The following is a 51,035-nucleotide window of genomic DNA, read 5'->3' on the forward strand; positions in this document are numbered from 1 at the left end:
CCCCGCCGATATGCTATCGACGGGCTCCTCGGGAATGGCCAGATTGACCCGGTCGGTCAGTCGACCCAGACCCGCGCATTGCGGAACATGCGCATCCAGCCGCCGTCTTCCTGCCACTCGTCAGGGCGCCAGGAGTTGGTCACGGCGCGGAACACCCGCTCGGGGTGCGGCATCATGATGGTCACGCGACCATCGCGACTGCTGAGACCGGTGATCCCGCGCGGCGAGCCGTTCGGGTTGGCCGGGTAACGCTCGGTGACCTTGCCGTGGTTATCCACGAAGCGCAGCGCCACGGTGCCGGAAAGATCTGCCTGCAGCATGGCCTCTTCGCTCTCGAACTCCGCATGGCCTTCGCCGTGGGCGATGGCGATCGGCAGACGGGAGCCGGCCATGCCCTGCAGGAAGATCGATGGCGAATCCTGAATCTGAACCATCGCCACCCGCGCTTCAAACTGCTCCGAGCGGTTACGCACGAAGTGCGGCCAGTTCTCGGTGCCCGGGATCAGCTCGTGCAGGTTGCTCATCATCTGGCAACCATTGCACACGCCGAGAGCGAAGCTGTCCTTGCGCTCGAAGAAGGCCTGGAAGCCATCCCGTGCACGCGCATTGAACAGGATCGACTTGGCCCAGCCTTCACCGGCGCCGAGCACGTCGCCGTAGGAGAAGCCACCGCAGGCCACCAGGCCCTTGAACTCCTCAAGGCTGACACGCCCGGAAAGAATATCGCTCATGTGCACGTCGACCGCGGCGAAACCGGCGCGGTCGAACGCCGCCGCCATCTCCACCTGGCCATTGACGCCCTGCTCGCGCAGCACCGCAATCTGTGGACGAACGCCACGCTTGATGTAGGGCGCCGCGATGTCCTCGTTCACGTCGAAGCTGAGCTTGGCACTGAGACCCAGGTTGTCCTCTTCGAGCAGCGCGTCGAACTCCTGATCGGCGCACTCGGCGTTATCGCGCAGACGCTGGATCTGGTAACTGGTTTCCGCCCACTGCCGATGCAGCAGACGGCGCTCACCGGCGAAGACTTCGTTCTCGCCGTGCTTGATCGACACATGGCCATTGTTGACCGGCTGACCGATGACCGCGACACAGTCACCCAGACCGGCTGCGCTGAACTGTGCCAGCACGATCTCGGTGTCGTCCTGACGCACCTGAATCACCGCACCAAGCTCCTCGTTGAAGAGCATCGGTGCGACATCTGCGGCACTCTCCAGCAGGCCATCGAGATTCAGACTCAGGCCACAGTGACCGGCAAACGCCATTTCCAGCACAGCGGTCAGCAGACCACCGTCGGAACGGTCGTGGTAGGCCAGTAGCAGACCATCGGCGTTCAGTCCCTGGACCACAGCGAAGAACGCCTGCAGGTCTTCGGCATCATCGACGTCGGGCGCCTGGCGACCAAGCTGACCATACACCTGCGCAAGAATCGAAGCGCCCATGCGGTTCTGGCCGCGTCCCAGATCGATCAGGATCAGGTCCGTTGCGCCCTTGTCCAGGCGCAGCTGCGGGGTCAGGGTCTGGCGGATATCAGTGACCGGGGCGAAGCCGGAAACGATCAGCGACATCGGCGAGGTCACGCTTTTCTCGGCGCCCTCCTCCGACCAATGGGTCTTCATTGACATCGAGTCCTTGCCCACCGGAATGGTCAGGCCCAGCTGCGGGCACAGCTCCATGCCGACGGCTCGCACGGTGTCGTACAGCCGCGCGTCTTCGCCGGGGTGGCCGGCGGCGGCCATCCAGTTGGCGGACAACTTGATGTCGGAGATCTTCTCGATGCGTGCCGCTGCCAGGTTGGTCAGCGTTTCGCCGATGGCCATGCGGCCCGACGCCGGGGCATCCAGCAGCGCCAGCGGCGTACGCTCGCCCATCGCCATGGCCTCGCCGGTGTAAACGTCGTAGCTGGTAGCCGTGACGGCGCAGTCGGCGACCGGCACCTGCCACGGACCGACCATCTGATCGCGCGCTACCTGGCCGGTGATGCTGCGGTCGCCGATGGTGATCAGGAAGCTCTTGCTGGCGACCGCTGGGTGGCGCAGCACCCGGGTGACCGCCTCATTCAGATCGACAGTAGCCGCATCGAAGTCATCGCCCAATTCCGCTTCGCGGCTGGCGCTGCGGTGCATGCGCGGCGGCTTGCCGAGCAGCACTTCGAGCGGCATGTCCACCGGGGTGTTGCCGAAATGGCTGTCGGTGACAGTCAGTTGTGGCTCTTCGGTCGCCTCGCCGACAACCGCGAACGGGCAGCGCTCACGTTCGCAGATAGCCTGGAAACGCTCGAAATCGGCGGCACTGACGGCCAGCACGTAACGCTCCTGGGACTCGTTGCTCCAGATCTCGTGCGGGGCCATGCCCGGCTCGTCGTTGGGCACGTTGCGCAGTTCGAAGCGGCCACCGCGGCCGCCATCGTTGACCAGCTCCGGGAAGGCATTGGAAATGCCACCGGCACCGACGTCATGGATGAAGGCGATGGGGTTCTGGTCGCCCAGCTGCCAGCAGCGGTCGATGACCTCCTGGCAGCGGCGTTCCATTTCCGGGTTCTCGCGCTGTACCGAGGCGAAATCAAGATCGGCCGAGCTGGCACCGGTCGCGACCGAGGAGGCGGCGCCGCCGCCCAGGCCGATCAGCATGGCCGGGCCGCCGAGCACGATCAGCTTGGCGCCAACGGTGATCTCGGCCTTCTGCACGTGATCTTCACGGATATTGCCCATGCCGCCAGCGAGCATGATCGGCTTGTGATAACCACGCACCTCGTCGCCGCGCGGCGTGTTGATCGACTGCTCGAAGGTACGGAAGTAACCGGTCAGCGCCGGGCGGCCGAACTCGTTGTTGAACGCGGCGCCGCCCAGAGGGCCTTCAATCATGATGTCCAGCGGCGTGACGATGCGTTCCGGCTTGCCGTAGGCCTGTTCCCACGGCTGCTCGAAGCCGGGGATGTTCAGGTTGGAGACGGTGAAACCCGTCAGACCCGCCTTTGGCTTGGCGCCGCGGCCGGTGGCGCCCTCGTCGCGAATCTCGCCGCCGGAACCGGTGGAAGCACCCGAGAACGGCGAGATCGCGGTCGGGTGGTTGTGGGTTTCCACCTTCATCAGAATGTGCACCGGCTCCTGCACCGCGCCGTACTGGCGGGTTTCAGGATTGGGGAAGAAACGCCCTGCGGTGTGGCCGACGATGACCGACGCGTTGTCCTTGTATGCGGACAGCACGTTCTCGCTGTGCATCTGGTAGGTGTTCTTGATCATGCCGAACAGCGACTTGTCCTGGCTCTCGCCGTCGATGTCCCAGCTGGCGTTGAAGATCTTGTGGCGGCAGTGCTCGGAGTTGGCCTGCGCGAACATCATCAGTTCGATGTCGTGCGGGTTGCGCTTGAGGCCCTGGAAGGCACTGACCAGATAATCGATCTCGTCTTCGGCCAGGGCCAGGCCCAGGTCGGTGTTGGCCTTTTCCAGCGCGGCGCGACCGCCACCGAGGATGTCCACGGCAGTCAGCGGCTTGGGCTCGGCATGGCTGAACAGGTTGGCGGCTGCGTCGAAACGATCGAGCACCATTTGTGTCATGCGATCGTGAAGCGCTGCGGCAATCAGCTGTGCCTCGCTATCGGAAAACTCGCCCTGCACGTAATAGGCGATGCCCCGCTCCAGCCGCTGGACCTTCTCCAGCCCGCAGTTGTGGGCGATATCGCTGGCCTTGCTCGACCACGGCGAAATGGTGCCGAAGCGAGGCACCACGAGGAACAGCCGCCCGGCAGGTTCCTGCACCGGCACACTGGGGCCGTACTTCAGCAGGCGGGTCAGTACGTTCTGCTCATCCGCGCCGAGCGTGCCGGAAACCTCGGCGAAATGGGCGAACTCGGCATACAGCCCGCCGACGGCGGGGACCTTATCGGTCAGTTGTGCCAGGAGCTTGCCATGACGGAAGGCGGAAAGAGCGGGAGCGCCGCGCAGGATCAACATCGTCGGAACAGCCTCGGAGGGGGGAGCAGTCGGGGCGCGTATTCTAGCCCATGACGGCGGCCGAGGCTAAGGCTGAACACAGCCAGGCGCCGCGTGCTCCGACGGCACGCCAGGCCCGGCTTGGATCAGTGCAGTATCTGGCTTAGGAACAGCTTGGTCCTGTCGTTGACCGGGTTTGTGAAGAACACCTCTGGCTCGGCCTGTTCGACGATCTCGCCCTTGTCCATGAAGATCACCCTATCCGCCACGGTGCGGGCGAAGCCCATCTCATGGGTCACGCAGAGCATGGTCATGCCGCTTTCGGCGAGGCTGACCATGGTGTCGAGCACCTCCTTCACCATTTCCGGGTCGAGGGCCGAAGTCGGCTCATCGAACAGCATGATCTTCGGCTTCATGCACAGCGCACGGGCGATCGCCACGCGCTGCTGCTGACCGCCGGAGAGCTGGCCGGGAAACTTGTTGGCCTGCTCCGGGATGCGCACGCGCTCCAGATAATGCATGGCGATTTCCTCGGCCTGCCGTCGCGGCAGCTTGCGCACCCACATCGGCGCCAGGGTGCAGTTCTGCAACACGGTCAGGTGCGGGAACAGGTTGAAGTGCTGGAACACCATGCCGACTTCGCTGCGGATTGCCTCGATCTGCTTGAGGTCGCTGGTCAGCTCCACGCCGTTGATGACGATGCGCCCCTGCTGGTGTTCCTCCAGGCGATTGAGGCAGCGAATGGTGGTCGACTTGCCGGAGCCGGAAGGCCCGCACAGCACGATACGCTCGCCCTGGCGCACGGAGAGGTTGATGTCCTTGAGTACATGGAACTGGCCGAACCATTTGTGCACGCCCTGCATGCGGATGACCGGTTCGCTGCTGTGCTCGGCCTGCGCGTTTGAATCACTCATATATCACTCCTAATGCTTGTGGCCGGTGTCCAGCTTGCGCTCCAGGCGCATCGAATAGCGGGACATGCCGAAACAGAACATCCAGTACACCAGCGCAGCGAACACGTAGCCCTCGGTGGACATGCCTAGCCAGGCCGGGTCCGCGGTGGCGCGCTTGATGCTGTTGAGGAAGTCGAACAGGCCGATGATGATCACCAGGCTGGTGTCCTTGAACAGGGCAATGAAGGTGTTGACGATGCCTGGGATTACCAGCTTCAGCGCCTGCGGCAGGATCACCAGCAGCGTGCTACGCCAGTAGCCCAGGCCCATGGCCGCCGCAGCCTCGTACTGCCCCTTGGGGATCGCCTGCAGACCGCCACGTACTACCTCGGCGATGTAGGCGGCCTCGAAGAACACCACCATCAGCATTGCCCGTAGCAGCTTGTCGAGGCTCATGCCTTCGGGCAGGAACAGCGGCAGCATCACCGAGGACATGAACAGCACGGTGATCAACGGCACGCCGCGCCAGAACTCGATGAAGGTCACGCAGAGCACGCGGATAGCCGGCATGTCCGAGCGCCGTCCCAATGCCAGCAGAATGCCCAGCGGCAAAGCACCGGCAATGCCCACGGCAGCGATCACTACGGTCAGCATGAGCCCACCCCACTGACTGGTAGGCACCGTCTGCAGGCCGAGAAATCCACCATGCAGCAGCCAGTAGGCCAGCAGCGGGTAAACCAGCATATAGCCCAGCCCGTAGCGCAACTTGTGTGGCATCTGCCGCAGGAACAGCGGCGCCGCACCGATGATCGCCAGCCAGGCTGCCGCATCGACTCGCCAGCGCAGCTCCGTCGGATAGAAGCCGTACATGAACTGGCCGAACCGGGTCTGAATGAACACCCAGCAGGCGCCTTCGCGGCTGCAGTCGGCGCGGGTTTCACCGGTCCAGTCGGCCTTGAAGATGGCCCATTCGAGTACCGGCGGCACAATCAGCCAGAGCAGGTATAGCCCTACCAGCGTCAGCAGGGTATTGATCCAGCTGGAAAACAGATTGGCCCGTAGCCAGCCGAGCGCACCGATGCTGATCGTCGGCGGCGGCAGGTCGGGCTTGAAGGTATGGATGGTCATGCGCTCACCGCTCGATCAGCGCAATGCGCTTGTTGTACCAGTTCATCAGCAGCGAGATGCTGATGCTGATGGCCAGATAGACACTCATGGTGATGGCCATGGTTTCGATGGCCTGCCCGGTCTGATTGAGCACCGTGCCGGCAAACAGCGACACCATGTCCGGATAACCGATAGCAGCAGCGAGCGACGAGTTCTTTGCCAGGTTCAGGTATTGGCTGGTCAGCGGCGGCACGATCACCCGCAACGCTTGCGGCACGATGACCAGCCGCAATACCTGGCCAGGTCGTAACCCAAGCGAAGCGGCGGCTTCGGTCTGGCCATGGCTGACCGACTGAATGCCTGAACGCACGGTTTCGCCGATGAACGCCGCGGTATACACCGACAACGCCACGACGATCGAAACCAGTTCAGGGATCACCACCCAGCCGCCGCGGATATTGAAGCGCTGCAACTCCGGCACTTCCCAAGTGAAAGGCACGCCTGCAATGAAGGTCATCAGCCAGGGGATGGCAAGAAACAACCCAGGGCTGGTCCAGAACACCGGAAACATCTGCCCGGTGGCATGCCGCCGCGCCCGAGCCCAGCGGTTGAGCAGGACTACCGCGACCAGCGCCACGAGCAACGCCAGCCAGAATGACCAGAAGCCATCGGCGGCGCTGGGTGCCGGCATCTGCACGCCGCGGTTGTTGACGAACACCGCATCCCATAGGCTCAGGCTGTTGCGCGGCCCAGGCAACGGGCTGATCACAGCGAAGTAGACGAAGAAGATCAGCAGCAACGGCGGGATATTGCGAAATATCTCGATGTAGAGCGTCGCCAGCTGGCGGATCAGCCAGTTGCTTGAGAGGCGTCCCACGCCGAGGATGAACCCCATCACCGTTGCGAGAAATATTCCGATGACGCTGACCAACAGCGTATTGAGCAGCCCGACCCAGAAGACGCGACCGTAAGTGTCGCTCTCGCTGTAGTCGATCAGGTGCTGGGATATGCCGAAGCCGGCGGCATTCTCGAGGAAACCGAAGCCGGAGGTAATGCCGCGATGGGCAAGGTTGGTCTGGGTATTGTGAAAAAGGTACCAGCCGAATGCTACGACGGTGATTACAGCCAGAATCTGAAACAGCCAGGCGCGTGCCCGAGGGTCGGTCAATAGCGACCCGCCAGCCGGCCTAGGATTGTCGATGGTTCGCATCGAATGTCCTCATACCGCACCGCCGGCGCGTTGTGCGCGCCGGCGGCACTTCTCCCTTTGGAAAACGGGACCGGTGTAGCCGGCCCCGCTTGGTCAACGTACCGGCGGGGCGTACTGCACGCCGCCGTTGTTCCACAGGGCATTGAGGCCACGGTCGATCTTCAGCTCGCTGCCGGCGCCAACGTTTCGATCGAAGATCTCGCCATAGTTACCGACTTGCTTGACGATCTGCACCGCCCAGTCCTTCGGCAGCTTCAGATCCTTGCCATATTCCCCCTCCACACCCAGCAGGCGGGCGACGTCAGGGTTCTTGGTGCTCTTGGCCTTTTCTTCGACGTTTGCCGAAGTGATGCCCAATTCCTCGGCGTTGAGCATGGCGAACAGGGTCCAACGCACGATATCGAACCATTCCTCATCGCCTTGGCGGACCGCCGGGCCGAGGGGCTCCTTGGATATCACTTCGGGTAGCACTACGTAGTCATCAGGCTTTGCCAGCTTGATGCGCTGGGCGTAGAGCTGCGACTGGTCGGAAGTGAGCACGTCGCAACGGCCCGACTCCAGTGACTTGGCGCTTTCGTCCGAGGTGTCGTAGGTGATGGGGGTGTACTTCAGGTTGTTGGCGCGGAAATAATCGGAGAGATTGAGTTCGGTAGTCGTGCCTGCCTGAATGCAGACAGTCGCGCCATCCAGCTCCTTGGCACTTTTGACACCCAGCTCCTTGTTCACCAGAAAGCCTTGACCGTCGTAATAGGTCACGCCGGTGAAATTCAGGCCCATCGCCGCATCACGCGAGCTGGTCCAGGTGGTGTTGCGCGACAGCATGTCCACTTCACCGGATTGCAGCGCGGTGAAGCGCTCCTTGGCGGTCAACGGACTGTACTTGACCTTACTGGCGTCACCGAACACGGCCGCGGCCACCGCGCGACAGACATCCACGTCGATCCCCAGGTATTGCCCCTTTGCATCGGCGTAGGAAAAGCCCGGAAGGCCATCACTGATGCCGCACTGCACGAATCCTTTCTTCTGCACTGCATCGAGGGTCGCCCCCGCTTGCGCCAGCCCGCTGATTCCCAGCAGTGACGCTGCACCCAGCGCAGCCAGTGTGGATTTCACCCTAATCATCGAAACCTCCAGTTTGCTTTCTTATTCTCGGGTTCGGGCCTGTTGCCCCTCGATGCGTAACCGGCAGCAGCGAAGCGGCGCAGCCTGACCTGAGTCTAGTCGTCCGTGGATGATCGGCAATGTTCTTTGTGCCATTACCTCGACTCGCTCATGCGAGCCGTTCCCTTCTGAGTCGAACTGAACTTAGCAAGGCGCGTACCAGCTCATCCGGCAATGAGCTGGATACGCCAGGTTGCGGGTTCTATCGAAGTGCGCGAGCGGGTAACCTCGCGCCACTCCCTCGCCGGTGGCACGTAATGCCCCAAGACGAGGCAACTTGCCCCCAACTGGAGCCGATCTATGAGCGAACCGTTGATCCTCGAACCCAATGGCATTGCCGATGCCTGCATCATCTGGCTGCATGGCCTGGGCGCTGATCGCTATGACTTCCTACCTGTAGCCGAAGCGCTGCAGCAGAAGCTGCATAGCACTCGCTTCGTTCTGCCGCAGGCACCGACGCGTCCGGTAACCATCAACGGCGGCTGGAGCATGCCCAGCTGGTATGACATCCTGGCCATGAGCCCAGCCCGCGCGATCGATCGCGAGCAACTCGAGGCATCAGCGCAACAGGTCATCGGCCTGATCGAAGCACAGCGTGACGCGGGCATCGATCCGGCACGCATCTTTCTCGCCGGCTTCTCCCAAGGCGGCGCGGTGGTGCTGCATACGGCATTTCTGCGCTGGCAGGGTCCGCTGGGCGGCGTTATAGCACTGTCCACCTATGCCCCGACATTTGCCGAACGCCTCGAGCTTTCCGAAGATGCCCGGCGTTATCCGGCGCTATGCCTGCATGGCAGCCGGGACGATGTGGTACCGCCAGCGATGGGCCGTGCCGCCTATCAGTGCCTGCACGACGCCGGCGTCAATGTCACTTGGCGCGAGTACCCGATGAGCCACGAGGTGCTCCCGGAAGAAATCCGCGACATCGGCAACTGGCTCGCACCGTTGCTTGACTGAGATGCCTCCTGAGCGCCAGGTCCGGCTGTCTATGCGTCAGTCACGGCCATGCCCCTGGCCTCTTCTGGACTAGACCTGTCGCGCAGCACCACACAACCGTAAGCGAGGCGCGAGTGCGTCCGGCTGGAAGTCAAGCCTTCCGGTGCGCGAGGCTTCGCCATGCATGCGTCTTGCATTACACTGGCGCGCGACACTTTCCTAATAAATGACGAGAAGACCGTGCTCAAAGCACTCAAGAAAATCTTTGGCAAGGCCCCGGATCTACGGGCCAGCACAGCCGATAGCGTGCTCGCCGCCGACAACGAGGGCCAACACAGCGCCCCGGCCCCGCAGCAAGCAACGACACCCGATACTCAACCCAAGCCGCAGCCCACTGAGCGCTCCGCCGAAAAACCGCGCCGTCAGCGCAGCCGCAAATCAGCGCAACCCGCCGCTCCGGCCTGGAAGCTGGACGACTTCGTGGTCGAACCGGCCGAAGGCAAGACCCGCTTCCACGACTTCAAGCTCGCGCCCGAGCTGATGCATGCGATTCACGATCTGGGTTTCCCCTACTGCACACCGATCCAGGCCCAGGTGCTCGGCTATACCCTTGCCGGCAGAGACGCCATTGGCCGCGCGCAGACCGGTACCGGCAAGACGGCCGCCTTCCTTATTTCCACCATCACGCAGCTGCTCGATACGCCGCCGCCGAAAGATCGCTACATGGGCGAGCCGCGCGCGCTGATCATCGCGCCGACCCGTGAACTCGTGGTGCAGATCGCCAATGACGCGCTGGACCTGACCAAGTACACCAACCTGAACGTGATGAGCTTCGTCGGCGGCATGGATTTCGACAAACAGCTCAAGCTGCTGGAATCGCGGTTCTGCGACATCCTGGTTGCCACGCCCGGTCGCCTGCTGGATTTCAACCAGCGCGGCGAGGTGCATCTGGACATGGTCGAAGTGATGGTGCTGGACGAAGCCGACCGCATGCTCGACATGGGCTTCATCCCGCAGGTCCGCCAGATCATCCGGCAGACGCCACCCAAGAGCGAGCGCCAGACCCTGCTGTTCTCAGCTACGTTCACCGATGACGTGATGAACCTGGCGCAGCAGTGGACGACCAATCCCGCCATCGTCGAGATCGAACCGGAAAACGTCGCCAGCGACACCGTAGAACAGCACGTATTCGCCGTGGCCGGCAGCGACAAGTACAAGCTGCTGTACAACCTGATCACCCAGAATGACTGGACGCGGGTGATGGTCTTCGCCAACCGCAAGGACGAAGTGCGGCGCATCGAAGAGCGCCTGACCCGGGATGGCATCAGCGCCGCGCAGATGTCCGGCGACGTGCCGCAGCACAAGCGCATTCGCACGCTGGAAGGCTTCCGCGAAGGCAAGATTCGCGTGCTGGTGGCGACCGATGTCGCCGGCCGCGGTATCCATGTCGACGGCATCAGCCACGTGATCAACTTCACGCTACCGGAAGATCCTGATGACTACGTGCACCGCATCGGCCGCACAGGCCGTGCCGGCACCAGTGGCACGTCGATCAGCTTCGCTGGCGAGGACGACGCCTTCGCCCTGCCGCCGATCGAAGCGCTGATCGGCCGCAAGATCCAGTGCGAAATGCCTCCGGCGGAACTGCTCGCACCGCCCCCTCACTCGCGCTGAGTCAATCGGGCACGGCATTCGCCGTGCCCCGCTCCCCTCCTCCATCAATGACCTGAATCAGGCCACAAAAGAGCTCAAACGGCTAGAGTGGTAGCTAGATCGGAACTCAAGGAGAAATCGATGGACAGCATGCACTGGCTACTGTCGCTAATCGTCATTGGCTTCATCCTGCTCTGCGTAGGCTTCAACTACCGAGACCGGAACTGGGGCGTGGGCCTTCTTGGCCTGGGTGTGCTCACCATGTTCTCGACGCTGGCCTTCAAGATGTACATCACCTTCTATTGAGGGCTCAGCCGTTCTCGCGCCATCGTTCAGCTGCGGCCTGATCACTGGCGCGGCCTTCCACCCAACGCGGCCCGGACGGCGTCGTTTCCTTCTTCCAGAACGGCGCCCGCGTCTTCAGATAATCCATCACGAAGCGACAGGCATCGAAGGCCGCGTCGCGATGGGCGCTCGCCGCACCGACGAAGACGATGGGCTCGCCTGGCTCCAGGGGCCCGACGCGATGCAACACGTCGAGCCGCAACAATGGCCAGCGCTGCTCCGCCTCGATGATGATTTTCTCCAGCGCCTTTTCGGTCATCCCCGGCGCATGTTCGAGAAACATTCCGGCGACATCCTGCCCGTCATTGAAATCTCTTACGTAACCGACAAACCCTGCGACCGCTCCAATCCCCAGGTTGGCCGCATGCAGCGCATTGAGTTCGGCCCCCGGATCGAACGCTGCCGTCTGTACACGAACCGCCATGCTCAGCCTCCGGTCACGGTGGGAAAGAACGCGACTTCATCGCCATCGGTGATCGGCTCATCGAGACCACAGAGTTCCTGATTGCGCGCACACATCAGGTTCTGCTCGGCAAGCACCTCCCAGACACCGCCCTGCGCAAGCAACCGCTGGCGCACGTCGTCCACGCTGGCGAGCGAAGCATCCCACTGCAGGCGTTCGCCATCGGTGCCGAGGGTTTCACGATAACGGGCAAAGAACTGGACGGTAATCATGCCTGCACCTGCCAGTGGCCGCTCTTGCCGCCGAGCTTTTCCAGCAGGCGCACGCCTTCGATGACCATGCCGCGATCCACAGCCTTGCACATGTCGTAGATGGTCAGCGCAGCGACGCTGGCAGCGGTCAATGCTTCCATCTCGACACCGGTCTGCCCGGCCAGCTTGCAGGCAGCGCGGATCAGCACGCAGTCTTCGCTATCCGCTTGCAGCTCGACCTTGATGCTGGTGAGCAGCAGCGGATGACACAGGGGAATCAGTTCGTAGGTCTTCTTCGCCGCCTGGATACCGGCGATGCGCGCCACGGCGAAGACATCGCCCTTTGGATGGCCACCCTGCTGGATCATCTGCAGGGTCTGCGGCAGCATGCGGACACGCGCCTCGGCCACAGCTTCACGCGCGGTGACGGCCTTGTCGGTGACGTCGACCATGCTGGCCCGGCCTTGGGAATCGAGATGGGTGAGCATTCGGCGCTCCTGATCGGAAAATCACGAGTCTACCGCAGTCGTCGGCGATGAACCCGCCCCCGTAAGAGGTACTACCGGGCATCGCCGCACGCTTCTCCGCTACATGTGCGCTTCGGCGTACTCGGCCAGTACCGAACGCGGCACACCTTGCAAGGTGATGTGAACACCGTGGGAGAAGTCCTTGAAGCGCTCGGTCAGGTAGGTAAGGCCCGAACTGGTCGCCGACAGATATGGCGTGTCGATCTGCGCCAAGTTGCCCAGACAGATCACCTTCGAGCCGTTGCCCGCACGGGTGATGATGGTCTTCATCTGGTGCGGCGTGAGGTTCTGGCATTCATCGATCAGGATCAGGCTCTGCTGGAAACTGCGCCCGCGAATGTAGTTCAGCGATTTGAACTGCAGCGGCACCTTTTGCAGGATGTAGTCGATGCTGCCGTGGGTGTTCTCGTCCTCCATGTGCAGCGCCTCGAGGTTATCGGTGATCGCACCCAGCCAAGGCTCCATCTTCTCCGCCTCGGTGCCAGGCAGAAAGCCGATGTCTTCGTCCAGCCCCTGTACGCTGCGGGTGGCGATGATGCGCCGGTAGCGCTTGCTGACCACGGTCTGCTCGATGGCTGCAGCCAGCGCAAGAATGGTCTTGCCCGAACCGGCCGCGCCGGACAGGTTGACCAGATGGATGTCCGGGTCGAGCAAGGCGAACAGCGCCAATGCCTGATGAATGTCCCGCGGTCGCAGGCCCCAGGCTTCCTGATGCAGCAGCGGCTCCTGATGCAGGTCGAGCAGCAGCAGCTCATCGGCCTTGATGCCCTTGATCCAGCCGACGAAGCCCTGTTCGTCGATGATGAACTCGTTGATGTGTACCGCAGGCAGATTGTCGGTCAGTTGCACGCGATGCCAGGTGCGCCCATGGCCCTGGTGGGTCTCGACCTTGCTCACACGATCCCAGAACGAGCCGCTGACGCTGTGATAGCCGGGGGAAAGCTGGCCGACGTCATCGACCAGCTGATCGGTATGGTAATCCTCTGCCGCTACGCCACAGGCACGCGCCTTCAGGCGCATGTTGATGTCCTTGGTGACCAGTACCACAGGCACGCCGGGGCGTTGCCTGCTCAGCTCGACCACCTGGTTGATGATCTTGTTGTCGTTCAGATCTTCCGGCAACGCGTTGGGCTCGCCACGCTTGCTCATGAGGATCGAAAGACTGCCGGACGGCCCGCTCTTGCCGCGCTGGATCGGTACGCCGAGCTCGACCTCTTCCGGCGTTGCATCACCGAGCAGCTTGTCGATCAATCGGATTGCCTGACGACACTCGGCCGCGACGCTGTGCTTGCCGGTCTTGAGTTGATCGAGCTCCTCCAGCACGGTCATCGGGAGGGCGACCTGATGTTCCTGGAAGTTCAGCAAAGCATTGGGATCGTGGATCAGTACATTCGTGTCGAGGACGTAGAGCGTGGGCTGGGTCGCGCGAGGTCTGCCGTAGTCATCCATACTGATCACCTTCTTCTGGGGCCAGAAACGAAGAGCCAAAAGCGCTTCGCTGCAGAGTGACCGCCATGCGATTCAGGTGAGCGGACGAGGGCAGCCGGTGGATTCGGGGCTGCCCAGAAGCCGCCACCTGTGTCGCAGGGTTCGGCGGTCTGAATTCGGTAATACCGTAAAAGTTATGACAGACAAAAGACTTTTCCGTTGAACTCGGCTTTTTTTCACGAATCGACCAAACGGCCTTGGCGCGCGTGTTTCGGCCGCGCTATTGTCGACGATCAAGGTGCGCGCTTTCGTCGCAGCGATTCACTTCCACGGTGATGTGCACCAGCTGCGGAAAGCCCTGCAACGCAGCCTTGTAGTGGTCGGCGGTGTGCGCCTGATGCGTCACCAGGCTCAGGATGCAGCTGTATTGCGACCGCCCTACCCGCCACAGATGCAGATCGGTGACCTCGGTATCCGGCACCTCCTGCAGCGCTTCCCGAACCCTGTGGACCAGCGGATCATCCATCTCCCGATCGAGCAGCGCCTTGGCGGTATCGCGCAACAGGCCGCGCGCCCATACAAGGATCACCAGCGCGCCGACGATACCCATCACCGGGTCCAGCCAGCTCCAGCCGAAGAACTTGCCGCCCAGCAGCGCGATGATGGCAGCCACCGACGTCAGCGCATCGGTCAGCACATGGATGAAGGCGGCGTGCCGATTCAGGTCCTTGCCACCCGAAGCGTGTTCATGCTCATGCGAATGGTCATGCCCGTGCTCGTCGTGACCGTTACCGTGGTCATGCTGATCCCGCAGCAACCAGGCGGACAGCAGATTCACCAGCAAGCCGATCACGGCGACCATCAACGCTGCATCGAAACCGATCGCGACCGGCGACCAGAGCCGCGACAGCGATTCGCCGATCATGAACAGCGCCACGACGACCAGCAGCAAGGCGCTGGTGAAACCGGCCAGGACCTCGATTTTCCAGGTTCCGAACGCAAAACGCTGGTCCGCCGCGTAGCGCCGAGCCAGCAGATACGCCAACGCCGCCAGGCCGATGGCTACCATGTGCGAGGCCATATGCCAGCCGTCCGCCAGCAACGCCATGGAGTTGAACCAGTAACCGGCAATGATCTCCACCAACATGGTCAAGCCGGTCAGAATGACCACCGCCCAGGTCTGACGCTCGGAGTTGCGCTCCAGCGGACGGTAGTCGTGAGGTGGTTGCCATTGCGCATGATTGCAGCCAGACATACGAACTCCTTGATTGACGCCTTCCAGCTTGTGCCTTGCCACGCGGGGAAGGTCAACCGTTGCCTATGGCCGCCATAGCTGGAGCCGCTCCGCTCGTAGCCCTACAATCGCGCCATCAGACAGGAGACCCGTACATGCTGATGGTGATTTCCCCCGCCAAGACGCTCGACTATGAAACACCCCCGATAACCGAACGCTTCACTCAGCCTCAGTACCTGGAGCACTCGCAACTGCTGATCGACCTGTTGCGCGATTACTCGCCAGCGCAGATCAGCGAACTCATGCACCTTTCCGACAAGCTGGCCGCCCTGAATGTCGCGCGCTACGGGAGCTGGTCGGCTGACTTCACGCCGGCGAATGCCAAGCAGGCCCTGCTCGCCTTCAAGGGCGATGTCTACACCGGACTGAGCGTCGAGGATTTCACCGAGAGCGACCTGCTGTTCGCACAGGAACATCTGCGCATGCTGTCGGGGCTCTACGGCCTGTTACGGCCGCTGGATCTGATGCAGCCGTATCGGCTGGAAATGGGCACCAAACTGGCCAATCCGCGAGGCAAGGATCTGTACGCGTTCTGGGGCGAGCGCATCACTGGCTGGCTGAACGAGGCGCTTGCGGAACAAGGGGATGACGTTCTCCTCAATCTGGCGTCGAATGAGTACTTCAGTGCCGTCAACCGCAAGGCCCTGAATGCACGGGTCATCAATGTCGACTTCAAGGACATGAAGAACGGCCAGTACAAAATCATCTCGTTCTATGCGAAAAAGGCACGAGGGCTGATGGCCCGCTGGGTGATCAAGGAACGCATCGGCAACCCTGATCAGCTGCCGGAATTCGACTATCAGGGCTACCGCTACAGTCGGGATGATTCGACCAGCGACCGCTTGGTATTCCTGCGCGACACCGCCGACCAGTAACAACTCAATGCCGGCGGAGGGCCCCGCAAGGGCGCTGCCGCCGCCCTCACCGACCCCATTAGCGGGTCCGCCCAGCACGTCCCACAACCTCTACCAACACCGCCCGATCAACCCTCCGCATTCCGCCGGGCCGGTGAGCGCACCTTGAATCCGTTCGCAAAAACTGGCCGATCAACGGTTGCCGACGCGGGAACTATCCAGCATGGCTCGCAATCATAAGCGCGTACCGACAATTCCAGGCGGAAAGGGAAGTCGCACATGAACGTGCATTGGGTCATCGATTTCGCAGATCGCGCCGTTCCAGATCGTCATTCGATCTCGGCGGTAGCGCAACCTCAGACGGCGATGCGGCTGATTATCCAGCCGAGAGCCGCGGCGCCGAGCAGAGCCTACGCGGCATCTGACACGGCAAACGCCGAGCAAGGCACGAACAGAGGGTTACGGCCATGCAAGCGCATCACTCCCGTTCGACCAGCAGCAGATGCCACGCATCGCTCGCGACGATGGCGCTCCTCAGCGACGCGCCGCCCGCCGCTCACGAGCCTCCAGTGCAGATGACCATGATCGACATCTCGCCAGAGACACATGCGGCCTGACCAGCCATGGTGCGACATCCCGGCGATTAAGCAGACAGCAGATTTCAATCTCGAGGCATGCCTCGGGACAGAGCGGATTTCGTTCAGCGGACTGGCGATTCCCTCGACAAAGAACAGCAACCAGGCGCGGCCAAGAGGCCAGCGTCACCGGACAAGTAGAACGACCTTCGAAACGATTCAGGAGAAGCAATATGATCCCGGTTATTCTTTCAGGCGGTAGCGGCTCCCGGCTGTGGCCCCTTTCCCGCAAGTCGTTCCCCAAGCAATTTCTTGCCCTGACCGGCGAGCAGACGTTGTTCCAGCAGACTGTCGAACGCCTGGCGTTTGATGGCATGCAGCAACCGCTGCTGGTCTGCAACAAGGATCACCGTTTCATCGTCAAGGAGCAGCTGGCTTCTCGCAAACTCGGCGTTCAAGGCCTTCTGCTCGAGCCTTTCGGTCGTAACACCGCACCGGCTATTGGTATCGCGGCGATGAAGCTGGTTGAAGAAGGACGCGACGAGCTGCTGCTAGTCCTGCCGGCCGACCATGTCATCGAAGATCAGAAGGCCTTCCAGCGATCACTGGCACTGGCGACCAATGCTGCGGAAAATGGCGAAATGGTTCTTTTCGGTGTTCCGCCGACTCGTCCTGAAACCGGTTTTGGCTATATCAAAGCTAGCCAGGACGCCAATCATGGCCTGCCCGACGGAATCAAGCGCGTGGCGCAGTTCGTCGAGAAGCCGGACGAGGCTCGCGCCCAGAGCTATGTGGAGTCGGGCGACTACTTCTGGAACAGCGGTATGTTCCTGTTCCGCGCCAGCGTGTTCCTGGAGGAACTGAAAAAGCACGATCCGGACATCTACGACACCTGCTCACTCGCCCTGGAGCGCAGCGTGAAGAACGGCGAGGAAGTGCTGATCGATCCCGCCACTTTCGCCTGCTGCCCAGACAATTCCATCGACTATGCAGTGATGGAAAAGACTCAATTGGCTTGCGTAGTGCCCATGTCAGCTGGCTGGAGTGATGTCGGCTCCTGGTCTTCGATCTGGGATGTGCACGAGAAGGACGAGAACGGTAATGTCCTCAAGGGCGACGTGATCGCCGAAGACTCACGCAACTGCCTGGTACACGGCAACGGCAAGCTGGTCACCGTGCTCGGCCTGGAAAACATCGTGGTGGTGGAGACCAAGGACGCCATGATGGTTGCCCACAAGGACAAAGTGCAGGACGTCAAGAAGCTGGTCAGCAAGCTCGACGCCCAGGACCGCAGCGAAACCAAGAACCACTGCGCCGTCTACCGCCCATGGGGTTGGTATGACTCGGTGGACATGGGCGGTCGCTTCCAGGTCAAGCGTATCTGCGTGAACCCGGGGGCCAGCCTCTCTCTGCAGATGCACCACCACCGTGCCGAGCATTGGATCGTTGTTTCCGGTACAGCCCAGGTCACCTGTAATGACAAGACTTTTCTGCTCACCGAGAATCAGTCGACCTATATCCCGATCACGTCGGTGCATCGTCTGGCCAACCCTGGGAAGATTCCACTGGAGATCATCGAAGTCCAGTCCGGCAGCTATCTGGGTGAAGACGACATCGAGCGCTTCGATGACGTTTACGGCCGCGCCGAACAGAGCAACGAAGCCAAAGTTGCCCGTTAATGTTCGCCAAGTAAGAGAAAGCCCGCTTCGGCGGGTTTTTCTTTGCTCGATTCCTGGCTCTGCGCGTCCTACAAGCGCATACTTGCGCAAACCCGTGTAGCGCCTTGCCGCAAAACACAGTATCAATGCCGCAGGTAACTCCTGGTTTTTTTGAACTACTGCTCGAATCTGCAGCCTGCCAGGTAATTGCTTAAACCTTTTCAGTTGACCTTGAGTCCCACAGACATAAGCTCGACTCCGTTGCAACTGAAAACTTCGGTTACAACCAAAGACGCATCATTCATTTCCAGACGCGTCTTAATTCAAACTAAAAAACAGGATCCTTACGTGACGAAAGACGAACTGCGCGCCGAACTTGAGCGCCAGGCGCAGCGCTTTACCAATGTCTATGGTGGTGAAATTACGACTTACGCGGCTGAACGCGAACCCGAGCGCAAGCCGTGGCGGAAAAAACCCACTGTGCTTGATCAAGTGTTTCAGCAGGAACTGCAGAAGCTTGAACAGGAAAAACATGCCGACTGTGAAAACGCGGCAGCTAAGCAAGGCTGATCCTGACCTTCGTGCAGGACAGGCGCAAGCAGTCAACTATCACATCCGATACAACAGCAGCAGTGAACTGAAAAGCGCCGATAAGTCAGCGCTTACCGCCGAGTAATGAGCCGAGCAACCCTCTGGCCAACTGACGCCCCAACTGACTGGCTGCCTGGCTCAAGGCACTTTTTACGACCCGTCCGGCCAGATCCCCCAGATCGCTGCCTGCACTACTCTTGCTTCGTGCAGGCTTCTCGACCAGACGTTCAGTCTCCTCGACCGCCTGCATGGCCCGAGCACTCAGTATTTCGTAGGCCGACTCACGGTCGACGGGCTTGTCATAACGGCCACGCAAGCTGGACCGCGCGACAAGCTGCATGCGCTCAGCTTCGCTCAGCGGCCCCACCCGCGACTGTGGCGGCGCGATGGCGACGCGCTGCACCATCGCCGGTGTGCCTTTCGCCTCGAGCCCACCCACCAGGGCCTCACCGATACCCAGCTGGGTCAGCACATCCAGCGTCGCAAAGTCCGGGTTCGCACGAAATCCGTCAGCCACCGAGCGCAGTGCTTTCTGCTCCTTGACGGTGTATGCCCGCAAACCATGCTGGATTCGCAGCCCCAGCTGCGCCAGTACCTGGTCAGGCAGATCGGCTGGGGACTGAGTAACGAAATAGACGCCAACACCTTTCGAACGAATCAGCCTCACCACCTGCACCAGCCGCTCCTGCAACGCCTTGGGCGTATCGCCAAACAGCAGGTGCGCCTCATCGAAGAACAGGACCAGCAAAGGCCTGTCGGCATCGCCCCGCTCCGGAAGCTGCTCGAACAGTTCGGCAAGCAGCCATAGCAGGAAGGTCGCATAGACCTTGGGCGCCTCATGCACCAGTACGCTGGCATCGAGCAGATGGATGGGACCTCGGCCGTCCGCCGCGGGGTGCAACAGATCCTCGAGTTGCAGGGCTGGCTCACCGAACAGCGCCTCGGCGCCCTGCTGTTCGAGCGTTGCCAGGCGTCGCAGCAGGGCCTGTGACGATGCACCGGTGAACAATGCACTGTCCTCGCCGAGCAACTGCGGCTCAGCCTTGAGGTGCGCCAACAGCGCCTTGAGGTCCTTCAGATCGAGTAACAGCAGGCCTTCGCGGTCTGCCACCTTGAACGCCGCGTACAAAGCGGCCTGCTGGCTGTCGGTGAGCTGCAGCAGGCTTCCCAGCAGCAGCGGCCCCATCTCACTCAACGTAGTACGCAGCGGATGGCCGCTGCGACCATGCACGTCCCACAGGGTCACCGGGTACGCCTGCGGTTGATGGTTCAGCCAGGGCATGCTGGCGATCCGCTCGGCGATCTTGCCCTGCGGTGCACCGGCAGCACCCAGGCCACAGAGATCGCCCTTGATGTCGGCAGCGAACACGGCAACTCCGGCATCGCTGAACTGCTCGGCCAGACGTTGCAAGGTCACTGTCTTGCCGGTGCCGGTGGCTCCGGCAATCAACCCGTGCCGATTGGCCAGGCGCAGGGACTGGGTATTCGGTTCCCCCACCGCATCGGCGCCGAGTACCAGACGATCGATTGCAGCCTTCATCAACCACGCTCCTTGTCGTGCTCGCACGTACCGGCTGGGGCGCCCTCGCCGGCCGCCGATGCACTCGACGGCCGACCTGCATTGCCCTGCTCAGCCTGAAGCTCGGCCCATAGCGCGGCGGCACCGGCGAACTCGGTGCCCTGCTCGGGCGACAGCGCCTCGGGATCGTATCGCTGAGTACAACCACTGCCGATGACAGGCGGCGCCTTGGCCGCGGCACGTTCGAGGGGATCGGTCACGGATGCTCCCAGATATCAGTTGAACACCATCGTCTTGTTGCTGTGTACCAGCACGCGGTCTTCCAAGTGATAGCGCAGACCGCGAGAAAGCACCATCTTCTCCACGTCCTTGCCGAGCCGGACCATGTCCTCGATGCTGTCGCGATGGCTCACGCGCACTACGTCCTGCTCGATGATCGGGCCGGCGTCGAGTTCCTCGGTGACATAGTGACAGGTGGCGCCGATCAGCTTCACGCCGCGCAGCGAGGCCTGATGATAGGGCTTGGCGCCGACGAAGGACGGCAGAAAGCTGTGATGGATATTGATTACACGCTGGGCGAACTCGTCGCACAGCTCGGACGGCAGAATCTGCATGTACCGCGCGAGCACAATCACATCGGCGCGCTGTTCGCGGACCAGGCGGGTGACTTCGGCGAACGCCTCCTGCTTGTTGGCGGGGTCGACCGGCACGTGGATATAGGGAATGCCGTGCCATTCGACCATGCTGCGCAGGTCGTCATGGTTGGAGATCACGCAGGGAATGTCGCAGTCCAGCTCGCCGCTGTGCCAACGGTGCAGTAGATCGGCCAGGCAGTGGGATTCGCGACTGGCCATCAGCACCACGCGCTTGCGCTGCTCGGAGTCGGTGACTCGCCATTCCATTGAAAACTCACGGGCGATCGGAGCGAACGCCTGACGGAAACCGTCCAGATCGAAGGGCAATGAGTCCGCGCGAATTTCGTGACGCATGAAGAACCAACCGCTCTGGTGATCCGAATGATGGTTGGCTTCAGTGATCCAGCCGTTGTATGTGGCAAGAAAGTTACTGACTTTGGCAACAATGCCAACGCCATCGGGACAGGCAATGACCAGCCTGAAAGTGCGCATCAACGGTTACTCCGACTCAATGGGAAATGCGGCATTCTAGCCCAGCAGACAAAAGCACAGCCATCGCCATTAAGATCGAGGCGCAACGCCAACTATGCGCAACGACGCAAACGGCGCGGCCCGCAGTCCCCCGGTTGTTATGCAGAGGGCGGTTGCAGAAGCTGAGTGCAACACGGTTATTGATTTGAAGCTGGAGCATGATGCCGCATAGCCATGGCTTCCTGCATCACCTCGCCCATGACTTCGATCGGGCACTTGAAATCGAAGCGTTTACGGGGGCGCATATTCAGCTCCAAGGCGATGGCATTCAATTGCTCTTGACTGTGTACCGACAAGTCAGTCCCCTTGGGCAGGTACTGGCGGATCAGGCCGTTGATGTTTTCGTTGCTACCGCGCTGCCAGGGGCTGTGCGGGTCGCAGAAGTAAATAGCGACCCCTGTCTGCTGGGTGATTTCAGCATGCCGCGCCATCTCCCGGCCCTGGTCGTAGGTCATGCTCTTGCGCATCGCCAGCGGCATGCTGTTGAGCGCTGCACTGAAGCCCTCCATCGCCGAGGTCGCCGTTGCGTCGTTCATCTTCATCAGCATCAGGTAGCCACTGGTGCGCTCCACCAACGTGCCTACCGACGAGGCGTTGGCCTTACCCTTGATCAGGTCGCCCTCCCAATGCCCCGGCATCAGCCGGTCTTCGATCTCTGGCGGGCGAACATGAATGCTGACCATCTCAGGGATCTGGCCGCGCCGATCCACGCCACCAGAGCGCGGCCGGCGCGTCGTCTTGCCTTGGCGCAGGCAGACGATCAGCTCCTTGCGCAACTCGCCGACCGGCAAGGCATAGATCGCGTTATAGATCGTCTCACGACAGACGTAGGCATCTCTGAGGTTGGGTATGGTCATGCTGCGCAGCTTGCCGGCAATCTGCTCGGGAGACAAACGCTTACGCAGCATGTGGGCCACCAGTTCGAAGCGCTCGCTGCCCGGCACAAGCTTGCGCTTGGGGCGACAAACCTGGCGCCGAATATTCATCTGTTGCTGGGCGCAGCGGGCCGAGTAAGCACCACTACTGCCTCGATTGCGCTTCAGCTCTCGGCTGATGGTCGAGGGCGACCTGTCAATCAGGCGAGCAATGCCGCGCAGGCTGAAGCCTTGAGCTTGACTGAGTTGAATGATGGCGCGCTCTTCGACGCTGAGTTCGGAATAGGACATAGGGGCAGCACCGTACCGGAAAGGTCAGGTGTTGCACTCAGTTTTCGCGGCCGCCGAGCATAAAAACCAACCGAAAAAAACTTGTCCGATAAAACAGGCTTTCCGCTTGATTTAAGCCGTGCACGGCTGCATTAGCAGCTCTTAGCCTGCGTCACATATCCTTTCAAATAGTAGTGTGGCTTTTTTACAAGGCTATATTTACTTGCGGATTACGCAGGACTATGATTGCTGCCACTTGCGTTCAAACCTATCCCAAGGAAGTCATATGTCACTTATCAATGAGTATCGCGCTACTGAAGAAGCCATCAAGGAACTTCAAGAGCGCCTGAAGTCGCTGTCCGAAGACGACAAGCTGAAAAAGGAACTGGAATTCGAAGGCAAGCTGCGCGAACTCATGGGTGAATACCAGAAGTCCCTGCGCGACATCATTGCCCTGCTCGATCCGGAGGCCTCTCGCAACAGCAAGAGCCCGCGCGCTGCAAAAGCTCCCGCGACCAGCAAGCGTGCCCGCCGCGTGAAGCAGTACAAAAACCCACACAGCGGTGAAGTGATTGAAACCAAAGGCGGCAATCACAAGACCCTGAAAGAATGGAAAGCCCAGTGGGGCTCCGACACCGTTGAAAGCTGGGCCACCCTTCTCGGCTAAGCGGCTACGGTTTTATAACGAACGCCGTTTCTCGACATTAATCATTGATGTCGGGAAACGGCGTTTTTATTTGTGCTGCACTCTTCCTTCCCCGCTCGATTCAGGCGTGGCGCACAAACATACGCCCTCCCCAAGAGTTAATTGCTCAAGCGGTAACGCTCACGCAACCCCTGACCGTACTCGCGCCATTGCTGCAACAGTTGCCGTTGTGCCGGCGTGGCGCCGATCATGAATTGCTCGATATCCGACTCGAACTGCACGAGGGTGTTGGGCGCGCCACATGCCCCATCACTCAGCCGCTGTTGGCAGAACTGACGCCATTGCGCTTGCTCGTCGACGGATAACGCTTCAGGAAAGTTACGCGCGCGGTAACGAAACAACAGCTCGTCGAGGCGCGCATCATCGAATCGGAATGGCTGTTTCACCAGCTCCGCAGGTGACAGGCTACGGACCTGGTCGCACAGCCGCCGGTCGCGGTCCCCGAGAAAACCGTCATACAGCTGCTGCTCCGGATCATCAGTGCCAGCGAAGCGGTCTTCGCGATAGATGTCTTCGAGCTTGGTGCTCCAGATCTGCCGCTGCCCTCGAAGCATCGCTGCACGCTCATGGCAGATCGGCATATCCAGACCAAGGCGCTGGATGTCTTGCGTGCGCAAAACCTTGAGCGGCGCCACCACGGGACACTTGTTGACGTGCACCAGCTTCAAGGGCACCGGCAACCCGCCATCGGCGAGCTGGTCACGTCGGGTATACAGGCGCTGACGCAGCGTTTCAGCCGTTTCCTGCAAGAGCGGCTCCGGTCCGGCCTGCAGATCGCAGACGATCAGCGCGTTGCGATTGCGCGGGTGCCAGCCCAGCGGCAGGACCACCGAGAGAAAATGCCGTGCAGCGGAGAAGCGGCCGGACACGTGCACCATGGGTTCCAGCAACCGGATCTGCTCAAGCACCGCCTGCTTGCGGCGCAGGTTGTAGAGATAGTCGTACAGCCGCGGCTGCCGATCGCGAACGAGTCTGGCCAGGGCAATGGTCGCGCGCACATCGGATAGCGCGTCGTGCGCATTCAGATGTTCCAGCCCGTTGGCCACGCTCAGTCGTTCGAGTTTGAGCGTCACCCGCCCCTCCTCTTCAGGCCAGACCAAGCCTTCCGGGCGCAGAGCATAAGCCGTGCGTACCAGATCGATCAGATCCCAGCGGCTGTTACCGCCCTGCCATTCACGAGCATAGGGATCGTAGAAGTTGCGGTACAGGCTGTAGCGCATCACCTCGTCGTCGAATCGCAGGCTGTTGTAACCGGCGCCGCAGGTGCCAGGCAACGACAGCTGTTGATGCAGACGATGAATGAATTCGGCCTCGCACAAGCCCTTCTGTTCGAGGGTCGCGGGGGTGATCCCAGTGACCAGGCAGGCCGCCGGATGCGGAAGGATGTCGTCGGAGGGACGGCAATAGATGTTCAGCGGCTCGCCGATTTCCTCGAGCGCCTCGTTGGTGCGGATACCCGCCACCTGCAACGGACGGTCGCGGCTGGGCGAGATTCCTGTGGTTTCGAAGTCGTACCAGAAGATGCTTGAATTCACGGGAGAGTCCTTCTCGATCAGCGCGGCAGTCTATCAGCCAGGGCGGCACATCGCCGCGTGCGTCAACCGATCTGCCCGCTCAGCATTGGGTATGCGAACGACATCCTGCAAAGGAGCAGGCACTTCGCCATAATCACCCCCCTCCGGCTTGCCCTCCGCTCAGACGACTCAGGCGCATTGCCGCAGCGGCACTTGCCGCATAGCATCGACCTTTGCCTGCCTCAGACGACTTTACCCTTGCCTTCAGCTCTCGACCGACCATCGCTGCTCGACAATAGCCATCGCGTGGAGACGCCCGAAGGCATCGATCTACTCCTGCGTCCGGCCGGGCTCGTGCCGCGCGCGCTGGCCTTTGCCATCGACCTGGCGATCCGTGCCGCCATCCTGGTGGCCCTCTTCATCATCCTGGGGATGCTGGGCAATTTTGGTATCGGTCTTGGGACGCTACTGCTGTTCCTCGTGCAGTGGTGGTACATGGTGCTCTTCGAAGTACTGAATCAGGGACGCACGCCAGGCAAGCACTGGCTGGGCCTGCGTGTGGTGCATGACGATGGCACGCCGGTCGGCTGGACCTCCTCGCTGACGCGTAACCTGCTGCGCTTCGTCGACATGCTGCCGTTCGGCTATTTTCTCGGCGCACTCAGCTGCCTGGGCCACCCTGCCTTCAAGCGTCTCGGCGATCTCGCCGCAGGGACGCTGGTGGTCTACCGAGAAAGACCGCAAGCGCGCCCGACGCTGCCGGAGGTGGAAGCTGCCAAAGCGCCTTTTGCGTTAAGTCTCGACGAGCAACGCGCGCTTATTGCCTTCTCCGAGCGTCATGCCAGTCTTTCTGCCGAGCGGCGTCTGGAGCTGGCTTCGATCCTTGCCGAACCGCTGGCGGTTACCGACAAGTACGCCGAGGCAAAAATCCATGGCATCGCCCGCTCACTGGTAGGCGCGCCATGAAGCAGGCCACCTTCGAACGCCAGCATCAGGCCGACTGGCACGACTTCATCAGCCAGCTGGACGCGCTGGAGCGCGGCAAGCCGAGCCCCAATCAGGCCAGCGACTTCCCCGCTGCCTACCGCCGTCTCTGCCAGCACCTGGCGCTGGCCGAATCTCGCGGCTACAGCAGCCAACTGATCGATCAGTTGCGCCAGCTCGCCCTGCGCGGCCATCAGCAGTTCTATCGGCACCGCAGTCCATTGCTGGGGCGACTGCTCGGATTCGTCACCGGCGGCTTCGCCCGCGCGGTCCGTGAGCAGTGGCGTTACGTACTGGCCGCGAGTCTGCTCTTTTACGGCAGCCTGATCGGCATGGCCGCCCTGGTCTTCGTCTTCCCCGAGCTGGTCTTCAGCATCCTGCCGCCGGACCAGGTCGCACAGATGGAACAGATGTACGATCCGGACGCCAGCCGTCTGGGTCGCTTCGCCGAGCGGGGCTCGGGCGACGACTGGCTGATGTTCGGCTATTACGTGATGAACAATATCGGCATCGCATTCCAGACATTCGCCAGCGGGCTGCTGTTCGGCCTGGGTACGTTGTTCTTCCTGCTATTCAATGGCCTGACGATCGGTGCCGTCGCGGGCCACCTGAGCGCCATCGGCTACCACCAGCCGTTCTGGTCGTTTGTCATCGGCCATGGCGCGTTCGAGCTGACCGCCATCACCCTTGCCGGCGCCGCGGGGCTGCAGCTCGGTGTAGCGCTGCTGGCACCGGGGCGCCTGCCCCGCGCAGAGGCACTGCGTCAGGCCGCCAAGCGAGGCATTCAGCTGGTCTGCGGGGCCACCTTGTTCCTGCTCATCGCCGCCTTTGTCGAGGCCTACTGGTCATCCATGACCCTGACCTCCCCCCTGATCAAATACATCGTCGGCGCGCTGCTCTGGCTGATCGTGGCCGCTTACTTCGCTTTCGCCGGGAGGGCGCAGCATGCAGCTGAGTGATGCCAGCGTCTCGATCCGCCCGCGCAGTCCATGGGAAGCGCTGGACCTCGGCACCCTGCTCGCCAGGCGCCACGCCAAGCTGCTGATGACGACCTGGGCGGCCGTGACGCTGCCGCTTTTCGGCCTGATCAGTCTGCTGCTGTGGCAGCACCCAAGTCTGGCGTTGCTGCTGTTCTGGTGGCTCAAGCCCCTGTACGAGCGCTTGCCGCTGCACATCCTGTCCAAAGCACTGTTCGGTGAAGCACCGGGCTTTCGAGAGAGCCTGCGGGCCTTCCCCGGCCTGCTGCGGCCACAGCTGTTGGCCAGTCTCACCTGGCGTCGCCTGAGCACGACGCGCAGCTTCGATCTGCCAGTGCAGCAACTCGAGGGGCTCGACGGCAAGCCTCGCAAGCAACGCCTGCTCACGCTCGGTTTGCGCAGCGGTCGCGCGCCCAGCTGGCTGACCGTGGTCGGCGTGCATCTGGAAGGCGCGCTCTGGCTCGGGCTGCTCGGTCTGCTGTATTTCCTCCTGCCGGCGCAGCTGGTACAGCGCTGGAACTGGGAGGATCTGCTCGGGCTGAGCGCCGAATGGCTCTGGCTGGAACATCTGTCCAATCTGCTCTATGCGCTGGTGCTCATCGTCTGGGAGCCTATCTATGTCGCCTGCGGCTTCAGCCTCTATCTCAACCGACGCACTCATCTGGAGGCGTGGGATATAGAGCTGGCCTTCCGTCGACTGCGACAGCGCCTGCTCAGCGCTGCGCCAGCGTTGCTGCTTGCCTGTGGCCTGTTGTTCTGGCCGGCCGCGCACGATGCCTGGGCCGCGGCACCATCGGCCGACACAGCGCAGCAGGGCCCGGAAAGCGAGCGCCTGCTGAATCAGCCCCTGACCAGCGAGACGGCCCGCGAACGAATCGACGCGCTGCTTGACCAACCGCCTTTCCAGCACCGGGAGACGGTCACCCGCTGGCGCTTCGGTGCGCAAGACAGCCCGCAGGAGCCCGGCGCCCTGGCACGCCTGCTCGAACGCCTGCTGCAGGGTGGCTCGCTGTGGCAAAGCCTGGAAAGTTTGGCGCAGGCACTCGAAGTTCTGCTCTGGACCGCGCTGGCACTGCTGATCGCGCTTCTGCTGTGGCGCTACCGCGACTGGCTGCAGACTTTCGGCAGCCGCATACAGCTGCCGACCAGGCGCCGCCAACCTGCACCCACGCAGCTGTTCGGCCTCGACGTCGCGCCCGAAAGCCTGCCAAACGACGTTGCCAGCGAGGCCGAACGACTCTGGCAGCAAGATCCGCGTGCAGCTCTGGCAATGCTCTATCGCGGTTTGCTCAGCCGCCTGCTGCACGATTTCCAGCTGCCGTTGAAGGCCGCGCATACCGAGGGCGAGGTGCTGCTACGCGTGCGTCAGCTTCAGCGCGAACCGCTATCGCGCTTTGCCGAGCAGCTTACGCAGCATTGGCAGCACCAGGCCTACGGGCATCGGAACGCCGAAGACGTGGTCCGTGACGAACTGTGTGCCGGCTGGCGCGCGCTGTTCGCCGAGGACTCGAGGCCATGAACCGGCTTCGCCCTCGCCTGCTCGCCGCAGCCGCCGTTGTGCTGTTCGGCCTGCTGGCCATCTGGTTGGCCGGCAAGCTGCAACCCTATAAAGACGTCGTCGAGCACGGCCCGACCCCGGAGGCGCGCAGCAATATCTACCTGGCCGCCGAACTGTTCCTGCGCGACCTCGGCCTGCAGGTCGCGCATCAGGAAGGCATCGCCGGACTTGAGACCTTGCCTACCACTGGCCAGACGCTGCTCCTGCTCGGTGACCGCGGCAACCTGACCCCGCGGCAGACCGAGCGCCTGCTGGGCTGGGCAGCCGCCGGCGGCCATCTGGTCGTGGTCGCAGAGCGGCTGTGGGATGAAGAGACCGGCAAAAGCGGCGACCTGCTGTTCGACCGGCTCAATCTGCAGCAGTACGCAGTTGACGATCTGGACGATGATGCGCAGACACCGCAGTCATCCACAGCCGAGCAGCATCCGCAGCTGACCAAGCTGTATCTGGAGAATGAAAGCGCGCCGGCCTATCTGGCCTTCGATACCGACTTTCATCTCTACGATGCCGACAATCGCGCCCACGCCTGGGCCAATAGCGCAGGCGCCACGCACATGCTGCAATTGCAGCACGGTGACGGGCTGATCACCGCCCTGACCGACAGCTGGATCTGGCAGAACCGCAACATCGACCAGTACGACCATGCCTGGCTGCTCTGGTATCTGAGCCAGGACAGCGCGGTGACCCTGGTGCACCGCAGCGAGCACGACGGCTTGCTCGCACAACTGCGCCGCCATTTCCCCGAACTCCTCACCGTGCTGGGCCTGCTCGTGGCACTCGCGCTCTGGCATGCCGGGCAACGCTTCGGCCCACTGCAGGCTCCGCTCAACCCGGCACGTCGCCAGTTGCAGGAGCACCTGCGTGGTTCGGCGGAGTTTCTGTTGCGCCATGGCCGCCAGCACAGTCTGCTGCAGCCGCTGCAACAGGATATCCGGCGCCGAGCGGGGCAACGTCATCCGGGCTTCGAGCAGCTTCCGCCGAGTGCCCAGCTGCCACTGCTCGCCCGTCTCTCCAGCCTGCCGATCGCCCGCATCGAACTGGCCATGCGCCCACTGCCGCAGCAACGTCTGTCGGCCACCGAATTCACCCGACAGGTCGCCCACCTGCAAACCCTCAGGAACGCGCTATGAGCGAACACACCCCAGAATCCGACAACCCTGCTCCGGCCACCAACCCGGTAAGCCAGCGCCTGCGAGCCAGCCAGCTCGCCCAGGCACTGCGTGACGAGCTGCACAAGGCGGTGATTGGCCAGGACGAAGTCATCGATGGCGTTCTTACCGCGCTGATCGCTGCCGGCCATGTGCTGATCGAAGGCGTGCCGGGGCTGGGCAAGACACTGCTGGTACGGGCGCTGGCACGCTGCTTCGGCGGCGAGTTCTCGCGCATCCAGTTCACCCCCGACCTGATGCCCAGCGACGTTACCGGCCATGCCGTCTACGACATGCAGAGCGAGCAGTTCAAGCTGCGCAAGGGCCCGGTGTTCACCAACCTTCTGCTGGCCGACGAAATCAACCGTGCACCAGCCAAAACCCAGGCCGCTCTGCTCGAGGTGATGCAGGAGCGTCAGGTCACCCTGGAAGGCAAGGCCCTGGCGGTTCCGCAACCTTTTCTGGTCATGGCCACGCAGAACCCCATCGAACAGGAAGGCACCTACCCCCTGCCGGAAGCCGAGCTCGACCGCTTCATGCTGATGTTGCGCATGGATTACCCGCAGGCGAACGAAGAACTGGAGCTGGTACGCCAGGTCACCCGCTCGGCACGCGCCGACATGCTCGACGTCAGCGCCTTACGCCAGCTGGTGCAGGCCCGCGATGTGCTGGCCCTGCAGAAGATTGCCAGCGAACTGCCGCTGGACGATCAGGTACTGGACTATGCCGTGCGCCTCGCCCGCACCACTCGCAGCTGGCCAGGGCTGGCGCTGGGTGCCGGCCCCCGCGCATCGATCGCGCTGGTTCGTGGTGGTCGCGCCAAAGCGCTGCTGCGTGGCGGCGAGTTCGTCACGCCTGACGACATCAAGGGTTGCGCGCTGGCGGTACTGCGTCACCGGGTGCGCCTGTCGGCAGAACTGGACATCGAAGGACTGTCGGTGGACCAGGTGCTGCAGCAGCTACTCGATCAGGTCGCGGCGCCACGCGCATGACGCCATCCCGTCGCCTGCTCGTTGCGCTGGCTGCGCTGGCGCTCGCGGCCATTCCTCTTGGCGTTCTTGCCGCGTTCGGCGTCGAAGCCGGGCACTGGCGGTCCGCCTGGTGGGGCCTGTTGCTGGCGCTGGGTATGGTGACATCGCTCGACGCCTTCGCCTTGAGGCGACTGCCGTCGCCTGCGCTGCAACGCAGCCTGTCGGGCAATCTGCCACTGGGCCACTGGAGCAGCGTGCAACTGCTGGTGCGCAACGAACATTCCCGCACCATCGAGCTGGAGCTGTTCGACCAGGTGCCTGAGGGCATGAGCTTCGAACAGCTGCCGCAACGCATGCGCCTGCAGCCCGCCGAGCATTGCCAACTCGACTACCGCCTGCGCCCGACCCGCCGCGGCCAGTTCTTCTTCCAGCACTGCGACCTTCGCCTGGCCAGTCCGTTGGGCCTCTGGCGCAGCAAACGCCAGCTGGAGCTTGCCGGGGAGACGCGGGTGTATCCCGACTTCGCTCGATTGCACGGAGCCAGCCTGCAGGCGATCGACGTCTGGTTGAATCGCCTCGGCGTCCGCCAGCAACCGCGCCGCGGGCTGGGGCTGGAATTTCACCAGCTACGCGAGTTCCGCGAGGGCGACACCCTGCGGCAGATCGACTGGAAAGCCACGGCGCGGGCACGCATGCCGATTGCCCGCGAATATCAGGACGAACGCGACCAGCAGATCGTGCTGATGCTCGACTGCGGTCGGCGTATGCGCAGCCAGGACGCCGAACTCACGCACTTCGACCATGCCCTCAACGCTGCCCTGCTGCTGGCCTATGCCGCGTTGCGCCAGGGCGATGCCGTGGGCGCCTGCACCTTCGCCGGCGAACAGCCGCGTCACGTCACGCCGGCCAAGGGCCAACAGCAACTTCACGTGTTACTGAACGGTCTTTACGACCTGCAGCCCACCCAGCAGCCCGCAGACTACGGCGCAGCGGTCGATCGGTTGCTGGCCCGGCAACAGCGCCAGGCACTGGTTATCGTGCTGAGCAACCTGCGCGATGAGGACGATGTCGAGCTGCACGGGGCGCTGAAGCGGCTCTCACGCAAACATCGGGTGTTGTTGGTGAGCCTGCGCGAAGAAGTGCTGGACCAGCTGCGCCTGCGGCCGGTGCAGAGCCTGGACGACGCGCTCGACTACTGCGGCGCCCAGGACTACCTGAACGCCCGTCAGGCGCTGCACAAGCGCCTGGCGGCCCATGGCATGCCGGTACTCGACGTCCAGCCTTGCGATCTGGGGCCGGCACTTATCGGGCGTTATCTGGCGTGGAAGAAAACCGGGACGCTGTGAGCGCGGCTCACAGACCGTGGCAGCAGTCCTTGTCAGTAAATCGATCCGATGCCGGGCTGGCATGATGCGCCAGAGGGATGTGTAACATCGGCTGGAAACTGAAGTAGTGATGCAGGGCAGCGATCATTTCGCGGATATCCCCGGGCGGGTCGATCAGGGAAAAACCGGTGTCATAGCTGCCCGGCGTCACATCCTCGCTTGACCACAAACTGAACGCACTGAAATCCACTTGCCGCAGTTGACCGCTCTGGCCCGGAATCTTCAGGCGCATCTCGAAGCGAACACCAAGCATCATCGGATAGGGGCTGATCAGCATCAGCCCGCCCTCGGACAGGTTGCCGATGAAGCCCAGCGGCTTCTCGGTGAACCGATTGAATACGTTGAGGTAGTACGGCAACTGATGCCGCTGGATACGACGCTGGTTCGCCATGTTCATGTCGTCGGAGCCTTCAGCCTTAACCCTGCAATTCGAGTCCTGTCGGCTCAACTGCATTCCTGGCTGATACGCATCGCCAGGCGCTGTCGAGCCGCCTCTACTTCACTTTCACTGTAGTAGACGCGCTCTCCGGCTGCATCGTTACGAAAAAAACGTCCGCCAAGCTGCAGTCGCGACAACTGGCTGCGCAAGCCTTGGCATTCCTGCTCGCGCGCAGCGCGCGTCTTGCTGGCCTGCTCCCTCGCTGCCTGCTGCTCCTGCCGCCGCGCATCGAAGAATCGTTCGCTGCGCGCCTCACGCTCACGGGTCTGGTCGTCGCGTTCGACGACCTGGGGCCGAACCTCGACCCGCTCGGCTCCGGCCGCGGGGCGCTGGCCGAAGTGAACCTGTCCGTTGGCATCGGTCCAGCGATAGATCTGCGCATCTGCCAGTGCAGGCAGCAGCATCGCGGTCATCAGCAAAGCTCGCATGATCCCTCACATGGCTTTCATGAAATCAACGTTTGGCCGGCTGAACCACCGGCGGTGCCTCGGCATGATAGTGGCCCAGCTGCCTCAGCGTCTCCAGGCGCGCACGAGCGCGATAGGCGTACTCGCTGGCAGGGTATCGCTCGACGATGAAACGATAGGTTTCGCCAGCGTCGACGAACAGACCCTGGCGCTCCAGACACTGGCCGCGCAACAGTGAAATCTCCGGCTGGACCTGGCTGCGCGGCTTGCTACGGCGTTCTGCCTGCGACAGTGATTGCATCACCCGCTCGCAGTTGTCGGCCTCGTAGTACTGGTAAGCCGCATCCAGGTGGCGATCGAAAGCATGGCGACTGCTGCAGCCGACGGTCAGAAGACTCAGGAAAACGATGATCAGGGTGCGCATGGGTTCCGCCGTATGCCCCTGTATCGACCGAGCTGGAAAAAGCTGCAGACAGCCCGTCAGCCGGACGCAAAGAGTAGTGGTCGCCGAGCGATGACTACAACCGGCGAGCATAGTAGCCTCGGGGCCAGCCAGAAAAAGGAGCAATTGAATGATTCCGCGTCGCACCAAGATCGTCGCCACCCTGGGCCCAGCGAGCAGCTCGCCGGAGGTGTTGGAAAAGATGATCGTCGCCGGGCTGGACGTAGCCCGCCTGAATTTCTCCCACGGCAGCCCCGACGAGCATCGTGCCCGGGCTGAGCTGGTGCGTGAAATCGCCGCGCGCCACGGCCGCTTCGTCGCGCTGCTCGGAGACCTGCAGGGGCCGAAGATCCGCATTGCCAAGTTCACCGACAAGCGCATCGAGCTGAAGGAAGGCGACCAGTTCCGCTTCTCCGTGACCCATCCGCGCGACGCCGGCAATCAGGAAGTGGTCGGCATCGATTACCCGGATCTGGTCAAGGATTGCGGCGTCGGCGATGAGCTCCTGCTCGACGACGGCCGCGTGGTGATGCGCGTCGACAACGCCACCGCGGACGAACTGCACTGCACCGTACTGATCGGTGGCCCGCTGTCGGACAACAAGGGCATCAACCGTCGCGGCGGCGGCCTGACTGCCCCGGCACTGACCAACAAGGACAAGGCCGACATCAAGCTGGCCGCGGATCTGCAGCTGGACTATCTGGCCGTCTCCTTCCCGCGCGATGCCGCGGACATGGAGCTGGCCCGTCGCCTGCGCGACGAGGCCGGTTCCGACGCCTGGCTGATCGCCAAGATCGAGCGGGCCGAAGCGGTCGCCGACGACGAGGCGCTGGACGGCCTGATCCGCGCCAGCGACGGCGTGATGGTGGCGCGCGGCGATCTCGGGGTGGAAGTTGGCGATGCCGAGCTGGTCGGCATCCAGAAGAAGATCATTCTGCACGCGCGTCGCCACAACAAGGTGGTGATTACCGCGACGCAGATGATGGAGTCGATGATCCACAGCCCGATGCCGACCCGCGCCGAGGTATCCGATGTAGCCAACGCCGTGTTGGACTACACCGATGCGGTGATGCTCTCGGCCGAAAGCGCCGCCGGCGAATACCCGATCGAAGCGATCAAGGCCATGGCCCGCGTGTGCTGCGGTGCGGAGAAGCACCCGACCAGCACTAAGTCCGGCCACCGCCTCGGCCAGCAGTTCGAGCGCTGCGACGAGAGCGCGGCGCTGGCTGCGATGTACACGGCCAACCACTTCCCGGGCGTCAAGGCCATCATCGCCCTGACCGAAAGCGGTTACACGCCGCTGATCATGTCGCGCATCCGTTCTTCGGTGCCGATCTTCGCATTCTCGCCGCACCGCGAAACCCAGGCACGGGTCGCGCTGTTCCGCGGCGTGCAGACCATCCCGTTCGATCCGGCCGCGCTGCCCGCGGACAAGGTCAGCCAGATGGCGGTCGAGGAGCTGCTCAAGCGCAATATCGTGCAGCCCGGTGACTGGGTGATCCTGACCAAGGGCGACAGCTACCACGACAGCACAGGCGGTACCAACACGATGAAGATCCTGCGCGTCGGCGATCAGTAAGGTTGGCAGGGAATCACACGAGGCCGGCTCTTTAGCCGGCCTCGTGCTGTCTGCAAGATCGAACGGGAGCCAACTACCGCGGCTGAGTCGCGCTGACGAACGCGTCGCTGAATATCTGTCCACGCGGCAGGCCCGCGAGAAACAGGCGCCTGGCGCAGGCGTCGACGAACGCCGAGCCGCCGCAGAGCAGCGCGATGTCCCGCCGCGACGTTGGTCGTAGCGTCGAAAGCATGCTGTCACGCTGTTGCGCATCGACCCATTGCAGCTCCAGGTTCTCGTGCCTATCCGCCAACTCCTGCAACGGCCCGCGCAGGTAGTGCTCGTCGCGGCAAAAATGCACCAGCCTGATCGTCCCGGCATGGCCCTGGCGCAGGCTCTCGCGCAACAGGCTGAATAGAGGGGCCAACCCGGTTCCCGAAGCCAGCAGCAATAAAGAGCGCTCAGACCACTCCGGCTCGTAATGCAATGCACCACCGTGCAGGTCGCCCAGCCGCAGCGTGTCGCCCGCGCGCAGCTGCCGCGCGGCATCGCAGAACGCCCCCGGCCTGGAGCAATCGAGATGAAACTCCAGCCAGGGATCGTCGCCGGGAACACTGGCCAGCGAATACGGCCTAGCGATGCCGGCACCAGTCCACAGCAACAGGTGCTGACCTGCACGATAGCGCAGCGGCCGCTCCGGCAGCAGACGCAGGCGCAGCACGCTACCGCTCAGCCACTCGGCGCTTTGCACCTGAGCGGGCTGCCCGTCGCGGCGAGGATCGAAGACTTCTACGCCGAGGTCCTCCTCGACACTGCACTGACAGGCCAATCGCCAGCCGGCCGCATGTTGCTCGGGCCGTAGCAGGTCAGCTTGCAGCTCGCGCGGTGCGCCGTCGACACAGCGCACCAGGCAGGCGTGGCAGCTGCCGGCGCGGCAACTGTAGGAAACGGGCAGGCCGGCAGCGATCAGGGCGTCGAGCAGGTTAGTAGCGGGCGCGACCGACCAGCGCTTGCCGGCGCAATGCAACTCAGGCATCGGCGGTGACCCAGGCGGGTTCGCAGCGATTGCGTCCAGCGCGCTTGGCTCGATAGAGCGCTTCGTCGGCACGTTGCAGCGCCGCGTCCAGATTATCTCCAGCATTCAGCAGGGTCAGGCCGATCGACAGGCTGAGATGTCCGGCTTCGATCTTGGCATCTTCCGGTTCGGCGTTGGCGAAGGCCTCTCGCAGGCGCTCGCAGCACGCGGTGAACTGCTCGGCGTCGGTATTGGGTAGCAGTAGCACGAACTCCTCGCCGCCATAACGGGCCAGCACATCGTCATCACGCAGACAGGACCGCGCCACGCTGGCAAAGGCCTGCAGCACGCGGTCTCCGGTGGCATGGCCGTGGATATCGTTGATGCGCTTGAAGTGATCCAGATCGATGAGCGCCAGCCCCGATTGATGTCCCTTGCGCAGGCGGTTCAGGTCGCCCTCGGCGATACGCAGGAAGCGCCGCCGGTTGTATAGGCCCGTCAACTCGTCGGTAGAAGCCAGATCCTCCAGTTGACGCATCATTCCGCGCAGGGTGTCCTGATGTGCCTGCAACGCGAAACGCCGCTGGCGCATGCGCTGGCGCAAGCGATACACGTGGCCGGCGAACAGACACATCCAGATCAGCGTCACCAGCAGCACGCTGGCCTGCAGCAGGAACACATCGGTCTCGATAGGCCGCTGCAGGTAGTAATCCAGCGCAGCCATGCCGACGAAGCTGACGAAGGCCAGCGCGGCGTAGCGAATGAACACCTTGGGCGGCAGGAAGACGGCAAACATCAGCACCAGCAGATAGAGCACCAGCAGCGAACCACGCGCGCTACCGAGGTTGAACAGAAAGGTCGTCAGCCACAGCAGCCCCACCAGGACCTGCGGCTCAGTCAGGCTGGGATCCTTCGAGCGCAGGTTGATGCCTCGGTGAAACAGCCAGAAGAACAGCAGCTGACTCACCACAATCAACTCCGACTGCACCACGGCGCTGGCCACCGAGGCCTGATAGAAGCCCCCCGCCACCGCCACCCAGGTCAGCACCAGGCCCAGACCGTAGGTCACGGAGGCCAGTGCGAATCGCCGCGTAACCAATTGCTGCAATGTACGCAGATCGGTCTCGTCACGCATCGCACTCATAGGGATCCTTCCCGCTGTGGCAATTTGCCGCACTCTACGCTTACCGAAAACAAAATCCTAGCCAGCATTCGCATCGCTCCAGGTCCATCCGTGTACCGCGCAGCTTGACGCGTTATACTGCGCCGCATTTTTTCGCGGCGCGTCGACTGCCACCCCCGACGCGCCTCTTAATCGCCCCGTATGAGGACGCGCTGCATGACCGTGATCAAGCAAGACGACCTGATTCAAAGCGTCGCCGACGCTTTGCAGTTCATTTCTTACTACCACCCCGTGGACTTCATCCAGGCGATGCACGAAGCCTACCTGCGTGAAGAATCCCCGGCTGCCCGCGACTCCATGGCGCAGATCCTGATCAACTCGCGCATGTGCGCCACCGGTCATCGCCCGATCTGTCAGGACACCGGTATCGTCACCGTGTTCGTCCGCGTCGGCATGGACGTGCGCTGGGACGGCGCGACCATGAGCCTGGACGACATGATCAACGAGGGTGTGCGCCGCGCCTACAACCTGCCGGAAAACGTCCTGCGTGCTTCGATCCTGGCCGACCCGGCAGGTTCCCGCAAGAACACCAAGGACAACACCCCGGCCGTCATCCACTACTCCATCGTTCCCGGCGACAAGGTGGAAGTGGACGTCGCAGCCAAGGGCGGCGGTTCCGAGAACAAGTCGAAGATGGCCATGCTCAACCCGTCCGACTCGATCGTCGACTGGGTGCTGAAGACCGTGCCGACCATGGGCGCCGGCTGGTGCCCGCCGGGCATGCTCGGCATCGGCATCGGTGGCACCGCCGAGAAAGCCGCGGTGATGGCCAAGGAAGTGCTGATGGAGTCCATCGACATCCATGAGCTGAAAGCCCGTGGCCCGCAGAACCGCATCGAAGAGCTGCGTCTGGAGCTGTTCGAGAAGGTCAACCAGCTGGGCATCGGCGCCCAGGGCCTGGGCGGCCTGACCACCGTGCTCGACGTCAAGATCATGGATTACCCCACCCATGCCGCATCCTTGCCGGTATGCATGATCCCCAACTGCGCCGCCACCCGTCATGCGCACTTCGTACTCGACGGCTCCGGCCCGGCCAGCCTGGAAGCGCCGTCGCTGGACGCCTACCCGGAAATCGTCTGGGAAGCCGGCCCGAGCGCACGCCGCGTCAACCTCGACAGCATCACCCCGGAAGAGGTGCAGAGCTGGAAGCCGGGCGAGACCATCCTGCTCAACGGCAAGATGCTCACCGGTCGCGACGCCGCGCACAAGCGCATGGTCGACATGCTGAACAAGGGCGAAGAGCTGCCGGTAGACCTCAAGGGCCGCTTCATCTACTACGTCGGCCCGGTCGATCCGGTCGGTGACGAAGTGGTTGGCCCGGCTGGCCCGACCACCGCGACGCGCATGGACAAGTTCACCCGTCAGATCCTGGAAAGCACCGGCCTGCTGGGCATGATCGGCAAGTCCGAGCGCGGCCCCATTGCCATCGAAGCGATCAAGGACAACAAGGCGGTCTACCTGATGGCGGTTGGCGGTGCGGCTTATCTGGTCGCCCAGGCGATCAAGAAGTCCAAGGTGCTGGCCTTCGCCGAGCTGGGCATGGAAGCGATCTACGAGTTCGAAGTGAAGGACATGCCGGTCACCGTCGCCGTCGACACCAACGGCGAGTCGGTGCACATCACCGGCCCGGCGATCTGGCAGCAGAAGATTGCCGACAGCCTGGCGGTCGAGGTGCAATAAGCGACACGCCAATAAAAAGCCCGGCTCGATGCCGGGCTTTTTATTGCCCGGCAATCAGCGGTTGAAGCGTTCGACCAGTGCCCGCAGCCCGTGCGCTGCGCATTCCAGGTCGCGACCGCGCTGCATGGTCAGGTCCGCCTTGCTGACATTGCTGTCAGTCGTGACGGCAATACGGGTGACCTGACGAGCAATGTCTTCGGCCACATGCGCCTGCTCTTCGGCAGCGGCAGCCATCTGCTGGCTCATCCCGGCAATGCGGCCGACCGCCTCGCGAATGCCCTGCAACGCCTGCTGCGCCTCGACGACCTGGGCCAACCCCTGGGCCGCCTCCTTGTCACCCACCTGTGCAATTGTCACGGCCTCACCCGCCTTGCTGGTGAGCGACTGGATGATGGCCTGGATCTGCTGCGTCGACTCCCGCGTCTTGCTCGCCAACGCACGCACCTCGTCGGCGACCACGGCAAAGCCCCTGCCCTGCTCGCCAGCACGTACGGCCTCGATGGCAGCATTCAGCGCCAGCAGGTTGGTCTGGTCGGCGATGCTCTGGATCATGCCGGCAGCGGATACGATCTGCTGGGTTTCGCCAGCCAGCTCGTTGACCACGTTGCCGATGTTGGTGACGGTCGCCGCCAGCATTTCCATCGCCTCGCGGGAACTCGCTGCGACCCGATCACCGTCGTCTGCCAGCGCGTTCGCCGTCCTCGCCTCCTCTGCCGTGTGCTGCACGTGCCCGGCGACCTCACTGATCGATGCGGTCATCTGCGTCACCGCGGTGGCCGTCATGTCCGTCTCGCCGCGCTGCTGGCGCAGCTCGTTTTCGGTCTGGCTGGCCAGCGAATAGGTTTCTGCCGATGCACCGGCGACCTGCACGGCCAGATCGGACAGACGCGTCAACGCCGTACGCAACCGCGCGTCTTCACTGACCAGGGCCATCTCCAGCCGCGCCGCATTGCCATGCCGCTGGGTGTAGGTCAGGGCGACCACCGGATCGGTGAAGGCTTCGGGTACGCGCTGCAGGATGCTCAGCAACTGGCGTTCCGCAGCGAAGTGACAGCTGAGCCCGAGCACGAAGAACAGACCGAGCACGACGAGCGCTTCCACTGCCGGCGGCAGCCAGAAGATTCCACCGGCCGCCAGCACCGCGGCGCCCATCGGCATCGCCAGTGCACGCGTCCAGCCCTGCGCGCGCCGGCTCAACGAAACCGCCGGCCGGCCGGTACGCAGGCGCTCGTACAGCGCCGTCGCCTGGGCGACCTGCTCGGCGGTCGGCTTGACCCGCACTGACTCGAAGCCGGTCAGCTTGCCATCGTCGAAAACAGGCGTGACGTAGGCGCTGACCCAGTAGAAATCGCCGTTCTTGCAGCGGTTCTTGACCACCCCCATCCAGCTTTTGCCGGCCTTCAGGTAGCGCCACATCACCTCGAACACGGCGGGTGGCATGTCCGGGTGGCGGACCAGGTTGTGGTCACTGCCGATCAGCTCGGCTCGTGAGTAGCCACTGATGGCGACGAATTCGTCATTGCAATAAAGGATTTTGCCCTGGTTATCCGTCGCCGAAATCAGCCGCTGATGCGCCGGAAAGGTCCGTTCGGTGTTGCTTACCGGTCCGTTGTTTCTCATCGCCCGAACTCCCTGCCAGCGATTTGCTGAAAAATGCGACTCATCGGTCACGACGAATCAATCTGTTACAAGAGTCGGGCGGCGCAAAGCGAACTTGAGAGGGGACGGAAAGTATTTGCCGAACGGCATCGGCAGGTAGTGCCGCTCGTGAGCGGACTAGCGACCGCCGTTCTGTTCTGCGATGTACAGCGCTTCGACTTTCGCCCTGGCCCAGGGCGTCTTGCGCAGGAATTTCAGGCTGGACTTGATGCTCGGCTCATTGCTGAAGCAGCGGACATCGACGCGCTCGGCAAGGCCGTCCCAGCCGAAGCGAGCATGCAACTGGACCAGAATGGCCTCCAGCGTCACGCCATGAAGGGGGTCTTTTGCTTGAGTCATGGGGCACTCACGAACACGAGGGCATAGCCTCACGGATGAAAAAACCCGCCGCGCGGTCTGCGGGGCGGGCTTGGGTGACGGTCTGCATCTTACAGGCTGATGCGAGTTCCGAGCACCTCGAGGAATGCCGCCAGCCACGCCGGATGGGCGGGCCATGCCGGAGCGCTGACCAGGTTGCCATCGGTATGCGCCTGATCCACGGCAATGTCCACGTACTCGCCACCGGCCAGCTTCACCTCGGGTGCACAGGCGGGATAGGCACTGCAGGCACGCCCCTTGAGCACGCCCGCGGCAGCCAGCAGCTGGGCGCCGTGACAAACGGCGGCGATTGGCTTCTTGGCCTCATCGAACGCACGCACCAGCGCCAGCACCTGCTCGTTCAGGCGCAGATATTCCGGCGCCCGGCCACCGGGAATGACCAGGGCATCGTAGTCTTCGGCCCGCACGTCGGCGAAGTCGAAGTTCAGCGCAAAGTTGTGCCCCGGCTTCTCGCTATAGGTCTGGTCGCCCTCGAAATCGTGAATCGCGGTGCGCACGCTGTCGCCGGCCTTCTTCTCCGGGCACACGGCATGCACGCGATGGCCAACCATCTGCAGGGCCTGGAAAGGCACCATGGTTTCGTAGTCTTCGGCGTAATCACCCACCAGCATCAAAATGTTCTTCGCCGCCATTGGATCGTCCTCTTCGCGCGGGTTTGGAGCATTGCTCCGTGACGCGGCGGCTTCAGCCACCGCGGTTGAAGATGTTTACCAGCAGCCGGTCCAGCCAGCCCCACATGCGCTGGTAGAGGCGCAGGTGCAGCGGTCTGGCGTACCAGCTTTTAATGTCGATTTCGATACTGTCCTGAAAATCGCGCTCGAAGCATGCCTGCACCTGGGCACTCAACGCAGCATCGATGGCCTCGAGATTGGCTTCCAGATTCCAGCGCAGGTTCCAGTGATCGAAGTTGCAAGAGCCGACGCTGACCCAGTCGTCAACCAGCACCATTTTCAGGTGGGAAAAGTGTGGCTGATATTCATGGATTCGCACGCCGGCACGCAGCAGCCGTGGATAGAAACGCTGCCCGGCGTAGCGCACCGGCGGGTGATCGGTATTGCGACTGGTCAGCAGCAGGCGCACGTCCACCCCGCGACGCGCCGCCCGGATCAGTGCCCGGCGCACCTTGCCGGTAGGCAGGAAATACGGTGTCGCCAGCCAGATGCGCGTCTGCGCGCGCCGCAGGTTGCGCAACAGGCTGTGCAGTATGTCGCGGTGCTGACGCGCCGCCGCATAGGCGACGCGCCCTAGCCCCGAGCCACTGGGCAGCACTGGAATGCGCGGCGCACCACTGGGCAGGGGCAGCTGCCAGATACGCCGCTTCAGGCAATGCACCCACTGGGTGTCGAACAGGTCCTGCCAGTCCTGCAGCAGCGGGCCGGTCATCTCGACCATCACCTCATGCCAATGCACGTCGGGCTCATCAGGACGCCAGAATTCGTCGGTGACACCGGTGCCGCCGACATAACCGATGCAGCCGTCGACCAGCAGCAGCTTGCGGTGGTCACGATGCAGGTTGCGCAGCCTCAGGCGGAGCGAAAGCGGGTTATAGAGACGCAGCTCGACGCCAGCGGCGGTCATTCGATCACGATTGACCTGGCTCATCTTCAGGCAGCCGAAACCATCGAACAGGCAACGCACCCGAACGCCGCGTGCCGCCGCACGCAGCAGCGGCTCCAGCAGGCGGTCGAGACAAGCGCCGTCCTCCACCAGATAGAGTTCGAGATCGACCCGGCGCTCGGCGCGCTCGATGGCATCGAGCATGGGCGGGAAGAACCCCGGCCCGTCTATCAGCAGGCGGAACTGATTGTCGCTGCGCCAGGGGAACACCGCTCCAGCGAGCATCACAGGGCGGCACCCCGCGTAGAGCCAGATGACGTCAGGCACAGCGACGAAGCGGATGAGCAACGAAATGACATGAAATCCCTTTTTCCGGACGGCATCCAAGGGCAGCGGCCTCGATACCGCCGCTCTGCACTGGGGGTGCTGAACGAGCAGTTGGCTAGCTTACCCGGGCGTTCGAGCAAGGCAAGGCAGCAGGTCAGACCGCCGCAGCGGAAGAGCCGCCGTGAAATACGATTTTCTATAGGCCCGACTCGCCTGGGCAGAGTTCCCAGCTGTTCGCCGGCGCGCGCCCTGCCTTCAACTGCCTACTGAAGATTCGAGCCCGAGCGCGGCAAGCGCCTGTTCCAGACGGCGCGCCTGGGCATCGCGCGCCAAGCCCAGCACTGCGCGATCACGCCGCCACAATGCGCCCCGGGGCCCCTGCGAATCCGCCAGCGCCCTGTCCACCTCAGGTTGCAGCGCAGCGAGCTGCTCGAGCAACGCGGCCAGCAGCAGATGAGTGGCTGGCTCATGGGCTGGCCGCCGCGCGACCTCTGCCGCAGCCGCAAGAACGCCGAGCAGACGCAGTACCAGCGCGCGCGGCCACTGCTCAAGCAGCGCCACACCGTAGAGCCACGCAGCCAGCGCCGCCAGCACATATAGATCCTCGTGGCTGCGGAACGGTTTGACGTACTCGCTCCAGCCGTCACCAGGCAAGCGTTTCCCAGCAGCCTGCTCAAGGCTCAATCTGCCATGCGCGATATCCGGCACGATCGGCAGATCCGGCCCGGCCACCAATGACACGCCGGCACCGGACGGCTCCACGACAAACAATCCGAGGCGCGGTGACTCACCGGCCCCCTCCTCCCGGGCCGAAACGAGCAGCCATTGCGCCGCGTCGCCCGCCGTCACGAAATCCTTGCTGCCAGTGAGCTGGCCGTTCTCGCAACGCGTCGCCATGTCGGCCGGCCGCAACTTGCGCCGCTCCGTCGTGCATAGCGCGCCAAGCCCGGGCGGCGCATCCGGCCAGAGCGCCCGCAGGGCTGCCTGGTATCCCGCGAGAAAGGCCAGCCCCGGCGTGGTCGCCAGCCGGCCGCCGTAGACCGCTTGACTGAACGAGCCCGTACTTCCGGCACCGTCACACACGGCCTGGTACCAGTCGCGCAGCCCTGAGGTTGCAGCAACCGGCTGCAGCGGCCCGATCAATCGTTTCCAGGGCATCTTCATCTCCAAAGGTTCTGCAATTACCGGCCACTGGCTCCCGCCGTCATCCAACCATCATCCGAACGTCACAGTGGCGACACGCCCTGCTCCTAGCCTGATCACGCCAAACCAGCGAGCCCAACGATAACAACCAGACGCTCGCGTTGCATCGCCAACCCGCCACTACCCCGGCGGACAAGGAGACAGAGCATGAATGCCATCGTCGACCCACGCAGCACGCGTCAACTTCGAGCCGAACGTTTGGAAGGCGAACGGGCCCTCCGCGAAGCCCAGGCCCTGCGTTATCGGGTCTTCAGCAGCGAGTTCGATGCCCAGCTCAATGGCGCCGAGCTCGGGCTGGACATGGACGATTTCGACATTCACTGCCGGCATATCGGTGTACGTGATCTGGCAAGTGGAGAGCTGGTCGCCACCACCCGCCTGCTCGATCACCTCACCGCCAAGCAGCTCGGGCGCTTCTACAGCGAAGGAGAATTTGCCCTGCATGGCCTGGCGAACATCAACGAACCGGTGCTGGAGATCGGCCGTACCTGCGTGGCGCCGGCTTATCGCAATGGTGCGACCATTGCGGTGCTGTGGAGCGAACTGGCCGAGGTGCTCAACCAGGGTGGCTATCGCTACCTTATGGGGTGCGCGAGCATCCCGATGCGCGACGGTGGCATCCAGGCCCGAGCGATCATGCAACGACTGCGCGACAGCCACCTGAGCACTGAACTGCTGCACGCTGAGCCGCGAACACCACTTCCCGAACTGGAATTGCCGGACAACGTCACTGCCCAGCTGCCGCCGCTGCTCAAGGCCTATATGCGCCTCGGCGCGAAAATCTGTGGCGAACCCTGCTGGGACCCGGACTTCCAGGTCGCCGACATATTCATCCTGCTCAAGCGCGAAGAGCTGTGCCCGCGCTACGCTCGCCACTTCAAGGCAGCGGTATAGATGGCGCGGTTGCGCCTGCTGCGGGTCGCCGCGGCGATCCTGCTGGGGTTGCTGTTGGCGGCCGCACTGGGTCTCGGCGACCGCCTCGCGCTACGTACCTCGCTGCAACGCAGGCAACAGCTGACCCGCTGGTTCATGGTTCGCCTGGCCGCCGCGCTGCCCTATCGCGTACGCATCATCGGTCAGCTACCAGCTCAGCCGATGCTGTGGGTCGCCAACCATGTTTCCTGGTGCGATATCCCGCTGCTGGGAATGCTGCGGCCGCTGTCGTTCCTGGCCAAGGCCGAAGTCGCACGCTGGCCCGTGCTGGGCTGGCTGGCACGCCAGGCTGGCACGCTGTTCATCCGCCGCGGCGCCGGCGATGCCGCGCAGATCAATCAGCAGCTGGCCAACCACCTCACCCAGGGCCGCCACCTGCTGATTTTCCCTGAGGGCACCTCGACCGACGGCAGCAACGTGCGCACCTTCCACCCCCGGCTGTTCGCCTGCGCGATAGAGGCCGGCTGTGCCGTTCAACCCGTGGCTATCCGCTATCTGCGCAACGGCAAGTCCGACACCTTGGCCCCCTTCATCGGCGACGACGAACTGCCCGCGCACCTGCGCAGGCTGTTGGCCAGCGACGTGGCAGAAGTAGAAATCCAGCTGCTGGCGCCGATACCCGTTGCCTCACTCAGTCGCAGGGCTCTCGCCGAGCAAGCACAGCGGGCCATCGAGCGGGCACTGTCTGGGGAGGCGCAGGAGGCCGCGCGCGAGGCCGCATAGCGACCTCCTGTCGAGGCTGCGCTAAGCTTCGCCCATGAACTATCTCGCTCATCTTCATCTTGGCGGCCCCGGCCCCGCTGACATGCTCGGCAGTCTTTACGGGGACTTCGTCAAAGGTCCGCTGCAGGGCCGCCTGCCGGCCCAGATCGAAGCAGGCATCCGTCTGCATCGGCAGATCGATGCCTTCACCGACAGCCATCCGCTGGTGCTGCAGGCCAAAGCGCGCTTTCCCAGCGAGCGTCGCCGCTACGCCGGGATACTGCTGGACCTGTTCTTCGATCATTGTCTGGCGGCGAACTGGGCGGATTACTCCGGCGAACCGCTGGACCAGTTCACCCGGCGCGCCTACCGAGCGCTGGCCGATGAGCCCGCGCTGCCTGGCAAGCTCGCCGTGATCGCACCGCATATGGCGGCACACGACTGGCTCGGTAGCTACCGTGAATTCGAGGTACTGGGCAGGGTGCTGGCGAACATGGGCCGTCGCCTGAGCCGGCCGGATGGCCTGGCCGGCGGGCTGGAAGAACTGGAACAGCTGTACGACCCGCTGCTCGAGGACTTCCGCCACTTCTATCCGCAGCTGCAGCAATTCGCCAAGGCGGCGATGTAGCGCGAACGCCCCGTATTACTGCGCATAGCCCGGGCTTTGCGCATCCAGCTTGCGCAACAGACCGGGCCATGCCAGCGCACCGCCCATGCCCGAGCGAGTGCGGGTCACGCCCGCTGCCATGGCCTTCGCACCGGCCAGAATCTGCTCCGGAATGGCGATCAGCTCGCTGCCACCGGCCTGCGCCATGACCTGGATTTCACAGGCGCGCTGGAAGATGAACATCATCAGAAAGGTATCGGCGATGCTGCTACCGCAGGTCAGCAGACCGTGGTTGTGCAGCAGCATGAAAGCGGTTTCGCCAAGATCGGCCTGCAGACGCGCTTTCTCGTCGTGATTCAGCGCCACACCCTCATAGCCGTGCGTCGAAAGGCTGGCCAGCACGAACAGTGACTGCTGGCTGATCGGTAGCACGCCCTGACGCTGGGCCGAGACCGCCACCCCGGCGGCGGTATGTGTGTGCATGACGCAGGCGACGTCGTGGCGAACCTCATGCACGGCGCTGTGAATGGTGTACCCAGCGGGATTGATCTCGTACGGGCTGTCCGTCACTTTGTTGCCGGCCAGATCGACTTTCACCAGGCTGGACGCGGTGATTTCGTGAAACATCAGCCCGTATGGGTTGATCAGAAAGTGATCGGCTTCGGGAATCTTGGCCGAGATGTGCGTGAAGATCAGGTCATCCCAGCCATGCAGCGCGACCAGTCGGTAACAGGCCGCCAGATCGACCCGCGCCTGCCATTCGGCGGGGCTCACTTGGGTTTCCAAAGAAGGCAAAGCGTGCAGCGCAGTCATCGAGGGCACCTCTTGTTATTGTCGTGAAGATGCCCTGGATTCTAGCCAGCCGCTACTGGCCCGGCAGTTGCTCTTGCAGCCAGGCCGCTGACCCGGCGAGCCACTCAGGCACGCAAGGCCGCCGCGAAGGTTTCCAGCCACGGTTCGGCGTCGCTTTCCGGCGTGACCGTCTCGCTGGCATCGAGGCGCAGCATCGCCACGACTTCTCGCACGCCGAGCTCGGCATAGAGCTCACGAATCAGCTCGCCGCCAGCACAGAAGGTGTCGCCGTAGCTGGCATCGCCAAGGGCGATGACGCCTCCGGGCAGGCCACTCCACGCGGGAAACTGATCACGGATTGTCGAGTACAACGGAATGAAGCTGTCCGGCAGCTCACCCATGCCGGTGGTCGAGGTCACGACCAGCAGCGCTTCGGGGGCGAAATCGAGAATCTGTGGCAGCTGGGCGCGGGGATCGTGCCAGGTTTCGAAACCGGCGGCTTTCAGCTGGTGTTCGGCGTGACGGGCGACATCTTCGGCGGTGCCGTAGACGCTCCCGGAAAGAATGGCGACTTTCATGTGCGCTCCGAGGCAATCAAAGCTGCGCATTATGCCGCAATCACCAAGTCTGGTCGGCACACCCTGCTCAGGCGAAGCCGTCCATCCAGAAAACGTGCAGCCTGCGGAACCACTGTCGATCGCATTTGTCATAGGGCCGATTGCCCCACCGCGACCATACCGGTTGCAGGCGTATAGCGGCCCCGCCGCTCGACGCCAAACGTGGAGGGCACTGTCCCTCCGAGGGTATCCGCATGGCGGAAGAGACGATTCTCAGCAAAGACGAACTGACCTTCATCCGCAAGTTGATGCAGCGCAACGGCAGCACCAGCGCTGAGCGCACGACAGGCTTTCGGATCGACGGCGGCGCGCAATCCAACGAATTGCTGCTGCAGCTGGCCGCTCGCGCCAATCTGTCGTTGCAGGCGGAGTTCGAGGATTTCCGCATGTCCTTTCCGCTGCAGCTCCGAGAAGACGAACTACACAGCCTCGACCTGCAGCTGGCACCTCCGGTGATCTACGAGCGCGGGCCAACCACGCGTGCCTGGCGCCTGCACCTGGACCAGCCGCTGCCTCTGCTGGAAAACGATGGTGGTGAAAGCTCGCTCAGCGTGCACGAGCTGTCTCCGCACGGCCTGCTGGTGGATGCCGGCGGACACCGCAAGCCACCCAAGCACTTCCACCTGCGCCTGGCGCTGCCCGACGACGGCCCGCTGGAAATCGATGCCCATCGCGTTCGCGAGCTGACCGGCGGGCGGGCCGCCTACGAAGTCGAATTCACGCAGGAAAAGGACGCCGAGCGGATCCGCTCCTTCCTCTATCGCCAGCATCAGCGCCTGCACCCAGATTTGCAGCCAGAGCTGCCGGCCGATCTGGTGTAAGCTGCCACGCCTGTAGCGACCGCCTCAACCTGTGGGCGGTCCGCCCATTACAGGCAGTGGATTTTCATGCATCAGGCCCCGATTCTCATCACCGGAGCCAGCCAGCGGATCGGGCTGCATTGTGCCGAGCGACTGCTGGAAGACGGCTTTCCGGTCATCGTTACCTACCGTCGCGAACGCGACAGCATCGACCGGCTTCGCGCCTTGGGCGCACAGGCGTTGCAGGCAGACTTCAGCGACGAAACCGGCATCACCACCTTTATCAGCGCTCTCAAGCAGCAGACCGACTGCCTGCGGGCCATCGTGCACAACGCCTCCGAATGGCGCCCGGATACCCCCGGGCAGGAAGCCGAGGCGTTCCGCCAGCTGTTCCAGGTGCATATGCTCGCGCCCTACCTGATCAACCTGCACTGCGCCGAACTGCTGCGCCACGGCGGGCCGGCGGACATCGTCCACATCGGCGACGACGTGACCCGCAAGGGCAGCAAGAAGCACATCGCCTATGCTGCGAGCAAAGCGGGCCTGGACAACCTGACACTATCTTTCGCCGCCAGCCTGGCGCCGGCGATCAAGGTCAATGGCATCGCCCCGGCGCTGATCCAGTTCAACCCGGACGACGACGCCGAATATCGCCGCAAGGCGCTGGCCAAATCCGCGCTGGGCATCGAACCCGGTGCCGAGGTGATCTACCAGAGTCTGCGCTACCTGCTCGACAACCCTTATGTCACCGGCACCACACTGACCGTGAACGGCGGCCGCCACCTGATCTGAAGACTGCAAGGAGTCCCCATGCCCCGACTGGAACCCGCGATGGCCCGCATCCGCGTCAAGGACCTGCGGCTGCGCACCTACATCGGCATCAAGGAAGAGGAAATCCTCAATCGCCAGGACGTGCTGATCAACCTGACGATGCTCTACCCCGCTGCGGAAGCGGTGCGCGAAAACGACATCGAACAGGCGCTGAACTACCGCACCATCACCAAGGCGATCATCCAGCACGTCGAAGACAACCGCTTCGCCCTGCTCGAGCGGCTGACCCAGGAAATTCTCGACCTGGTCATGCGCTACCCGCAGGTGCGCTACGCCGAAGTGGAAGTCGACAAACCCCACGCGCTGCGCTTCGCCGAGTCCGTATCGATCACCCTGGCTGCGCATCGGGATTGACCCTGCGCAAGGCTGGCCGGCTCACTGACGCAAGGTTATGATCCGGCCGACCTCAGCCAACGCCGAGACCCACGAGATGAACGATCAAGAACGCACCGAACTGGAAGCCGCAGCCTTCCGCCGCCTGGTCCAGCACCTGCGCACCCGTCCCGATGCCCAGAACATCGACCTGATGAACCTCGCCGGTTTCTGTCGCAACTGCCTGTCGAAATGGTACAAGGCCGCCGCAGACGATCTGGACGTCGAACTCAGCATCGACCAGGCCCGCGAAGAGGTGTACGGAATGCCGTACAGCGAGTGGAAAAAACGCTATCAGAAGGAAGCGTCTGCCGAGCAGCAGGTCGCTTTCGACAAGGCCCAGAAAGAATGAACGACCTGAAGGACTTCCGCGCCAGCCTGCGCAATCGCAACCACGCATTCAGCGAAACGCTTGCCTTCATCGAGGGCGCTTACGACTACCAGCCGAGCCGCTTCGTCAACGGCACACTGGAGAACGCTGCCGGCGAGAACGAAGGTTCCTGCAAGACGCTGGGCCTCGCATTGCTTGAAGACTTCACGACGGAAGAAGCGCTGCTTGCGTTCGGCGAGCACTATCAGGCGGTCCTGGCCGACCCGAACGGCAGCGACCACCGCAACATTCGCGCGCTCATGGAAACCGGCCTGCCGGGCGTGCGTTTCGACACCCAACCGCTCAAGCGCAAGTAACGCGCATCCTTTCGACGGATCGAGCCGGCTATGCCGGCTCAATGGGAATAAAAAGGGTCATCCCAAGCACTTGGGGAAGGCTGAAGGAGCGGATGACCCGAAAAACGTTGAGCGCCACCTTAGCTATCCGCCAAGGCCGTGGATAATTCAGGTTCTGCATACACCCCATAGTCATCGACTATCCCGCTGCGCTACGCCCCTCTCGACGAAACCCTGCCCTTTTTCAGGAGACGCCAATGCCCGTATCCGCCCTCTCCGGCCCGCAATACCTTCGCGAAGGCCTGCGCCTGGTGCTCAGCCCGGGGCTGCGTCTGTTCGTGATCCTGCCGCTGACGGTGAACGTGCTGCTGTTCTTCGGCCTGATCTGGTTCGCGGTCGGCCAGTTCAGCGGCTGGGTCGACACCTTCATGCCCAACCTGCCGACCTGGCTCGCCTTTCTCGAATACATCCTCTGGCCGCTGTTCGTCGTGCTGGTGGTACTGATGGTGTTCTTCAGCTTCACCATGCTGGCCAACATCATCGCCGCACCGTTCAACGGCTTTCTGGCGGAAAAGGTCGAGGTAGTGGTGCGCGGCGAAGACGCAGCGCCGCCTTTCAGCTGGGCCGAGCTGCTGGCCATGCTGCCCCGCACGATTGGCCGCGAGCTGCGCAAGCTGGGCTATTTCGCACCGCGCGCGCTGGCGTTGCTGGTGCTTTCATTCATCCCCGTGCTGAACCTTGTTGCCGCGCCTTTATGGCTGCTGTTCGGCGTGTGGATGATGGCAGTGCAATACATCGACTACCCGGCGGACAACAACAAGCTGAGCTGGGCGGACATGATGGGCTGGTTGCGCCAGCGACGCTGGCAGAGCCTGAGCTTTGGTGCGGTGACTTATGCGGCGTTGCTGGTGCCGGTCCTGAACCTGCTGATCATGCCGGCGGCCGTCGCGGGGGCGACGCTGTTCTGGGGAAGGGA

51 protein-coding genes are annotated in these 51,035 nt (G+C 62.9%); 24 read left to right on the forward strand and 27 right to left on the reverse strand.

Annotation, left to right across the window (positions count from 1 at the left end):
• Nucleotides 1-56 precede the first annotated feature (56 nt).
• The 5 genes from purL to F753_RS45685 all read right to left on the reverse strand — a co-directional run bounded on the left by purL (nucleotide 57) and on the right by F753_RS45685 (nucleotide 8,264).
• Nucleotides 57-3,953 carry a phosphoribosylformylglycinamidine synthase gene (purL, locus tag F753_RS45665; protein ID WP_023446795.1) on the reverse strand — a complete coding sequence of 1,299 codons (3,897 nt, stop codon included), beginning with the start codon at nucleotides 3,951-3,953 and terminating at the stop codon, nucleotides 57-59.
• Between the two features lie 125 nt (nucleotides 3,954-4,078).
• Entirely contained in the window at nucleotides 4,079-4,846 is a 768-nt protein-coding gene (locus F753_RS45670) for an amino acid ABC transporter ATP-binding protein (protein ID WP_023446796.1), read from the reverse strand.
• Nucleotides 4,847-4,855: 9 nt separating this feature from the next.
• Entirely contained in the window at nucleotides 4,856-5,953 is a 1,098-nt protein-coding gene (locus F753_RS45675; protein WP_023446797.1) for an amino acid ABC transporter permease, read from the reverse strand.
• Between the two features lie 4 nt (nucleotides 5,954-5,957).
• Nucleotides 5,958-7,142 carry an amino acid ABC transporter permease gene (locus tag F753_RS45680; protein ID WP_031298355.1) on the reverse strand — a complete coding sequence of 395 codons (1,185 nt, stop codon included), beginning with the start codon at nucleotides 7,140-7,142 and terminating at the stop codon, nucleotides 5,958-5,960.
• A gap of 93 nt (nucleotides 7,143-7,235) precedes the next feature.
• Nucleotides 7,236-8,264: an amino acid ABC transporter substrate-binding protein gene (locus F753_RS45685; RefSeq protein ID WP_023446799.1), complete on the reverse strand. Its 1,029-nt coding sequence runs from the start codon at nucleotides 8,262-8,264 to the stop codon at nucleotides 7,236-7,238.
• Nucleotides 8,265-8,603: 339 nt separating this feature from the next.
• Between F753_RS45685 and F753_RS45690 the strand changes: the two genes are divergently transcribed.
• The 3 genes from F753_RS45690 to F753_RS49775 all read left to right on the forward strand — a co-directional run bounded on the left by F753_RS45690 (nucleotide 8,604) and on the right by F753_RS49775 (nucleotide 11,198).
• Nucleotides 8,604-9,260, forward strand: a complete 657-nt coding sequence (locus F753_RS45690; protein WP_023446800.1) for an alpha/beta hydrolase — start codon at nucleotides 8,604-8,606, stop codon at nucleotides 9,258-9,260.
• Nucleotides 9,261-9,479: 219 nt separating this feature from the next.
• Nucleotides 9,480-10,913, forward strand: a complete 1,434-nt coding sequence (rhlB, locus tag F753_RS45695) for an ATP-dependent RNA helicase RhlB (RefSeq protein ID WP_023446801.1) — start codon at nucleotides 9,480-9,482, stop codon at nucleotides 10,911-10,913.
• A 120-nt stretch (nucleotides 10,914-11,033) separates the two neighbouring features.
• Nucleotides 11,034-11,198 carry a hypothetical protein gene (locus F753_RS49775; RefSeq protein WP_003303475.1) on the forward strand — a complete coding sequence of 55 codons (165 nt, stop codon included), beginning with the start codon at nucleotides 11,034-11,036 and terminating at the stop codon, nucleotides 11,196-11,198.
• Nucleotides 11,199-11,202: 4 nt separating this feature from the next.
• Here the strand turns inward: F753_RS49775 and moaE are convergent, their stop codons facing one another.
• The 5 genes from moaE to dmeF form a co-directional block, all read right to left on the reverse strand.
• Nucleotides 11,203-11,661 (reverse strand): molybdopterin synthase catalytic subunit MoaE, encoded by a 459-nt coding sequence (gene moaE, locus F753_RS45700; protein WP_023446802.1) that lies wholly within the window; start codon nucleotides 11,659-11,661, stop codon nucleotides 11,203-11,205.
• A gap of 2 nt (nucleotides 11,662-11,663) precedes the next feature.
• Nucleotides 11,664-11,912, reverse strand: coding sequence for a MoaD/ThiS family protein (locus F753_RS45705; protein WP_023446803.1), 249 nt, complete (start codon nucleotides 11,910-11,912; stop codon nucleotides 11,664-11,666).
• Nucleotides 11,909-12,379: a cyclic pyranopterin monophosphate synthase MoaC gene (gene moaC / locus F753_RS45710; protein WP_023446804.1), complete on the reverse strand. Its 471-nt coding sequence runs from the start codon at nucleotides 12,377-12,379 to the stop codon at nucleotides 11,909-11,911. Before moaC ends, F753_RS45705 begins: the two co-directional genes overlap by 4 nt.
• A 99-nt stretch (nucleotides 12,380-12,478) precedes the next feature.
• The gene (locus F753_RS45715; RefSeq protein ID WP_023446805.1) at nucleotides 12,479-13,867 is read right to left on the reverse strand and encodes a PhoH family protein; all 1,389 of its coding nucleotides are present in this window, start codon (nucleotides 13,865-13,867) and stop codon (nucleotides 12,479-12,481) included.
• 259 nt (nucleotides 13,868-14,126) lie between these two features.
• Nucleotides 14,127-15,101 (reverse strand): CDF family Co(II)/Ni(II) efflux transporter DmeF, encoded by a 975-nt coding sequence (gene dmeF, locus F753_RS45720; RefSeq protein ID WP_023446806.1) that lies wholly within the window; start codon nucleotides 15,099-15,101, stop codon nucleotides 14,127-14,129.
• A gap of 134 nt (nucleotides 15,102-15,235) precedes the next feature.
• Between dmeF and yaaA the strand changes: the two genes are divergently transcribed.
• The 3 genes from yaaA (at nucleotide 15,236) to F753_RS49355 (ending at nucleotide 18,797) form a co-directional block, all read left to right on the forward strand.
• On the forward strand, nucleotides 15,236-16,015 hold the full coding sequence (gene yaaA / locus F753_RS45725) for a peroxide stress protein YaaA (protein WP_023446807.1): 780 nt from the start codon (nucleotides 15,236-15,238) through the stop codon (nucleotides 16,013-16,015).
• Nucleotides 16,016-16,802: 787 nt separating this feature from the next.
• A complete protein-coding gene (locus F753_RS45730; RefSeq protein WP_003303483.1) occupies nucleotides 16,803-18,248 on the forward strand; it encodes a mannose-1-phosphate guanylyltransferase/mannose-6-phosphate isomerase in 1,446 nt (481 codons plus the stop codon).
• Nucleotides 18,249-18,575: 327 nt separating this feature from the next.
• Complete coding sequence (locus tag F753_RS49355; RefSeq protein WP_084799407.1) at nucleotides 18,576-18,797, forward strand: hypothetical protein; 222 nt, start codon at nucleotides 18,576-18,578, stop codon at nucleotides 18,795-18,797.
• A gap of 85 nt (nucleotides 18,798-18,882) precedes the next feature.
• Here F753_RS49355 and F753_RS45740 read toward each other — a convergent pair whose 3' ends face one another.
• The 4 genes from F753_RS45740 to F753_RS45755 all read right to left on the reverse strand — a co-directional run bounded on the left by F753_RS45740 (nucleotide 18,883) and on the right by F753_RS45755 (nucleotide 22,669).
• Nucleotides 18,883-20,358, reverse strand: a complete 1,476-nt coding sequence (locus tag F753_RS45740) for a helicase HerA-like domain-containing protein (protein ID WP_023446809.1) — start codon at nucleotides 20,356-20,358, stop codon at nucleotides 18,883-18,885.
• The gene (locus F753_RS45745) at nucleotides 20,358-20,597 is read right to left on the reverse strand and encodes a hypothetical protein (protein WP_023446810.1); all 240 of its coding nucleotides are present in this window, start codon (nucleotides 20,595-20,597) and stop codon (nucleotides 20,358-20,360) included. Before F753_RS45745 ends, F753_RS45740 begins: the two co-directional genes overlap by 1 nt.
• Nucleotides 20,598-20,612: 15 nt before the next feature.
• Complete coding sequence (purU, locus tag F753_RS45750; RefSeq protein ID WP_023446811.1) at nucleotides 20,613-21,464, reverse strand: formyltetrahydrofolate deformylase; 852 nt, start codon at nucleotides 21,462-21,464, stop codon at nucleotides 20,613-20,615.
• A gap of 176 nt (nucleotides 21,465-21,640) precedes the next feature.
• Nucleotides 21,641-22,669, reverse strand: coding sequence for an IS30 family transposase (locus F753_RS45755; protein ID WP_019818564.1), 1,029 nt, complete (start codon nucleotides 22,667-22,669; stop codon nucleotides 21,641-21,643).
• 265 nt (nucleotides 22,670-22,934) lie between these two features.
• Between F753_RS45755 and mvaT the strand changes: the two genes are divergently transcribed.
• Complete coding sequence (gene mvaT, locus F753_RS45760) at nucleotides 22,935-23,315, forward strand: histone-like nucleoid-structuring protein MvaT (protein ID WP_003303488.1); 381 nt, start codon at nucleotides 22,935-22,937, stop codon at nucleotides 23,313-23,315.
• A gap of 137 nt (nucleotides 23,316-23,452) precedes the next feature.
• Here the strand turns inward: mvaT and sbcB are convergent, their stop codons facing one another.
• The gene (gene sbcB, locus F753_RS45765) at nucleotides 23,453-24,889 is read right to left on the reverse strand and encodes an exodeoxyribonuclease I (RefSeq protein WP_023446812.1); all 1,437 of its coding nucleotides are present in this window, start codon (nucleotides 24,887-24,889) and stop codon (nucleotides 23,453-23,455) included.
• A gap of 237 nt (nucleotides 24,890-25,126) precedes the next feature.
• Between sbcB and F753_RS45770 the strand changes: the two genes are divergently transcribed.
• From F753_RS45770 to F753_RS45795, 6 genes are read left to right on the forward strand one after another with little or no spacing between them, the layout of a single operon-like run.
• Nucleotides 25,127-25,834, forward strand: coding sequence for an RDD family protein (locus tag F753_RS45770; protein ID WP_023446813.1), 708 nt, complete (start codon nucleotides 25,127-25,129; stop codon nucleotides 25,832-25,834).
• A complete protein-coding gene (locus F753_RS45775) occupies nucleotides 25,831-26,811 on the forward strand; it encodes a stage II sporulation protein M (RefSeq protein ID WP_003303493.1) in 981 nt (326 codons plus the stop codon). The genes F753_RS45770 and F753_RS45775 overlap by 4 nt, the downstream gene beginning before the upstream one ends.
• Nucleotides 26,798-28,348 carry a DUF4129 domain-containing protein gene (locus tag F753_RS45780; protein WP_031298356.1) on the forward strand — a complete coding sequence of 517 codons (1,551 nt, stop codon included), beginning with the start codon at nucleotides 26,798-26,800 and terminating at the stop codon, nucleotides 28,346-28,348. Before F753_RS45775 ends, F753_RS45780 begins: the two co-directional genes overlap by 14 nt.
• Nucleotides 28,345-29,517, forward strand: a complete 1,173-nt coding sequence (locus tag F753_RS45785; protein WP_023446815.1) for a DUF4350 domain-containing protein — start codon at nucleotides 28,345-28,347, stop codon at nucleotides 29,515-29,517. Before F753_RS45780 ends, F753_RS45785 begins: the two co-directional genes overlap by 4 nt.
• Nucleotides 29,514-30,527, forward strand: coding sequence for an AAA family ATPase (locus F753_RS45790; RefSeq protein ID WP_023446816.1), 1,014 nt, complete (start codon nucleotides 29,514-29,516; stop codon nucleotides 30,525-30,527). Before F753_RS45785 ends, F753_RS45790 begins: the two co-directional genes overlap by 4 nt.
• A complete protein-coding gene (locus F753_RS45795) occupies nucleotides 30,524-31,852 on the forward strand; it encodes a DUF58 domain-containing protein (protein WP_023446817.1) in 1,329 nt (442 codons plus the stop codon). The genes F753_RS45790 and F753_RS45795 overlap by 4 nt, the downstream gene beginning before the upstream one ends.
• 7 nt (nucleotides 31,853-31,859) lie before the next feature.
• Here F753_RS45795 and F753_RS45800 read toward each other — a convergent pair whose 3' ends face one another.
• Genes F753_RS45800 through F753_RS45810 form a run of 3 tightly spaced genes read right to left on the reverse strand, consistent with a single transcriptional unit; the run spans nucleotide 31,860 to nucleotide 33,161 of the window.
• Nucleotides 31,860-32,288: a PilZ domain-containing protein gene (locus F753_RS45800; RefSeq protein WP_014821276.1), complete on the reverse strand. Its 429-nt coding sequence runs from the start codon at nucleotides 32,286-32,288 to the stop codon at nucleotides 31,860-31,862.
• A gap of 47 nt (nucleotides 32,289-32,335) precedes the next feature.
• Complete coding sequence (locus F753_RS45805) at nucleotides 32,336-32,758, reverse strand: DUF4124 domain-containing protein (RefSeq protein WP_031298357.1); 423 nt, start codon at nucleotides 32,756-32,758, stop codon at nucleotides 32,336-32,338.
• 25 nt (nucleotides 32,759-32,783) lie between these two features.
• Nucleotides 32,784-33,161: a tetratricopeptide repeat protein gene (locus F753_RS45810; protein WP_023446819.1), complete on the reverse strand. Its 378-nt coding sequence runs from the start codon at nucleotides 33,159-33,161 to the stop codon at nucleotides 32,784-32,786.
• Between the two features lie 148 nt (nucleotides 33,162-33,309).
• Between F753_RS45810 and pyk the strand changes: the two genes are divergently transcribed.
• The gene (gene pyk / locus F753_RS45815; RefSeq protein WP_003303505.1) at nucleotides 33,310-34,758 is read left to right on the forward strand and encodes a pyruvate kinase; all 1,449 of its coding nucleotides are present in this window, start codon (nucleotides 33,310-33,312) and stop codon (nucleotides 34,756-34,758) included.
• Between the two features lie 73 nt (nucleotides 34,759-34,831).
• On the opposite strand, the gene F753_RS45820 is transcribed toward pyk, so the two are convergent.
• A complete protein-coding gene (locus F753_RS45820; RefSeq protein WP_023446820.1) occupies nucleotides 34,832-35,773 on the reverse strand; it encodes an iron-sulfur-binding ferredoxin reductase in 942 nt (313 codons plus the stop codon).
• The gene (locus tag F753_RS45825) at nucleotides 35,766-36,896 is read right to left on the reverse strand and encodes a GGDEF domain-containing protein (protein WP_023446821.1); all 1,131 of its coding nucleotides are present in this window, start codon (nucleotides 36,894-36,896) and stop codon (nucleotides 35,766-35,768) included. Before F753_RS45825 ends, F753_RS45820 begins: the two co-directional genes overlap by 8 nt.
• A gap of 195 nt (nucleotides 36,897-37,091) precedes the next feature.
• Here F753_RS45825 and F753_RS45830 point away from each other — a divergent pair, with 195 nt between their 5' ends.
• Nucleotides 37,092-38,615: a fumarate hydratase gene (locus F753_RS45830; protein WP_023446822.1), complete on the forward strand. Its 1,524-nt coding sequence runs from the start codon at nucleotides 37,092-37,094 to the stop codon at nucleotides 38,613-38,615.
• Nucleotides 38,616-38,669: 54 nt separating this feature from the next.
• Here F753_RS45830 and F753_RS45835 read toward each other — a convergent pair whose 3' ends face one another.
• From F753_RS45835 to F753_RS45855, 5 genes are all read right to left on the reverse strand, one after another.
• Nucleotides 38,670-40,235, reverse strand: coding sequence for a methyl-accepting chemotaxis protein (locus F753_RS45835; protein ID WP_023446823.1), 1,566 nt, complete (start codon nucleotides 40,233-40,235; stop codon nucleotides 38,670-38,672).
• Between the two features lie 156 nt (nucleotides 40,236-40,391).
• The gene (locus F753_RS45840; protein ID WP_023446824.1) at nucleotides 40,392-40,613 is read right to left on the reverse strand and encodes a VF530 family protein; all 222 of its coding nucleotides are present in this window, start codon (nucleotides 40,611-40,613) and stop codon (nucleotides 40,392-40,394) included.
• 89 nt (nucleotides 40,614-40,702) lie between these two features.
• The gene (locus F753_RS45845) at nucleotides 40,703-41,284 is read right to left on the reverse strand and encodes a DJ-1/PfpI family protein (protein ID WP_023446825.1); all 582 of its coding nucleotides are present in this window, start codon (nucleotides 41,282-41,284) and stop codon (nucleotides 40,703-40,705) included.
• Between the two features lie 52 nt (nucleotides 41,285-41,336).
• Nucleotides 41,337-42,494, reverse strand: a complete 1,158-nt coding sequence (locus tag F753_RS45850; RefSeq protein WP_031298358.1) for a phospholipase D-like domain-containing protein — start codon at nucleotides 42,492-42,494, stop codon at nucleotides 41,337-41,339.
• A 297-nt stretch (nucleotides 42,495-42,791) separates the two neighbouring features.
• Nucleotides 42,792-43,700, reverse strand: a complete 909-nt coding sequence (locus tag F753_RS45855) for an acyl-CoA dehydrogenase middle domain-containing protein (RefSeq protein ID WP_031298359.1) — start codon at nucleotides 43,698-43,700, stop codon at nucleotides 42,792-42,794.
• 186 nt (nucleotides 43,701-43,886) lie between these two features.
• Between F753_RS45855 and olsB the strand changes: the two genes are divergently transcribed.
• The 3 genes from olsB to F753_RS45870 are packed head-to-tail and all read left to right on the forward strand — an operon-like array spanning nucleotide 43,887 to nucleotide 46,002.
• Nucleotides 43,887-44,633, forward strand: coding sequence for an L-ornithine N(alpha)-acyltransferase (gene olsB / locus F753_RS45860; RefSeq protein ID WP_023446828.1), 747 nt, complete (start codon nucleotides 43,887-43,889; stop codon nucleotides 44,631-44,633).
• The gene (locus tag F753_RS45865; protein WP_023446829.1) at nucleotides 44,634-45,395 is read left to right on the forward strand and encodes a lysophospholipid acyltransferase family protein; all 762 of its coding nucleotides are present in this window, start codon (nucleotides 44,634-44,636) and stop codon (nucleotides 45,393-45,395) included.
• A 34-nt stretch (nucleotides 45,396-45,429) separates the two neighbouring features.
• Entirely contained in the window at nucleotides 45,430-46,002 is a 573-nt protein-coding gene (locus F753_RS45870; protein WP_023446830.1) for an acyl carrier protein phosphodiesterase, read from the forward strand.
• A gap of 15 nt (nucleotides 46,003-46,017) precedes the next feature.
• On the opposite strand, the gene F753_RS45875 is transcribed toward F753_RS45870, so the two are convergent.
• Nucleotides 46,018-46,794, reverse strand: coding sequence for a class II aldolase/adducin family protein (locus tag F753_RS45875; RefSeq protein ID WP_023446831.1), 777 nt, complete (start codon nucleotides 46,792-46,794; stop codon nucleotides 46,018-46,020).
• Between the two features lie 104 nt (nucleotides 46,795-46,898).
• Complete coding sequence (locus F753_RS45880; protein ID WP_023446832.1) at nucleotides 46,899-47,351, reverse strand: flavodoxin; 453 nt, start codon at nucleotides 47,349-47,351, stop codon at nucleotides 46,899-46,901.
• A 233-nt stretch (nucleotides 47,352-47,584) separates the two neighbouring features.
• Between F753_RS45880 and F753_RS45885 the strand changes: the two genes are divergently transcribed.
• From F753_RS45885 to cysZ, 6 genes are all read left to right on the forward strand, one after another.
• Complete coding sequence (locus F753_RS45885; protein ID WP_023446833.1) at nucleotides 47,585-48,211, forward strand: PilZ domain-containing protein; 627 nt, start codon at nucleotides 47,585-47,587, stop codon at nucleotides 48,209-48,211.
• Between the two features lie 66 nt (nucleotides 48,212-48,277).
• Nucleotides 48,278-48,982, forward strand: coding sequence for a dihydromonapterin reductase (gene folM / locus F753_RS45890; RefSeq protein ID WP_023446834.1), 705 nt, complete (start codon nucleotides 48,278-48,280; stop codon nucleotides 48,980-48,982).
• An 18-nt stretch (nucleotides 48,983-49,000) separates the two neighbouring features.
• Nucleotides 49,001-49,375 (forward strand): dihydroneopterin triphosphate 2'-epimerase, encoded by a 375-nt coding sequence (folX, locus tag F753_RS45895; RefSeq protein WP_003285881.1) that lies wholly within the window; start codon nucleotides 49,001-49,003, stop codon nucleotides 49,373-49,375.
• Between the two features lie 76 nt (nucleotides 49,376-49,451).
• On the forward strand, nucleotides 49,452-49,745 hold the full coding sequence (locus tag F753_RS45900; RefSeq protein ID WP_031298361.1) for a DUF1244 domain-containing protein: 294 nt from the start codon (nucleotides 49,452-49,454) through the stop codon (nucleotides 49,743-49,745).
• Nucleotides 49,742-50,080 carry a HopJ type III effector protein gene (locus tag F753_RS45905; protein ID WP_023446836.1) on the forward strand — a complete coding sequence of 113 codons (339 nt, stop codon included), beginning with the start codon at nucleotides 49,742-49,744 and terminating at the stop codon, nucleotides 50,078-50,080. Before F753_RS45900 ends, F753_RS45905 begins: the two co-directional genes overlap by 4 nt.
• A gap of 236 nt (nucleotides 50,081-50,316) precedes the next feature.
• The coding region (gene cysZ, locus F753_RS45910) for a sulfate transporter CysZ (RefSeq protein WP_023446837.1) at nucleotides 50,317-51,035 on the forward strand (719 nt) is incomplete at its 3' end.

This window comes from Stutzerimonas chloritidismutans AW-1 (assembly GCF_000495915.1).
GTDB lineage: Bacteria > Pseudomonadota > Gammaproteobacteria > Pseudomonadales > Pseudomonadaceae > Stutzerimonas > Stutzerimonas chloritidismutans.

Bases quoted from the DNA above. Each gene is read 5' to 3' on its own strand.
- purL (WP_023446795.1), bottom strand. From the start codon at position 3,953: ATGTTGATCCTGCGCGGCGCTCCCGCTCTTTCCGCCTTCCGTCATGGC.
- F753_RS45670 (WP_023446796.1), bottom strand. From the start codon at position 4,846: ATGAGTGATTCAAACGCGCAGGCCGAGCACAGCAGCGAACCGGTCATC.
- F753_RS45675 (WP_023446797.1), bottom strand. From the start codon at position 5,953: ATGACCATCCATACCTTCAAGCCCGACCTGCCGCCGCCGACGATCAGC.
- F753_RS45680 (WP_031298355.1), bottom strand. From the start codon at position 7,142: ATGCGAACCATCGACAATCCTAGGCCGGCTGGCGGGTCGCTATTGACC.
- F753_RS45685 (WP_023446799.1), bottom strand. From the start codon at position 8,264: ATGATTAGGGTGAAATCCACACTGGCTGCGCTGGGTGCAGCGTCACTG.
- F753_RS45690 (WP_023446800.1), top strand. From the start codon at position 8,604: ATGAGCGAACCGTTGATCCTCGAACCCAATGGCATTGCCGATGCCTGC.
- F753_RS49775 (WP_003303475.1), top strand. From the start codon at position 11,034: ATGGACAGCATGCACTGGCTACTGTCGCTAATCGTCATTGGCTTCATC.
- moaE (WP_023446802.1), bottom strand. From the start codon at position 11,661: ATGGCGGTTCGTGTACAGACGGCAGCGTTCGATCCGGGGGCCGAACTC.
- F753_RS45705 (WP_023446803.1), bottom strand. From the start codon at position 11,912: ATGATTACCGTCCAGTTCTTTGCCCGTTATCGTGAAACCCTCGGCACC.
- moaC (WP_023446804.1), bottom strand. From the start codon at position 12,379: ATGCTCACCCATCTCGATTCCCAAGGCCGGGCCAGCATGGTCGACGTC.
- F753_RS45715 (WP_023446805.1), bottom strand. From the start codon at position 13,867: ATGGATGACTACGGCAGACCTCGCGCGACCCAGCCCACGCTCTACGTC.
- dmeF (WP_023446806.1), bottom strand. From the start codon at position 15,101: ATGTCTGGCTGCAATCATGCGCAATGGCAACCACCTCACGACTACCGT.
- yaaA (WP_023446807.1), top strand. From the start codon at position 15,236: ATGCTGATGGTGATTTCCCCCGCCAAGACGCTCGACTATGAAACACCC.
- F753_RS45730 (WP_003303483.1), top strand. From the start codon at position 16,803: ATGATCCCGGTTATTCTTTCAGGCGGTAGCGGCTCCCGGCTGTGGCCC.
- F753_RS45740 (WP_023446809.1), bottom strand. From the start codon at position 20,358: ATGAAGGCTGCAATCGATCGTCTGGTACTCGGCGCCGATGCGGTGGGG.
- purU (WP_023446811.1), bottom strand. From the start codon at position 21,464: ATGCGCACTTTCAGGCTGGTCATTGCCTGTCCCGATGGCGTTGGCATT.
- F753_RS45755 (WP_019818564.1), bottom strand. From the start codon at position 22,669: ATGTCCTATTCCGAACTCAGCGTCGAAGAGCGCGCCATCATTCAACTC.
- mvaT (WP_003303488.1), top strand. From the start codon at position 22,935: ATGTCACTTATCAATGAGTATCGCGCTACTGAAGAAGCCATCAAGGAA.
- F753_RS45775 (WP_003303493.1), top strand. From the start codon at position 25,831: ATGAAGCAGGCCACCTTCGAACGCCAGCATCAGGCCGACTGGCACGAC.
- F753_RS45780 (WP_031298356.1), top strand. From the start codon at position 26,798: ATGCAGCTGAGTGATGCCAGCGTCTCGATCCGCCCGCGCAGTCCATGG.
- F753_RS45785 (WP_023446815.1), top strand. From the start codon at position 28,345: ATGAACCGGCTTCGCCCTCGCCTGCTCGCCGCAGCCGCCGTTGTGCTG.
- F753_RS45790 (WP_023446816.1), top strand. From the start codon at position 29,514: ATGAGCGAACACACCCCAGAATCCGACAACCCTGCTCCGGCCACCAAC.
- F753_RS45795 (WP_023446817.1), top strand. From the start codon at position 30,524: ATGACGCCATCCCGTCGCCTGCTCGTTGCGCTGGCTGCGCTGGCGCTC.
- F753_RS45800 (WP_014821276.1), bottom strand. From the start codon at position 32,288: ATGAACATGGCGAACCAGCGTCGTATCCAGCGGCATCAGTTGCCGTAC.
- F753_RS45805 (WP_031298357.1), bottom strand. From the start codon at position 32,758: ATGCGAGCTTTGCTGATGACCGCGATGCTGCTGCCTGCACTGGCAGAT.
- F753_RS45810 (WP_023446819.1), bottom strand. From the start codon at position 33,161: ATGCGCACCCTGATCATCGTTTTCCTGAGTCTTCTGACCGTCGGCTGC.
- pyk (WP_003303505.1), top strand. From the start codon at position 33,310: ATGATTCCGCGTCGCACCAAGATCGTCGCCACCCTGGGCCCAGCGAGC.
- F753_RS45820 (WP_023446820.1), bottom strand. From the start codon at position 35,773: ATGCCTGAGTTGCATTGCGCCGGCAAGCGCTGGTCGGTCGCGCCCGCT.
- F753_RS45825 (WP_023446821.1), bottom strand. From the start codon at position 36,896: ATGAGTGCGATGCGTGACGAGACCGATCTGCGTACATTGCAGCAATTG.
- F753_RS45830 (WP_023446822.1), top strand. From the start codon at position 37,092: ATGACCGTGATCAAGCAAGACGACCTGATTCAAAGCGTCGCCGACGCT.
- F753_RS45835 (WP_023446823.1), bottom strand. From the start codon at position 40,235: ATGAGAAACAACGGACCGGTAAGCAACACCGAACGGACCTTTCCGGCG.
- F753_RS45840 (WP_023446824.1), bottom strand. From the start codon at position 40,613: ATGACTCAAGCAAAAGACCCCCTTCATGGCGTGACGCTGGAGGCCATT.
- F753_RS45845 (WP_023446825.1), bottom strand. From the start codon at position 41,284: ATGGCGGCGAAGAACATTTTGATGCTGGTGGGTGATTACGCCGAAGAC.
- F753_RS45850 (WP_031298358.1), bottom strand. From the start codon at position 42,494: ATGCTCGCTGGAGCGGTGTTCCCCTGGCGCAGCGACAATCAGTTCCGC.
- F753_RS45855 (WP_031298359.1), bottom strand. From the start codon at position 43,700: ATGAAGATGCCCTGGAAACGATTGATCGGGCCGCTGCAGCCGGTTGCT.
- olsB (WP_023446828.1), top strand. From the start codon at position 43,887: ATGAATGCCATCGTCGACCCACGCAGCACGCGTCAACTTCGAGCCGAA.
- F753_RS45865 (WP_023446829.1), top strand. From the start codon at position 44,634: ATGGCGCGGTTGCGCCTGCTGCGGGTCGCCGCGGCGATCCTGCTGGGG.
- F753_RS45870 (WP_023446830.1), top strand. From the start codon at position 45,430: ATGAACTATCTCGCTCATCTTCATCTTGGCGGCCCCGGCCCCGCTGAC.
- F753_RS45875 (WP_023446831.1), bottom strand. From the start codon at position 46,794: ATGACTGCGCTGCACGCTTTGCCTTCTTTGGAAACCCAAGTGAGCCCC.
- F753_RS45880 (WP_023446832.1), bottom strand. From the start codon at position 47,351: ATGAAAGTCGCCATTCTTTCCGGGAGCGTCTACGGCACCGCCGAAGAT.
- F753_RS45885 (WP_023446833.1), top strand. From the start codon at position 47,585: ATGGCGGAAGAGACGATTCTCAGCAAAGACGAACTGACCTTCATCCGC.
- folM (WP_023446834.1), top strand. From the start codon at position 48,278: ATGCATCAGGCCCCGATTCTCATCACCGGAGCCAGCCAGCGGATCGGG.
- folX (WP_003285881.1), top strand. From the start codon at position 49,001: ATGCCCCGACTGGAACCCGCGATGGCCCGCATCCGCGTCAAGGACCTG.
- F753_RS45900 (WP_031298361.1), top strand. From the start codon at position 49,452: ATGAACGATCAAGAACGCACCGAACTGGAAGCCGCAGCCTTCCGCCGC.
- F753_RS45905 (WP_023446836.1), top strand. From the start codon at position 49,742: ATGAACGACCTGAAGGACTTCCGCGCCAGCCTGCGCAATCGCAACCAC.